This is a genomic window from Bacillus sp. MBGLi79, assembly GCF_002953915.1.
The window spans coordinates 753043-810713 of sequence record NZ_CP026521.1; the positions used below are offsets into that span (position 1 = coordinate 753043).

The following is a 57671-nucleotide window of genomic DNA, read 5'->3' on the forward strand; positions in this document are numbered from 1 at the left end:
ATTCACTTTTGCAAGTTTGTTTGATATTTCCAATTCTAAGGATCGCTAATGTGTAGATTTTCATTAGGTTTAAAGGGCTTTTTAGAGTCACAATAAATTGGATTAGAGAAAAAGTGTTCCATCATCACTATTTTTCTGTGGTAGGTGAATCATGTTTCTGTAGACCCACTGCGGTTCAGCTTTGTATGATAATCATAGGAAAACGTGAGCGGAGAGGAGGTTTTTGTATGGAGAGGTATGATGAATTGAAAAAAGGCGAATCCGGGGCGCTGGTCAGTATTGCTGCGTATCTTGTCCTTTCCGCGATTAAACTGATCATCGGTTATTTTTTTCACTCGGAAGCACTTATGGCAGACGGGTTAAATAACACAACTGACATTATTGCTTCTGTTGCTGTTCTGATCGGCCTGCGCATCTCTCAAAAACCTCCTGACGAAGATCATCCATACGGCCACTTTCGGGCGGAAACGATTGCATCGCTTATCGCATCCTTTATTATGATGGTTGTCGGTTTGCAAGTGCTGTTCAATGCCGGAGAATCTATTTTTTCTGCTAAGCAAGAGACGCCGGATATGATCGCGGCTTGGACGGCAGCAGGCGGGGCAGCACTGATGCTGGTCGTTTACCAGTACAATAAAAGGCTGGCCAAGAAGGTAAAGAGCCAGGCGCTCCTTGCTGCGGCTGCTGATAATAAATCAGATGCGTTCGTCAGTATCGGCACGTTTATCGGCATTGTGTCTGCTCAATTCCATCTGGCTTGGATTGATACGGTCACTGCGTTTGTGATAGGTCTTCTCATTTGCAAGACCGCATGGGATATTTTTAAAGAGTCATCTCACTCTTTGACTGATGGATTCGATACAAAGGACATTTCAGCTTATAAACAGACGATTGAAAAAATCTCGGGTGTGAGCCGTTTAAAAGACATTAAAGCAAGATACTTGGGCAGTACGGTTCATGTTGATGTGGTGGTTGAGGTATCGGCAGATTTAAATATTACGGAAAGCCACGATATAGCCAATGAAATTGAGCGGAGGATGAAGGAGGAGCATGCGATTGACTATTCACATGTTCATATGGAGCCTTTGGAACAAAAATAATGGAGCTTCCTGTCACAGGAAGCTTTTTTGCGTGATTTCTTCTGCTTGGGTTGGAAACAATTTGCTAGAATCGTTTTTTTATACAAATCTCTTTTTGTGGTAAAGTTAGGTTACGATATGATGAATTTTGTAGATAAATAGGAGGAAAAGAATGGCATATCAAGAAGACCTGCATCCTTTGCTGGGGAAAGCAGTTGAACATATTAATAGAGTAATGGTTGGAAAACGAGACATCGCCATACTCAGCTTAGCAGCCCTTCTTGCCAAAGGGCATGTGCTGCTTGAGGATGTACCCGGAGTCGGAAAAACGATGATGGTCCGCGCGCTGGCGAAGTCAATCAGCGCCGATTTCAAAAGAATCCAATTCACTCCGGATTTGCTGCCATCTGATGTAACAGGGGTATCTATCTATAATGCAAAAACGATGGAATTTGAATATCGTCCCGGTCCGATTATGGGAAATATCGTGCTGGCCGATGAAATCAACCGTACTTCTCCGAAGACACAGTCGGCTTTGCTTGAAGCGATGGAAGAGGGAAGCGTAACGGTAGATGGCCATACGATGCCGCTTGCCGCTCCGTTTTTTGTGATGGCAACGCAAAACCCGGTCGAATATGAAGGGACCTATCCTTTGCCGGAAGCCCAGCTTGACCGTTTTTTATTCAAACTTCGGATGGGTTATCCGTCCTTTAATGAAGAGCTTGATGTCTTATCTCTTCAGGAAAAAAGCCATCCGATTGAGACGCTTGAGCCGGTTATTACTAGAGAAGATTTCATCCGTTTGCAGCGGGAAGTGCAAAATGTCCGTGCCGATGACAGTATTAAAGAATATATCGTTGAAATCGTGCAGAAAACGAGACAGCATCCCTCTGTTCAATTAGGTGTCAGTCCGCGCGGCTCAATCGCTCTCATGAAAGCGGCACAGGCCTACGCGCTGCTGCATCATCGCGACTATGTCATCCCGGATGATATTCAATATTTAGCTCCTTTCACGCTGCCGCACCGGATGATGCTTCATCCTGAGGCAAAATTTGAAGGGATTCAGGCAGAAGCGATCGTAGGGGAGATCATGTCAGCTGTGAAGGTGCCGGTTCAAAGGTCGTCGGTCCGCTGATGAATAAGAAATGGCAATGGCTTGTATATGGTTGGAAGCTGATAATATTAACTTTATTGACGGCTGCTGTTTTTTCTTATGCGATGTTTCAGGGCGGCTTTGTCAGCTGGTTTTTGTTTTACGCGTTTCTCCCTTTTGTCTTGTATGCCGGGCTGCTGGCATTGTATCCGCTCCGCTCCTTCCAGGCTTCACGGCAGATGGATAAAACACAATTGCATGCGGGGGACAGGCTGGGCGTGACGATTACGCTGAGACGGAAGCTGCCGTTTCCCCTGATGTATATGGTGATTGAAGATTGCCTGCCAGAAGGAATTGAGTCCTTGAAGCGAGACGAAGCCGCGGCCAAACGGCTTGTTTTTCCTTGGTTTAAACGGAGTATGACGATGTCGTATGAATTAGCTCGGGTACCGCGCGGAGAGCATCACTTTCATGCTGTCAGGGTGCGAACCGGAGATGTTCTTGGCTTGATTGAAAAAACAGCATTTTTTGAGCTGGGAGATATCCTGTTTGTTTATCCAACCTTTCAGCGTTTTTCCTATCAGGTGAATGAGAGGCATCAGGAAGACGGTGTAAGCGGTTCTTCTCCTATTCATCAGCACCATTCCTCAGTCGCAGCAAGTGTGCGGAATTATCAGCCGGGAGACCGGTTTGCTGCATTAGATTGGAAGACTTCTGCACGGCGGAGCCAGCTGATGACGAAGGAATTTGAACCTTCCCGAAGCAAAAATCTGTTTCTTCTGATGGACCGTTTTCCCTCTGAAGCATTCGAAGAGGTCGTTTCAGCGACTGCTTCGATCCTTTATTCTGTTTTAAAAAACGGAGCGGGCGCAGGATTGGCTTCCGTCGGAAAGGAAAAAAACATTTTCCCCATTCAGGAAGGGGATCAGCATTTTAAGCACATGCTTCGGCATTTAGCAGTGGTTCATTGTAATGCGGCTGACCCGATAAGCCGATATGTACGGGAGGAGCTGGGAAAGCCATCTGTTCGCCAAGCCGATCAAGTGGTCGTCACGGGACAGGTAACGGAAGATCTGCTGCACCTCGCAGAAATCGGAGGCGGCCGGGTTACGGTGATACTGGCAAAAGAGAAAGATGCTGAGCTTTCTCAAGCTGAAAATATCGTGATTGAACGCATGATGAAACGCCAAATCAGAGTTCAGGTCATGAGGGGCGGACAAGTTTCGCGTGTTGTTTAGAAAGAGAGGTGACGGGTTCACATGCCGCACGATGATCAGAAGGGAAGCCGTTTGAGCTTGCTGTTATTTTATTTTCTGGCTTTTTTATTGTTGTGGGAGTGGCTCAGGCCGCTCAACAGTTTTACTGAAACGAAACATACGGGCTTTTTTATTGTCTTTATCGGCTTGACGTTTCTGCTGACTTTTTTCCGGATGAGGTGGTTTGTCACCGTTCCTTTTTGTATCTTATTTACATTGCTCTCGATACACATCCTGTTTTATCAAGGATCTCTATTCGACTTGAGCTGGGTCAGCTCTTTTTTGCAGGATGTCTATCTGAATATCACGCTGATTCAATCAGGGCAATGGAATGATATGATTCCTTCTTTTCGGACCCTGCTGTTTTTTGTGCTGCTGTGGCTGCTGGTCTATCTCCTGCATTATTGGGTGATTTACCAGAGAAGAATTTTGTTTTTCTTTATGATGACAGTAGCGTATATTACGATTCTTGATACCTTTACGCCATATGATGCCACTTTTGCCGTCATCCGTATCGTGCTGATCGGCTTCTTTATGCTGGGCCTTTTATACTTAGAACGCATTAAGCTAATGGAAAGAATCACACTGCCAAAAACATCTGTCCTGAAGTGGTTTCTTCCTTTATCTGTATTGGTTTTGGCTGCAGTGGGATTCGGACTCGCCGCTCCAAAATCAGATCCGGCCTGGCCTGATCCGGTGCCTTTTCTTAAAAAAATCACTCATCAAGACCGCGTGTCTGCAGGAGAAAGCAAAATCGGATACGGGAATCATGATGAATCACTCGGCGGCCCGTTCCAGCAGGATGCTACACCCGTTTTTACATGGCAGGGAAAAGAGCGGACGTATTTCCGTGTGGAAACGAAGGATACGTATACCGGGAAAGGCTGGGTTGAAACAGACACAGGCATGTCATATCAGCTTAGCGGAGGAAAAGTGGAAAATCTGTGGTTTGACCATAAAGTGGCAACAGAGCGCCGCACAGTCCGTGTAAAGGTTGATAAGCACTATGGGTACAACCATTTGATGTATCCGATTGGTGCGGTCACCATTCAGCCAAAGCAGGCTGTCTCACTTGAAATGAACGGCAACACGGAGCAAATTTCTCCGATCAGTGAACAAGCCGGTGAAATCAGAAATATGGGGAATTATAAAGTAGCGTACAATTCCCCGGTCTATAAGCTGGATGAACTGAGAAAGGTAAAAGTGAGAAAAAACAGTGAGGAGTACACATTCAGCGATCGCTACATGCAGCTTCCAGATTCACTGCCAGAGCGGGTGAGAACCCTTGCGATCAAACTGACTCAGGATCACGACAATATGTTTGATAAGGTGAAAGCGGTTGAGGACTATTTAGGGTCAAATGCGTTCACATATGAAACAGAAAAAGTGCCCATTCCTAAGAATGATGAGGATTATGTCGATCAATTTCTGTTTGAAACGAAAATGGGTTATTGTGATAACTTTTCTTCCGCCATGGTGGTGCTCTTGCGCTCGGCCGGCATTCCGGCCCGCTGGGTAAAGGGTTATACGTCCGGCGAATACAAAGAAGCAGGAAACAAAAATGGCAGCATCTACGAAGTGACAAATAACAATGCCCATTCCTGGGTAGAGGTGTACTTCCCGGAACAGGGCTGGGTTACATTTGAGCCGACTAAAGGGTTTACTAATCCGGCTCAATTTACTTCTTCTGAAACAAAGGACTCTGGCAGCGATAACAGCAGCTCGCCGAAGAAAACAAAAGAGAAACAGAAAGAAGAGAAAAAACAGCCGCAAAAAGAGGTAAAGCCAAAGGAAAAACGGGAGCCAGCTGTTTCTAAAAAGCCGTCCGCTTCGCATACAAATGCCGGTGCAGGCTGGTATGCTGCGCTTGTGGTTCTTGCAGTCCTCCTGGTGGCAGCGGTATTGCTGTATGCTTTCCGTTCGTTATGGATTCCTGTTTTCGCTGTGAGGAAATTGAAGCGGCGCAGCGATCAGCACGCGTTTTTTGAGGCATATGGCGCACTGCTGAAACAACTGAAGAGAAAAGGACTGCCGAAACGAGACAGTGAAACGCTGCGTGATTATGCGAAACGAATCGATGAAAAATACGACATAGAAGACATGTCAAAGCTGACATTAAGCTATGAAAGGGCGCTTTACAGAAATGAAGATTCTTCGGCGCTATGGAATGATTCGAGAGAGTTATGGGAAAATTTAATTAAAAGAAGATGGTCTTGACCACTTATCGACGTGTTGTTAGAATTAGTGAATATTATCGGAGTCTGGGAGCGAGTTGGCCTGACTCCGGCAAACGGCCTTGCCAAAGAGGGCGGAGCGAGCTTCATATCTGTCCTCGTTTTTTTCTGTGTCAAAAAACTTAGAGGAGATTAGGTGACAACCATGACAAAGTTAGTGAATGAAATGATTCTTGTCCTTGATTTCGGCAGTCAGTATAACCAGCTGATTACACGCCGTATCCGTGAATTCGGTGTATACAGCGAGCTGCATCCACATACATTGACGGCTGAAGAAATTAAAAAAATGAATCCAAAAGGAATTATTTTATCCGGCGGTCCAAACAGTGTGTATGATGAAGACTCTTTCCGCTGTGACGAGAAAATCTTCGAGCTTGATATTCCTGTATTGGGAATTTGCTACGGCATGCAGCTAATGACTCATTACCTTGGCGGTAAAGTTGAAGCGGCAAGCCAGCGTGAATACGGAAAAGCAAACATCCACATCGAAGGCACACCTGATTTGTTCAGAGATCTTCCGAATGAACAAGTGGTTTGGATGAGCCACGGCGATTTGGTTGTAGAAGTTCCTGAAGGCTTCACTGTTGACGCGACAAGCCATCACTGCCCAAACTCAGCAATGAGCAAAGCAGACAAAAAATGGTACGGCGTTCAGTTCCACCCGGAAGTGCGCCACTCTGAATACGGCAATGATCTTCTGAAAAACTTTGTATTCGGAGTTTGCGAATGCGAAGGCGAATGGTCAATGGAGAACTTTATCGAAATCGAAATGCAAAAAATCCGTGAAACGGTCGGAGACAAACAGGTTCTTTGCGCGCTAAGCGGCGGCGTTGATTCCTCTGTTGTTGCTGTTTTGATTCATAAAGCGATCGGCGACCAGCTGACTTGTATCTTTGTAGACCATGGTCTTCTCCGTAAAGGCGAAGCTGAGGGTGTTATGAAAACATTCAGCGAAGGCTTTAACATGAACGTGATTAAAGTAGACGCACAAGATCGATTCTTAAATAAACTAAAAGGCGTTTCTGATCCTGAGCAAAAACGCAAAATCATCGGTAATGAATTCATTTACGTATTCGATGATGAAGCGGACAAGCTCAAAGGCATCGACTACCTTGCACAAGGTACGCTTTACACAGATATCATCGAGAGCGGTACCGCAACGGCGCAAACGATCAAATCTCACCACAATGTCGGCGGGCTTCCTGAAGACATGCAGTTTGAGCTGATCGAGCCGTTAAACACGCTCTTTAAAGACGAAGTGCGCGCGCTTGGCACAGAGCTCGGCATTCCGGATGAAATCGTGTGGCGCCAGCCGTTCCCAGGACCGGGACTCGGAATCCGCGTTCTTGGCGAAGTAACAGAAGAAAAACTAGAAATCGTTCGTGAATCAGATGCAATCTTGCGTGAAGAAATTGCAAATCACGGCTTAGAGCGTGATATCTGGCAATACTTCACGGTTCTTCCTGACATCCGCAGCGTTGGTGTGATGGGTGACGCAAGAACATATGATTACACAATCGGAATCCGCGCCGTTACATCAATCGACGGCATGACATCTGACTGGGCGCGTATCCCGTGGGATGTGCTTGAAGTCATTTCGACACGTATCGTAAACGAAGTGAAGCACATTAACCGCGTGGTGTACGATATTACAAGCAAGCCGCCTGCGACGATTGAGTGGGAGTAAGTAAATAACAACGAGAAAAACGTCCCTTTTTCAAAAGGGGCGTTTTTTTGTTAACTTTTTGAAACCGTTTCGGCAGTTTTCGTATCTAACAACATAGGAGGTGGATAAGGTGAAGGAAGAAAGATTGATTACAAAGGCGAGAAAAGGAAATGCTCGGGCCTTTGAAAAGCTTGTGCTGGCACATCAGGAGACTTTATATAAAACCGCTTATCTTTATTTAAGAAATAAAGAAGATGCACTTGATGCTGTACAGGAAACAGCTTATAAAGCTTTTATCAGTATAGAAAAACTAAAAGAGCCAAAGTATTTTTTAACGTGGCTTACTCGAATATTGATTCATACCATTTTTGCCATGAATAAAAAGAAAGGAGATTTGGTTCCATTTGAGAAACATCATGATGCTGGAACCAATCAAGCAAATATTGAGGAATACATAGACTTGCGAAATGCGATTGATTTACTTGATGAACATGTTCAGCTCACGATACAGCTCTATTATTTTCAAGATTATTCGATTTCAATGATAGCTGAACAAACAGGAATGGCAGAAGGCACAATTAAAACCCATTTACATAGAGCGAGAAAAGCATTGAAACAGGAGCTGGAAAAGGAGGATCAAAACAAATGGACAAACACCAAATGAAGCAGATATTTGATGACATTGAAGTGCCTAAGACAGCGCTAAAAAAAGCAATACATCAAGCTGTTGTTCGTGCTGAAAATGAGAGCAACACAAGGCGCCGTTTTAAATGGGCACGAACTATTACAAATGGAATCGCTGTTGCTGCTGTGGTAGGTATACTGTATTTAACGTCCGGTCTTTTTCTGCCTTCTGTAAACAAAGCGATGGGGAGCATACCCATTGTCGGCCAAATTTATAAGGAGTTTCAAGATAAAGTTGGCCTATCATTGTTTAAAAGCAATCTGGTCACAGCTTTGAATGAAAAAGCTGAGTCAAGGGGAATCACTGTTTCGGTAAACAGCTCTTATTACGATGCCGGGCAGCTTGTGTATAACTTTACTGTTGATAACCTCCAGTCTAATGAAAAAGAGCTCAGTTATAATGTGAGTAAAGCGAGTTTTAACAATAATTTTTCAATCAACTACGATTCCTTAATGCTCAAAAAATTAAATAACAAACAATATGCTGGTCAATTAAGGCTTTATACAAAAGGGACAGAAATAAAAAATGGGGATACCGTGCCTTTTGTGATTACTCATATCAATGAAATACAGGGAAATTGGAGATTCAAACTGCCTATTACCAAAAAGAATGCTAGTTATTTAGAAAGCTCGAAAGTGGTATCAGTGCATCACAATCGTTATCAATTTTCCAATATTCAAGTGGAGAACGGAAAGCTCGGATCTGTCCTTCAATTTACAATCGATTATCAAGGCGTAGCAAAGCATGATACGGTTGAAATTAACGAAGTCAAAGATGATTTAGGAAACACATATGAGATGACAGCGTCAAACATCCAACTTGGAGACCGCAAAAAAGTAAACGAGAGATCGGTAAGAGCAAAAAGACAAACACAGTTAGAATCACCAATTAATCCAAAGGCAAAAAAGCTAACATTAATAGCAAATATTAAATCTGAGGCAGAGGGCAGTGAAATTGTCCCGCTAAATGCAGAGATGCCGTTTCATATTTCAGAAACAAACCATCAAAACATAGGGATTGAAATCAATAACATTAACCAAAAAGGGACGAAAGTATTGGTTCATTATCGCTTCACTGGAATTGATACCTCAAGCATGAATGAAAATGACTTAGTGAATATCGGTGAAACGATTGGCCTTGGTGATACGAAAAAAATGCAATCTTGGCTTGATCCAGTGGGTGATTATGAAGAAGGTTATTATTTGAAAGCAAATACAGCTAAAGTGAAAAATATGAACACCGCCGAAATGGTATCTACTTTTGAACTGGATGATGCCTACCTTGATAAGCTGTCTTTAAAGCATTTTGAGTTTAATGAGTACGGCCTGTATATTGATAAAGGCGTTTTAAATCACCTGATTCAACAAAAGCCAATCTCGTTTACTGTACCAGTGCATCAGGTGAGTCAACCTACCGAAAAAAAATAATCATAAGTCGAAAAGCCGTATGTTGCCATACATACGGTTTTTATCATTGTTGCTCATTTAGTCAATAGACGAATAAACCAATTTTTTTAATAAGTAATGTTCGTTGTTTATATTGTCAATTCAAATTGAACTTGGTACAATAGACACAGAAATCAAATAAGGTGAATTCGTATAATCGCGGGAATATGGCTCGCAAGTTTCTACCAAGCTACCGTAAATGGCTTGACTACGTAAACATTTCTTTCGTTTGATATAAATAAAACACGTTTATTTATTCGAACTGAAATCCGTCTGTAGTCAAGCGTCCCAAAATGATTGGGGCGTTTTTTATTTGGCGATTTCAGGGCAGGATAAATAGCAAAGAGTGAAGGGAGTCAAATAGCTTGAAAAAGTATTTTCAGTTTGATGAGCTGGGCACCAGCTATCGCAATGAAATCATTGGCGGATTAACGACTTTTTTGTCTATGGCATATATTTTGTTCGTCAATCCGATTACGCTTGCTTTGGACAGCGTGAAAGATTTTCCGGAGGCGCTGAGAATTGACCAAGGTGCGGTCTTTACGGCGACAGCGCTGGCGTCTGCAGCAGGATGTATCTTAATGGGATTAATAGCGAGATATCCGATCGCCATCGCGCCCGGTATGGGGCTGAATGCGTTTTTTGCGTTTTCTGTTGTCCTTGGTATGGGTATTTCATGGCAGGCAGCTTTGTCTGGTGTTTTTATTTCAGGTCTTATTTTCGTTGCTCTTTCTTTAACAGGTTTTCGTGAAAAAATTATCAATGCCATTCCGCCTGAGCTGAAATTGGCAGTCGGTGCGGGGATCGGCCTGTTTATTACATTCGTTGGCTTACAGGGATCAGGAATCATTACTGCAAACCCTTCTACGCTCGTCACGATCGGAAACATTCACAGCGGTCCTGTGCTGTTAACCATTTTCGGTGTGATTGTCACGGTTATTTTAATGGTGCTTCGCGTGAACGCAGGCGTGTTTATCGGGATGCTGTTAACAGCGGTTGCCGGCATGACTTTCGGTTTGATTCCGGTTCCGACTCAAATTATCGGCAGTGTGCCGAGCCTTGCGCCGACTTTTGGACAAGCGTGGATTCACCTTCCGGATGTTTTCTCCGTACAAATGCTGATCGTTATTTTAACATTCTTGTTTGTCGGATTTTTTGATACAGCTGGTACACTTGTTGCTGTGGCAACACAAGCTGGTTTAATGAAGGAAAACAAATTGCCGCGTGCGGGCCGTGCGCTTTTAGCTGATTCATCTTCTATTGTGATCGGTGCCGTGCTTGGTACGTCTACAACAACTTCTTACGTGGAATCAAGCTCAGGTGTCGCTGCGGGTGCCCGGTCAGGATTTGCCGCAATTGTAACAGGGATTCTCTTCTTACTGGCTACGTTTTTCTCGCCGCTCCTATCAGTCGTTACGTCAAATGTAACAGCGCCAGCGCTTATTATTGTTGGTGCATTGATGGTGGCGCCGCTTGGCAAAATCGCTTGGGATAAGTTCGAGGTGGCCGTTCCTGCTTTCCTTACCATGATCATGATGCCGTTAACGTACAGCATTGCAACTGGCATTGCCATCGGATTTATTTTCTATCCGATTACGATGGTGTGCAAAGGAAAAGCCAAAGAGGTTCATCCAATCATGTACGGGCTGTTTGTTGTATTTGTCCTGTACTTTCTCTTCTTAAAATAAGGAATGAAAAACCAGCTGCCGGTGCAGCTGGTTTTTTTGTTGCAAAAGATAAAACCATTTCATACGATATACCGTCATGTAGATGTGAAGCCATGCTTTACTTAAATGGAAATGACTTGACTGTTCAGGAAGGCTTCGGTACCTTATATAAGTGTTTTATTTTCTTGCTGAATGGTATTCCGCCGTATTTTTTTGATAGGAGTTGCTGACATGACGGAAGAAAGAAAAGAAACGTTTGAAGAAGAAATTAACCAGAGTGAAAGAATAGATGCAGATGAAGAACCGCTATCGAGAATGTCCAGAAAGGCAAGCCGCCAAAGCAAGCAGAAGCAAAAACAAAAGCAGAAACCGCGCCAGGAACGCGGTGAATCGGCTGTTAAAGACAAGCTTGCGTCTGTATGGGCAGCCATCAACAGATACTGCGGTTTTGCATTCTCGATTTTAAAATCACCGGCGAAAACCGTCATAGCGGATGGTTTTTCTCATTATAAGTACGGTCTGATTTCAATGCTTATATTCAGTGTGATCTTTTCAATTGGGAACTGGTTTCAGTTAAAGGCGAGCTGGAACCGGCCGCTCGGTTTCGGAGAACGCCATCATGCTTTCTATGACGGGTTTTTAGTTGTTCTAGTGTATTTGCTGATCTTTTTCGCGGTAATGGTCTTTGCTATATGGGCTGTCTCCCGTTACATGATGAAGCAGAAGGTGACGTTCAGAGAAGCGGCTGCCGTATTGGGTTCATTGCTTGTACCGGTGATAGCTGTTTCAATTATATGGCTGATCTTTGCGATTGTGAATATCCCAATGCTGACAGTTCTGTTTACGGTGCTGATCCTGTTTTCCATCTTTTTTATCATCGCGCTGTATGTACAGCGGGTGTACCAGGCGGCAGAAGATGCACCGATTGATTATATCTATTGTGTATTGGCTGTGGTGGGGATAGCGCTGCTGTTTACGGCAGTGACTTGGCCGTTTATTTCTGAATATTTCACGGCATCGCTGATTCCGCTTTAATGAAAAAACCGGCTCAAAGCAGCCGGTTTTTTCATGTCACACTTTTTACAAATATATCTAAAAAACATAGTTGATTTGTAGGATTAACCCGTGTATGATGGGGAAAATGCTGTAAACGTCCAGCGCAAAAACCTTTATATTGAAGGAGGATGATGGACATGGCTGAAGTACTTCGCCGCGCAATTAATCAAAAGAAGCAATTTTTAAAAACCAAATTACTGCTCTCGGAATTTTATCAGGGAAGAGGGGAACAGCTGGCTCACTACACGCTGAGTGAGCTTGAGAAAGAATACAAGTCCCTTCTGAAAATGAAAAAAGAGATCTGACAATAGATGAGAAGAGGTGAGTCTGCTGAAAAGCGGGCTTTTTTTGATTTTGAAAAGATGAGAAAGCGGGTAAACTACTACTGTTTAACCTCATAAAGCGTGTCGAAATATTTTCCTTAGGCTTTCGGCCTCGGCTCATTGTAAACGACTCATTTCTCTAGTAGAATATGAATGCTTTATGCAAGCTGAAGAGTAGGGGGATGAAATAAAATGATGCAAACCATCTTATCAAATGGGATAGCCATGGTTCTCATAATTCTCATTATTAACATTGTCTATGTGTCATTTTTTACGATAAGAATGATATTAACGCTGAAAGGACAGCGTTATTTAGCGGCCGGCATCAGCACGATTGAAATACTGGTTTATGTGACAGGGCTGAGTCTTGTGCTTGACAACCTAGACCAGATTCAAAACGTGATCGCGTACGCGCTCGGTTACGGTCTTGGCGTGATTGTCGGCATGAAAATAGAAGAAAAATTGGCACTTGGCTATATTATGGTCAACGTCATTACGAAGGAGCTCGATCTTGATCTTCCGAAGCAGCTACGTGAAAAAGGCTACGGCGTGACAAACTGGGTGGCCGGCGGACTCGAAGGTGACCGTACAGCCCTTCAGATTCTGACGCCGAGAAGATATGAACTCCAGCTATATGATACGATTAAAACACTTGATTCAAAGGCCTTTATTATTGCGTACGAACCAAAAACAATCCACGGGGGCTTCTGGGTCAAAGCGGTGAAGAAGAGGAGAATTAAAGAATAATGGCAAAGCCGAAGAAGAAAAAGTTTGAAGTGACAGAGCAGCAAACGATTGATGCGGTGCTTCAGCAAATGAAAGAAGAAGGTTATCTGCCTGTAAGGCGAATGGAAGAGCCTATTTTTATGGAAAAAAAGGAAAATGGGTCAATTCAGATCGTTACGTGCGGGAAAAAAATCGTATTTGAAGGGAAATTGATCTAAAACACGAACATTAGTAGAATGAATTTTTGTATCGTTCGATAATATCGTTGACATTATCCATGTCCGTTGTTAAGATAAACATGAAATCAAAACACGACCTCATATAATCTTGGGAATATGGCCCATAAGTTTCTACCCGGCAACCGTAAATTGCCGGACTATGCAGGAAAGTGATCGATAAAACTGACATGGATATATCGCAGAAGCGAACGACTGACGATACATGTACCATGCCCGGTTTGTATTGCTTCCTCATAAGTGCAATGCAAATTCGGGTATTTTTTATTTTCTGAAAACTAAAGCATTAGAAGGTGGGAACAGAATGCAGCCGCTAGTAGGAATCATCATGGGAAGCACTTCCGATTGGGAGACAATGAAACACGCATGCGACATACTTGACGAACTTAATGTTCCATACGAAAAAAAGGTCGTTTCCGCTCACCGGACGCCTGATTTTATGTTTGAATACGCTGAAACTGCCAGAGAAAGAGGCATCAAGGTGATCATCGCCGGCGCCGGTGGAGCGGCGCATCTGCCTGGGATGACGGCGGCGAAAACAACGCTTCCGGTCATTGGAGTGCCGGTCCAGTCCAAGGCGCTGAACGGCATGGATTCACTGCTATCCATCGTCCAAATGCCTGGAGGCGTACCTGTTGCGACGACAGCCATAGGCAAAGCGGGCGCAGTGAACGCAGGCCTGTTAGCGGCGCAAATTTTGTCAGCTTTTGACGAAGATCTTGCCCGTAAGCTGGATGAGAGAAGAGAAAATACAAAACAGACGGTGTTAGAAAGCAGTGATCAGCTTGTCTAAACAAATCATCTATCCGGGAGCTGTAATCGGCATAATCGGCGGCGGCCAGCTTGGGAAAATGATGGCTGTATCCGCCAAACAAATGGGGTATAAAGTCGCGGTCGTTGATCCTGTGAAAGATTCGCCGTGCGGACAGGTTGCGGATGTCGAAATTACCGCTCATTATAATGACCGTGAAGCGATTCGACAATTGGCTGAAATCAGCGATATCATCACATATGAGTTTGAAAACATTGACTATGATGCGCTGCATTGGCTGAAAGACCATGCGTATCTCCCGCAAGGAAGTGAGCTGCTGCTCATTACCCAAAACCGAGAAACAGAGAAAAAAGCAATTCAAGCCGCGGGCTGTGAAGTCGCCCCGTACAGCATCGTCAAAACACAGAATGAATTGAAACAGGCGGTACAGGAGCTGGGGCTTCCGGCAGTGCTGAAAACATGCCGCGGCGGGTACGACGGCAAAGGCCAATTTGTGATAAAAGAAGAGGCGCAAATAGAGCAGGCAGCCGCTCTTTTAGAACACGGAACCTGCATTCTTGAAAGCTGGGTTTCTTTTAAAATGGAACTGTCGGTGATCGTCGTCAGATCGGTAAACGGAGAAGTTTCAACATTTCCGGCAGCTGAAAACATTCACCACAACAATATTCTTTTCCAAAGCATTGTGCCTGCACGGGTCGGGGAAGAGATTCAGCAGAAGGCTGCTGAGCTGGCCGTTAAGCTTGCTGATGAGCTCAATCTTGTTGGGCCGCTTGCTGTTGAGATGTTCCTGACAGAGGACGGAGAGCTTTTGGTTAATGAACTGGCGCCAAGACCGCACAATTCTGGGCATTATACGCTGGACCTTTGCGAGACGAGCCAGTTTGAACAGCATATCAGAGCGGTATGCGGGCTCCCGCTTGGCAAGACAGATTTGCTGAAGCCGGGCATGATGGTGAATCTTCTCGGCAATGAAGTAAAGCTTGTTGAGGAAGACCCGGATCTTTTAAAAGAGGCAAAGCTATATATATACGGAAAACATGAAATCAAAAAAGGCCGCAAAATGGGGCATATTACATTTATGAAGCAGCCTGAAGACGAATGGATTCAGGAGATCACAAATAAATGGATGAATAGAGACGGAGGACAAGCAGAATGATCGAACGTTATTCAAGACCTGAAATGTCTGCGATTTGGACGGACGAAAACAGATTTCAAGCATGGCTGGAGGTAGAGATTCTTGCCTGTGAAGCGTGGGCAGAGCTTGGCGTCATTCCGAAAGAAGATGTAAAGGTTATGCGTGAGAACGCGTCATTTGACATCAACCGCATTTTAGAAATCGAAAAGGACACGCGCCATGACGTTGTCGCTTTTACACGCGCCGTTTCCGAATCACTGGGCGAAGAAAGAAAATGGGTGCACTACGGCTTAACGTCAACTGATGTTGTTGATACGGCTCTTTCCTACTTATTAAAACAGGCAAACGATATTCTGCTCAAGGATCTTGAGAGATTTGTTGACATTATTAAAGAAAAAGCAAAAGAACATAAATACACAGTCATGATGGGGCGCACACACGGCGTACACGCTGAGCCTACAACATTCGGCTTAAAACTTGCGCTTTGGCATGAAGAAATGAAACGTAATCTTGAGCGTTTTAAACAAGCCAAAGCAGGCATCGAGGTTGGAAAGATTTCCGGCGCTGTCGGCACATATGCGAACATTGATCCATTTGTTGAGCAATATGTCTGTGAGAAGCTCGGATTGAAAGCAGCACCGATTTCAACTCAAACCCTTCAGCGTGACCGTCATGCTGACTACATGGCAACACTTGCTTTGATCGCGACAAGCATCGAGAAATTCGCTGTGGAAATCCGCGGATTGCAAAAGAGTGAGACACGTGAAGTTGAGGAATTTTTCGCGAAAGGGCAAAAGGGATCATCTGCAATGCCGCATAAACGAAATCCGATCGGTTCTGAAAACATGACAGGCATTGCGCGCGTGATCCGCGGCTACATGATGACAGCTTACGAAAATGTTCCATTATGGCATGAGCGCGATATTTCTCATTCTTCAGCAGAACGGATTATTCTTCCGGATGCGACAATTGCGCTGAACTATATGCTGAACCGCTTCTCCAACATCGTGAAAAACTTAACGGTCTTCCCGGAAAACATGAAGCGCAACATGGACCGCACTCTAGGCCTTATCTATTCCCAGCGTGTGCTGCTTGCTTTGATCGACACAGGCCTGACACGTGAAGAAGCCTATGATACTGTTCAGCCGAAAGCAATGGAAGCGTGGGAAAAACAAGTGCCGTTCCGTGAGCTTGTGGAAGCGGAAGAGAAAATTACGTCACGTCTTTCTCCGGAAAAAATTGCTGACTGTTTTGATTACAACTACCATCTGAAAAATGTTGATCTGATCTTTGAACGTTTAGGTTTAGCATAGAAGAAGCTTTTAGCGGCTTCTTCTAAGCCGCCGCAGTTTGAAAATTCCCAACATTCGGGTTAGGAGGCCTTCCGTGAATATTGTGAAGAATGAACTTTTATATGAAGGAAAAGCAAAAAAGATCTACAAAACCGATGACGAAAACACGCTGTATGTTGTGTATAAAGACTCCGCCACTGCCTTTAACGGCGAGAAAAAAGCAGAAATCAGCGGAAAAGGACGCTTAAATAACGAGATTTCAAGCTTGATTTTCAAACATCTTCATACAAAGGGCATTAACAATCACTTTATCGAGCGCATTTCGGAAACGGAGCAGCTCATTCAAAAGGTAACGATCGTGCCGCTTGAAGTCGTCGTCAGAAATGTTGTGGCAGGAAGCATGTCCAAACGTCTCGGTATTCCAGAAGGCACGGAACTTGAACAGCCGATTATCGAGTTTTACTACAAAGATGACGCCCTGGGTGATCCGCTCATCACCGAAGATCATATTTGGCTTTTGAAGGCGGCGACTCCTGAGCAGGTAGAGACCATTAAGTCCATTACAAAAACAGTAAATGAAGAGCTTCAAAGCATTTTCGACGATTGTCATGTCAGATTAATAGATTTCAAGCTTGAATTCGGATTAGATGCAGAAGGGCAAGTGCTTTTGGCGGATGAAATTTCTCCTGACACATGCCGCTTGTGGGATAAAGAAACGAACGAAAAGTTGGACAAAGATTTATTCAGACGCAATCTGGGAAGCTTAACCGACGCATACGAAGAGATTTTCAAAAGACTGGGAGGCATTCATCATGTATAAAGTAAAAGTTTATGTCAGCTTAAAAGAAAGTGTACTAGATCCACAAGGGAGCGCTGTCCAGCATGCCTTGCACAGTATGACTTACAACGAAGTTCAAGATGTGCGCATCGGGAAATACATGGAGCTTACCATTGAAAAATCTGACCGTGATCTTGACGTGCTAGTGAAAGAAATGTGCGAAAAACTTCTTGCAAATACAGTGATTGAAGATTACAGATATGAAGTTGAGGAGGTAGTCGCACAGTGAAATTTGCGGTGATTGTGTTACCCGGCTCCAACTGTGATATCGATATGTATCATGCTGTAAAGGATGAGCTCGGCCATGAAGTGGAATACGTCTGGCATGAGGAAACAAGTCTTGACGGCTTCGACGGCGTGTTAATTCCGGGAGGATTTTCTTATGGCGATTACTTAAGATGCGGCGCCATCGCCCGATTTGCGAATATTATGCCAGCTGTCAAACAGGCGGCGGCTGAAGGAAAACCTGTTCTTGGCGTCTGCAACGGATTCCAGATTTTACAGGAGCTTGGGCTTCTGCCAGGCGCAATGAGACGCAACAAAGATTTGAAGTTCATTTGCCGTCCGGTTGAATTGATTGTGCAGAACGACGAAACATTATTCACAGCTTCCTACGAAAAGGGACAATCGATTACAATCCCGGTTGCCCATGGTGAAGGGAATTTCTACTGTGATGACGAGACGCTTGCTTCATTAAAGGAAAACAATCAAATTGCTTTCACATACGGCTCTAATATTAATGGAAGTGTCAGCGACATTGCCGGTGTCGTGAATGAGAAAGGCAATGTATTAGGCATGATGCCTCACCCTGAACGCGCGGTCGATGAACTGCTTGGAAGCGCCGACGGTCTTAAATTGTTCCAGTCTATCGTGAAAAATTGGAGGGAAACTCATGTCACTACTGCTTGAACCAAGTAAAGAACAAATAAAAGAAGAGAAACTATATCAGCAAATGGGTGTCAGTGATGATGAGTTTGCATTGATAGAATCCATTCTTGGAAGATTGCCGAACTACACTGAAATCGGAATTTTTTCTGTCATGTGGTCTGAGCATTGCAGCTACAAAAACTCAAAGCCGATTTTGCGTAAATTCCCGACAAGCGGCGAGCGTGTGCTGCAGGGGCCGGGGGAAGGCGCCGGAATCGTTGATATCGGTGATAACCAAGCGGTTGTCTTTAAAATTGAATCACATAACCACCCATCAGCTCTAGAGCCTTACCAAGGCGCTGCCACTGGCGTAGGCGGAATTATCCGTGACGTATTCTCGATGGGTGCCCGTCCAATCGCTGTATTGAACTCTCTTCGATTTGGTGAACTGACTTCACCGCGAGTGAAGTACTTGTTTGAAGAAGTAGTAGCGGGTATCGCCGGATACGGCAACTGTATCGGCATCCCGACAGTCGGCGGAGAGGTGCAATTTGACAGCAGCTATGAAGGAAATCCGCTTGTCAATGCAATGTGCGTCGGTTTAATCAATCATGAAGACATCAAAAAAGGCCAGGCGAAGGGTGTCGGCAATACCGTAATGTACGTAGGAGCGAAAACAGGGCGTGACGGAATCCACGGCGCTACGTTTGCTTCTGAAGAGATGTCAGACTCATCTGAAGAAAAGCGTTCTGCTGTCCAAGTCGGCGATCCGTTTATGGAGAAGCTTTTGCTTGAAGCGTGTCTGGAAGTCATCCAATGCGACGCCTTAGTCGGCATTCAGGATATGGGAGCTGCCGGTTTAACAAGCTCAAGTGCAGAAATGGCAAGTAAAGCCGGCTCTGGTATTGAAATGAACCTTGACCTGATTCCTCAGCGCGAAACAGGCATGAGCGCGTATGAAATGATGCTATCTGAATCACAGGAACGGATGCTTTTGGTCATCGAGCGCGGACGTGAGCAGGAAATCATCGATATTTTTGACAAGTACGATCTTGAAGCGGTTTCTGTCGGACGTGTGACAGATGATAAAATGCTTCGCCTGACACACAAAGGAGAGGTTGTGTGCGAGCTGCCTGTTGATGCCTTGGCAGAAGAAGCACCGGTTTACCATAAGCCTTCTCAAGAGCCTGCTTACTATCGCGAGTTTTTGGAAACGGACGTTCCTGCCCCGCAAATTGAAGATGCGAATGAAACGCTGAAGGCGCTTCTTCAGCAGCCGACGATTGCGAGCAAAGAGTGGGTTTACGACCAGTATGACTACATGGTGCGCACGAATACAGTTGTCGCTCCCGGGTCTGATGCTGGTGTTCTCAGAATCCGCGGAACGAAAAAGGCGCTGGCGATGACGACAGACTGTAACGCGCGTTATCTCTATCTTGATCCTGAAGTCGGCGGGAAAATTGCTGTTGCTGAAGCGGCGCGCAATATCATTTGCTCAGGCGCAGAACCGCTTGCAGTCACGGATAACCTTAACTTCGGAAACCCTGAGAAGCCGGAAATCTTTTGGCAGATCGAAAAAGCGGCAGACGGCATCAGTGAAGCGTGCAATGTTCTCAGCACACCGGTTATCGGCGGAAACGTATCACTTTATAACGAATCAAACGGCACGGCGATCTACCCGACACCTGTTATTGGCATGGTCGGCTTAATTGAAGATACAGCACACATTACAACACAGCATTTCAAACAAGCGGGCGATCTTGTGTATGTGATCGGCGAAACAAAACCAGAGTTTGCCGGAAGCGAGCTGCAAAAAATGACAGAAGGCCGCATTTACGGCAAAGCGCCGCAAATCGATCTTGATGTCGAACTGTCACGCCAAAGAGCACTGCTTGAAGCGATTAAAAAAGGCCTCGTTCAATCTGCGCATGATGTGTCTGAAGGCGGCCTAGGCGTAGCGATTGCGGAAAGTGTCATGACGACGGAAAACCTTGGCGCTAACGTAACTGTAGAAGGGGAAGCAGCGTTATTATTCTCTGAATCTCAATCCCGCTTTGTTGTTTCAGTGAAAAAAGAACACCAAGCAGCGTTTGAAGCAGCTGTAAAAGATGCGGTTCATATTGGTGAGGTAACGGCTGACGGAATTCTGGCGATTCAAAACCAAGACGGACAACAAATGATTCATGCGCAAACGAAAGAGCTTGAACGCGCATGGAAAGGAGCTATCCCATGCTTGCTGAAATCAAAGGCTTAAATGAAGAATGCGGCGTATTTGGGATTTGGGGGCATGAAGAAGCCCCGCAGATCACATATTACGGTCTCCATAGCCTCCAGCACAGAGGGCAGGAGGGTGCGGGCATCGTAGCGACTGATGGTGAAAAACTGACGGCGCACAAAGGCCAAGGGCTGATCACTGAAGTATTTCAAAATGGCGAACTCAGCAAAGTAAAGGGAAAAGGCGCTATCGGGCACGTTCGGTACGCAACGGCTGGAGGCGGCGGATACGAAAATGTACAGCCGCTCCTCTTCCGTTCCCAAAACAACGGCAGCCTGGCGCTTGCTCATAACGGAAACCTTGTCAACGCCACTCAGCTGAAGCAGCAGCTCGAAAATCAAGGGAGCATTTTTCAAACCTCTTCGGATACAGAGGTTTTGGCCCATCTGATCAAAAGAAGCGGCCACTTCACACTGAAGGATCAAATTAAAAACTCGCTTTCCATGCTGAAAGGTGCCTACGCGTTTCTGATCATGACAGAGACCGAAATGATTGTCGCGCTTGACCCGAACGGGCTTAGACCGCTGTCGATCGGCATGATGGGCGACGCTTATGTGGTCGCATCGGAAACATGCGCATTTGATGTTGTCGGCGCAACGTACCTTCGTGAGGTAGAACCGGGTGAGATGCTGATCATCAATGACGAAGGCATGAAATCAGAGCGTTTTTCCATGAATATCAACCGTTCCATTTGCAGCATGGAGTACATTTATTTCTCCAGACCAGACAGCAATATTGACGGTATTAACGTGCACAGTGCCCGTAAAAACCTTGGGAAAATGCTGGCTCAGGAATCCGCAGTTGAAGCTGACGTCGTAACCGGGGTTCCAGATTCCAGTATTTCAGCGGCAATCGGCTATGCAGAGGCAACAGGCATTCCGTATGAGCTCGGCTTAATCAAAAACCGGTATGTTGGCAGAACGTTTATTCAGCCGTCCCAGGCTCTGCGTGAGCAAGGCGTCAGAATGAAGCTGTCTGCGGTGCGCGGGGTTGTAGAAGGCAAACGCGTCGTGATGGTAGATGACTCTATCGTGCGCGGAACAACAAGCCGCCGGATTGTCACGATGCTGAGAGAAGCGGGTGCGACAGAGGTGCATGTGAAAATCAGTTCACCGCCGATCGCCCATCCGTGCTTTTATGGCATTGACACTTCCACACATGAAGAACTGATCGCGTCTTCGCATTCTGTTGAAGAAATCCGTCAGGAAATCGGAGCCGATACCCTCTCATTTTTGAGTGTGGAAGGGCTGCTGAAAGGCATCGGCAGAAAATACGATGACTCGAATTGCGGACAGTGTCTCGCTTGCTTTACAGGAAAATATCCGACTGAAATTTACCAGGATACAGTGCTTCCTCATGTGAAAGAAGCAGTATTAACCAAATAAAACTTGAAAATGACATAAAGGCAGCGCAGTTCGGCTGCCTTTCTCTTTCTGCCCTCTTTAGGGGAGATATTTTGAAAAGCGCCTTAAAGGAGTGAATAGGATGTCTGAAGCATATAAAAACGCAGGAGTTGACATCGAAGCCGGATATGAAGCTGTAAAACGAATGAAAAAACACGTGGAGCGCACGAAACGGCTTGGCGTTATGGGCAGCCTTGGCGGTTTTGGCGGCATGTTTGACCTGTCTGAGCTTTCTTATCAAAAGCCAGTTCTCATTTCGGGAACGGACGGTGTCGGCACAAAATTAAAGCTCGCTTTTTCCATGGATAAGCATGACACGATTGGCGTGGACGCTGTTGCGATGTGTGTCAATGACGTGCTGGCACAAGGTGCAGAGCCGTTGTTTTTCCTCGATTATTTAGCGGTTGGCAAAGCGGACCCTGTGAAAATTGAACAGATCGTACAAGGTGTGGCGGACGGCTGTGAGCAGTCAGGTTCAGCCTTAGTCGGCGGCGAGACGGCTGAAATGCCGGGGCTCTATACAGCTGATGAATACGATATTGCCGGTTTCTCAGTCGGAGTGGCAGAAAAGGACGAAATCGTGACTGGAGAAAACATCCAAGAGGGCCATCTCTTGATCGGCCTCAGCTCCAGCGGCCTTCACAGCAACGGATTTTCCCTTGTCAGAAAAGTGCTTCTGGATGATGCGGAGCTGGACCTTGATACAACATATGAACCGTTTGACCGCTCCCTTGGCGAGGAGTTGCTTGAACCGACAAGAATTTACGTGAAGCCTGTGCTTGCCGCAGTCAAAAGCGGAAAAATCGACGGCATGGCGCACGTTACAGGCGGAGGATTTATCGAAAATATCCCGCGCATGCTTCCAGAAGGCTTAAGTGCGGAAATCGATCACGGCTCATGGCCGATCCCGCCGATTTTCTCTTTCCTGCAAGAGTACGGCAAGCTGAAGGAAGAAGACATGTTCAACGTCTTTAATATGGGGATCGGCTTTGTTTTGGCAGTCAAAGAAGAGCATCTGACAGATGTGATCGGCACACTTGAAAGCAATGGCGAAAAAGCCTATTTGATCGGGCGTGTGAAAAAAGGCCAAGGCGTCACATTTGGCGGTGCGGCACTTTCATGAAAAAGATTGCGGTATTTGCATCAGGAAACGGTTCAAACTTCGAAGCCATCGTCACGCGTTTGAAGGAGGAGAACTGGGATGCGTCAGTAGCGCTCCTCGTTTGCGACAAACCGCAGGCGAAAGTCATCGAACGGGCGGAAGCATTCCACATTCCATCCTTTGCATTTGAGCCGAAGTCTTATGAAAACAAGGCTGCATTTGAAAAAGCCATTATTGAACAGCTTCGTCTTCACGAGGTTGAATTGATTGTTCTTGCCGGCTATATGAGGCTGATCGGTGATACGCTCCTTCAAGCATATGGAGGGAAAATCATTAACATTCACCCGTCGCTTCTTCCGGCGTTTCCTGGGATCGACGCAGTCGGGCAGGCGTTCCGAGCGGGTGTGAAGGTGGCCGGAATCACCGTGCATTATGTCGATGAAGGAATGGATACAGGTCCGATCATCGCTCAAAAGGCAATCGAAATTGATGAACATGATACATTGGAAACAATCGAACAGCGAATTCACAAGCTTGAGCATAAATGGTATCCGAGTGTGATTAAACAGCTATTAGGATTAAATAACAGAGGTGAAAAGGCATGACCATTAAACGTGCATTAATCAGTGTTTCAGATAAAACAAATCTCGTTCCTTTCGTAAAAGAACTGACAGAGCTTGGCGTTGAAGTCATCTCCACAGGCGGAACGAAAAAGCTTCTTCAAGAAAACGGCGTGGATGTGATCGGAATTTCTGAAGTGACAGGATTTCCTGAAATTATGGACGGCCGGTTAAAAACCCTTCACCCGAATATTCACGGCGGTCTTCTGGCGGTTCGCGGCAATGAAGAGCATATGGCGCAGATCAATGAACACGGGATACAGCCGATTGACCTCGTTGTCGTCAACCTCTATCCATTTAAAGAAACGATTTCTAAAGAAGACGTCACGTATGAAGAAGCGATCGAAAATATCGACATCGGCGGACCTGGCATGCTGCGTGCGGCATCAAAAAACCATCAGGATGTGACGGTTATCGTCGATCCGGCCGATTACAGCCCAGTGCTGAAGCAAATCAAAGAAGAAGGCAGCGTATCTCTTCAGAAAAAACGCGAGCTCGCGGCAAAAGTATTCCGTCATACTGCGGCATATGATGCACTGATCGCTGACTATCTGACAGACGTTGTCGGTGAAAAAGAACCAGAGCAATTCACTGTAACATTTGAGAAAAAACAATCGCTTCGCTACGGAGAAAACCCGCATCAGGAAGCAACATTCTATCAAACAGCACTTCCTGTTAAAGGCTCCATTGCGCAAGCAGAACAGCTCCACGGCAAAGAGCTTTCTTACAACAATATTAAAGACGCGGACGCGGCAGTTCAAATCGTTCGTGAATTCACTGAGCCGGCTGCGGTTGCCGTGAAGCATATGAATCCGTGCGGTGTTGGGACCGGGGAAACAATCTCAGAAGCGTTTGACAGAGCGTTTGAAGCGGATAAAACATCTATCTTCGGCGGCATTATCGCGCTGAACCGTGAAGTGGACAAGGCAACTGCCGAAGTGCTTCACAACATTTTCTTAGAAATCATCATTGCGCCTTCATTCAGCCAAGAAGCGCTTGACGTCCTGACTGCGAAGAAAAATCTTCGTCTGCTGACGCTTGACGTATCTGCTGCTGTTCAAAAGGAAAAACAGCTGACATCCGTTCAAGGCGGGCTGCTGATTCAAGATTTAGATATGCACGGCTTCGATGATGCGGAGATCAGCATTCCGACAAAAAGAGAGCCGAATGAGCAAGAGTGGGAAGACTTGAAGCTCGCTTGGAAAGTCGTGAAGCATGTGAAATCAAATGCGATCGTTCTCGCGAAGGACAACATGACAGTCGGCGTGGGAGCAGGCCAAATGAACCGCGTTGGATCAGCGAAAATCGCCATCGAGCAAGCAGGAGAAAAAGCGAAGGGCAGCGCGCTCGGTTCGGATGCATATTTCCCAATGCCAGATACTGTCGAAGAAGCGGCAAAAGCGGGCGTTACAGCCATCATTCAGCCAGGCGGATCAATCCGTGATGAGGATTCCATCAAAAAAGCGGATGAATACGGCATTGCCATGGTCTTCACCGGCATCAGACACTTCAAACATTAAGGGGATGAAAACGACGTGAATGTATTAATTATCGGTAAAGGCGGAAGAGAGCATACGCTGGCATGGAAGGCAGCGCAAAGCAGCCTCGTCGAGAATGTATTTGCCGCTCCCGGAAATGACGGCATGGCAGCTTCCGCACAGCTTGTAAACATTGAGGAAAGCGACCACGCAGGGCTTGTCTCATTTGCAAAAGAAAATCAGATCGCCCTGACCATTGTCGGCCCTGAGGTTCCTTTAATTGATGGTCTGGTGGATGAATTCGAAAAAGCGGGCTTGCGTGTGTTCGGCCCGTCAAAAGCCGCGGCGATCATCGAAGGAAGCAAACAGTTCGCTAAGGATTTAATGAAGAAATACGACATTCCGACCGCAGAATACGACACGTTTACTTCCTTTGAAGAGGCGAAGGCATATGTGAAGGAAAAAGGCGCTCCAATTGTCATAAAAGCAGATGGGCTTGCAGCTGGAAAAGGCGTTACTGTTGCTATGACAGAGGAAGAAGCAATCGCATGCCTGCATGATTTTCTTGAGGATGAAAAGTTCGGTGATGCGAGCGCGTCTGTTGTCATTGAAGAATATCTTTCTGGTGAAGAATTTTCTCTGATGGCCTTTGTCAAAGGAGAAAAGGTGTATCCGATGGTGATTGCCCAGGATCACAAGCGTGCGTTTGACGGAGACAAAGGCCCGAACACGGGCGGAATGGGGGCTTACTCTCCAGTTCCGCAAATTTCGGAAGAAACGGTCCGCCATGCGGTAGAAACCATCGTGAAGCCGGCCGCCAAAGCAATGGTACAAGAAGGCCGTTCCTTCACTGGCGTTTTGTACGCTGGATTGATGCTCACTGAAAACGGCTCGAAGGTTATCGAATTTAATGCCCGCTTCGGCGATCCGGAAACACAGGTCGTGCTTCCGCGCATGGAATCTGATCTGGTACAGGTGCTTCTTGATCTTTTAGATGATAAGGAAGTTGACTTAAGATGGAAGGATACCGCGGCTGTTAGTGTGGTGCTTGCTTCAGAAGGGTATCCGGAAAGCTATGCAAAAGGCACGCCGATCGGCAGCCTTGCAGCGGAAACCGAGCAGGTCGTGGTCTTCCATGCCGGAACGAAAGCAGAGGGCGGAGAGTTCGTTACAAACGGTGGGCGCGTCGCCAATGTGACGGCTTTTGATGAAACGTTTGAAGCGGCTAGAGACCGAGTGTACAAAGCGGTTGATGAAATATTCAAACCGGGACTCTTTTTCAGAAAAGATATTGGGGCACGCGCTTTAAAGGCTGCCCAAAAATAAGTGAGGAAAACCCGCAGATTAATCTGCGGGTTTTTTGTTACATAAAAGCGGGATGGTGAGCGGAAGAAGAAAGCACAACGAGTGTGGTCGGTTTTCCATGGGCCATCGAGGCGTCAATAAAATCCTCAAGCGTATGTACCGATTCAGTCACGACCTTTGTCACATAGCTGTACATACCCGTGATACGGTGGTTTTCTGCTACATCAGGATGCGATGTTGCAAAGGCAGCGTAGTGCTTGCAGCTTTTCGGCTCCATGAGAATAAAAGCGGTGACATGCTTGTTTAGTTTTTCGTAACAGATATTCGCGCTGTAGCCGGTAATCACTCCTTTGTCTTCAAGCTTCCTGACACGCTCCGCCGCGCTTGGCGAGCTGAGTCCGACAAGCTTTCCCAGCTCAACCATCGTTAATCTGCCATTTCGCTGCAAATGCGAGAGAATCTGAAGGTCTGTATCGTCCATTTGTCTGGCTCCTTTACATATTTAGGCGAATGAATGAAAATTCCTTTGATCATAAGGTAATGCTGTTGATTTAGCTTCATTGTAGCATATGGATGCCGACTTATTTTTTCTATAATAAAGCCATCAATCAGAGAGGAGGCATCATGTTGCCAAAATTACAGCGTTCTATTACTTGGATACAAGGGACGGCGTTAACGATTGGGGCCGTTTTAGGCTGCGGGATATTAATTCTGCCGTCTGTAACAGCTGACGCAGCCGGTCCCGCTTCTTTATTTGTTTGGGTGTTCATATCCTTCTTATCTTTTCTTCTTGTCGGCACGCTGGCCCGGCTTGTGAAAATAGCGCCCAGCGCGGGAGGAATCACGGCTTATGTACAGCTGGCCTTTCCAAAAAAAGCCGGGGCTATTTTGGGCTGGATCATGTTAGGGTCCGTTCCGATCGGCGTTCCCATCATCGCTTTGACTGGCGCGCATTACGTCAGTTACGTCACAGAGGCGGCGGATTGGCAGATTACATCGATTGCTGGTTGCATGCTGGCTATCTCTATTTTGCTTCATATGAGAGGGATTCAACTATCCGCAAACATCAGTACACTCGTTATATGTGTCATCGTATTTCTGCTTGTCACTTCTATTGCTGTGTCATTGCCACACGTCACGATAGCACAATTCAAGCCGTTTCTTCCACATGGCTGGTCTGCCGCGGGATCTGTTTCAGTTATGATTTTTTTCTCCTTTGTAGGCTGGGAAATGATTACCCCGTTGGCAGAGGAATTTCATCGCCCTGAAAAAGATGTCCCGCTTAGCTTGTTTTTGGCAGCGTCTTGTGTGGCAGGGCTGTATATCATGCTGTCATTTGTGACGGTGGGGACTCATTCATATGGACAGAATGGAGAAATTGCATCGCTTGCCATGCTCATCTCAAAAGGAGCAGGAGAAAGCGGTGTATATGTCACGGTATGTTTAGCGCTCTTTATTACATTCGCCACCATACACGCAAATATTGCTGGTTTTTCAAGAATGGTGTACGCATTGGCGAGAGAGGGGCACATACCCGTATTTTTTGGAAAACTAAGTGCGACAAAACGTACGCCTATCCGTGTTTTGACCGCGATGGCCGCGGTGTTTGGCTTAGTGCTTGCAGCGCATGGCCTGTTTCAAATCGATTTGACGACTCTGTTGAAAGGGCCGAGCGCGGCTTTCATCGCATCTTACCTATGTACATTGGCGGCAGCACTGAAACTCCTGAGCTGGAGAGATTCGGGCTGGTGGATGGCGCTCGGGGCGTTTGTGGCGTGCGCGGTGATCTACTCATTCAGCGGCTGGGCGCTTCTTTATCCGGCAGTGCTGGCAGCTGCAGGATATTTCTATATGAAAACAAAGGGTGGGCATAAAAAAAAGCTCGATCACGTTTCGTGATCAAGCTTTTTCTTTATCCGTTTTGCTGGCCGTTATTTCCAGAATCGCTGTTTTGAAACATGTAGGTCACAGGACAGAATCGCAGGATTCCCGAACCCGCTTTCATGGCCCCCATAAAGATGTAAAAGAGATGCATTCTGCACCAAGGTTTTTTCGTAAATTTTGCGCTCGCGGCTGACATAATCGTCAATCCGCAGGCGATTCTGAAGACGGCATTGATGAGACTGATGTTTGGCTTCATGGAAATCCGCTCCTTTTACTTGAAAAAGTTTTTTAATTGAACCTTCAAAAATTTGTAACGTTTTTATCGTGCGTGATGAGGAAGGATGTGATACCATGAGTCTAATACATATAAAGGAGAGTATGTGAATGTCCGAACGCACCTTTAACTGGAAAAACAAAGACATCAGGGCACAGGTTGATGTTGTAGACTCAAAGCTGCTTCCAACGCTCCTTTTACGGAATGCTCTCGTCTTAAATCCATATGTAAAACAATGGCTGAAAAAAAACATTTGGATTTATCAGGACCGCATTGTTTATGTGGGTCATGAACTTCCGAATAGAGCCGAAAAAATTCATACGATTGATTGTGAAGGAAAATACATTGTGCCGGGTTATATTGAACCGCACGCACATCCTTTTCAAATATATAATCCCCAAACACTGGCGGAATATGTGTCTCAATACGGAACCACGACATTTGTGAATGATAATTTATTTTTGCTTTTGCAAAGCGGAAAAAAGAAAGCGCTTACGATTTTGAATGAACTCAAAAAGCAGCCTGTCCAGTATTTCTGGTGGTCACGCTATGACCTCCAGACAGAGGTTTTGAACGAGGACCACGTTCTTCCGTTTGATGTCAGAAAACAGTGGATTGAACATCCGGATGTGATTCAAGGCGGAGAAATGACCGGATGGCCTCGCCTTGTAGATGGTGATGATTTAATGCTACACTGCATGCAAGCTACAAAGAAACAAAGAAAACGCATTGAAGGGCATTTTCCCGGCGCTTCTGATAAAACGCTTACAAAAATGAAGCTGTTCGGAGCGGATTGCGATCATGAAGCGATGACAGGTGATGAAGTGATGAGAAGGCTGGAACTGGGCTATTATGTTTCACTTCGGAACTCTTCCATTCGCCCTGATGTAAGAAAAATCTTGCAGGAGCTGCATGAGAAGGGCTTCCGCTATTATGACCACTTCTTTTACACGACAGACGGCGCGACGCCGAATTTCTATAAAGGCGGCATGACAAACGAGCTGATCCGCATTGCGTTAGAAGAAGGCGTACCTGCAATTGACGCCTACAATATGGCATCATTTAATATTGCGAAGTATTACCAAATGGATGATTATTTAGGAGTTGTCGGACCTGGCAGACTGGCTTCGCTGAACATACTGGAAGACCCGCTAAATCCAAATCCCGTGACTGTTCTGTCAAAAGGGACCGTCCTGCGAGAAGACGGCTGTGATTTGAAGGCGTTTACAAATATGGACTGGAACAAAGGCGGTCTTGTCCCGCTTGAGCTTTCATATGATATGACGATGGATGACTTGCAGTTTTCTATGCCGATGGGCGTGAAAATGCGGAATGCGGTCATTATGGAGCCGTATATGATTGAGATCGACAATTCGATGGAACAGCTCTCGTTTGACCATGATGAAAGTTATTTGACGATGCTCGACAGACACGGGAAATGGCGCGTCAATACGATGATAAAAGGCTTTGCCTCAAACGTGCAGGGCTTTGTTAGCTCCTTTACGACGACTGGCGATATTGTCGCGATTGGTAAAAATAAAGCGGATATGCTGCTCGCTTTCGCCCGCATGAAAGAGATCGGGGGAGGAATCGTTCTGGCGGAAAACGGGAACATTCTGTATGAAATTCCGCTTGCGCTGTGCGGCTGCGCCTCTTCAGAAGCATATGAAGTCGTGCTTGAGAAGGAACAGAAGCTGAGAGATCTTTTGACAGAAAGAGGCTACAAATTTAGTGATCCCGTCTATACGCTGCTCTTTTTGCAAAGTACGCACCTTCCGTATATACGCATTACGCCGAGAGGAATCTTCGACGTCATGAAAAAAACTGTACTCTTTCCATCGATAATGCGTTAAAATATAAAAGAGCGGGGAGCCGACATATGAAAAAATGGATGACAGTTTGCGTGCTGTGTTTCGTGTTTTTTCTGCTTGTATCCTGCCAGCAGAAGGACGCTGTCCCGGATTCCGCAAAGAAGCTGAAAGCTCCTTTGACTGGACTGGAGATTGAACAGAAGGTGACTGAACGCCGGCCTGTTGCTGTTGTGGTGAACAATCATCCGAAGGCGAGGCCGCAGTCTGGACTGTCTAAAGCCGACATTGTCATAGAAGCGCTTGCAGAAGGGCAGATCACACGATTTCTGGCTATTTTCCAAAGCCAGATGCCTGAAACTGTCGGACCTGTGCGGAGCGCGCGGGAATATTTCGTCACTCTCAGCAATGGCTTTGACAGCATATTTGTCCATCACGGCTGGAGTCCCGGCGCCAAAGAGCAGCTAGAATCCGGAGCTGCCGATTATATAAACGGATTGGATTTTGACGGAAGCTTATTTTGGAGAGCTGATTTCAGCAAACCGCCCCATAATTCCTACACGTCTTATGATTACATAAAAAAGGCGGCGGAACAAAAGGGATATGAGCTGAAGCGGGAAACAAATCCGCTGCTGTTTCAAACATCAGAAGCAAAACCTGCAAATGAATCTTACAATGTTCGGGTAGATTATGGAACAAAAAACGTTACAAATCTTGTCGAATACAACTATGATAAAAAAGCTGAATCTTATACAAGAAGCTCTGATGGTGTCATAACGACAGACCGGGAAACCGGAAAGCCGGTTGCAATGCAAAATATTTTCATTGTTGAAGCCAGCCATCATATTATTGATCAAGATGGAAGGCGGGACATCGACTTGGAATCAGGGGGGAAAGGTCTGTTGTTTCAGCACGGAAACGTCATTGAAACAGACTGGAAACAAGTGAATGGCAGAATTGTGCCGATAAAAGACGGCAAGTGGCTTCCGTTTGTGCCAGGAAAGACTTGGATCAATATCGTACCTGATCTTGATGCGGCTTCCATTAGTAAAGGAGAAGGTGTGTAACGATGCAAATCGATAAATTACGCGGCAAAGAGCTGGACCAGTTATTTAACTCGATCTTATCGCTGAAAGACCTGGAGGAATGTTACCGGTTCTTCGATGATCTATGCACAATTAACGAAATTCAATCGCTGGCTCAACGCCTTGAAGTGGCGCGCATGCTTCGCGAAGGAAACACGTATCATAAGATTGAAACAGAAACAGGCGCTTCCACAGCTACGATTTCCCGTGTGAAACGCTGCTTAAATTACGGAAATGACGCTTATGAAATGGCGCTCGACCGTGTGAAGGAGACGGAAACTGAGTCTTCTTCTAAATAACAAAAAACCGCCCTGCCGTTTGGCAAGGGCGGTTTCTTTATGAAACAAATTGATGGATCAGGTTGTCGATATCGACAATGCTGCCATCCTCTTTTCGATAGACAACATGCTCCTTGGAAAAGTGAACCGGCGAATTGATTCCTGCTGCGGCTGCAAGGTTAAACAGCCCCTCGCGCAGTGAAATAACATAGTTGCAGACACGGTGCTGTTTTTCCTCAATGCTCAATGCTTTTTGCAATTTTGGATCTGTCGTCGCCACGCCTGCTGGACAGGTGTTGTTGTGGCAGACGAGAGCACGGATGCAGCCAACCGAAAACATCATGCCGCGTGCGATGTTGACAAAGTCAGCGCCGAGAGCTAAGGCGACCGCGATTTTATCAGGAGTCAGGAGCTTTCCGGAAGCAAAGATTTTCAGCTGTCTGCGCAACCCGTACTGTCTAAGAAGCGTGTCAACAATAGGCAGTGCTGTCATAATCGGAAGGCCGACTGTATCCGCGAGCTCGTAAAAGGAAGCTCCGGTACCGCCTTCACTTCCGTCGATCGTGATAAAATCCGGATGCTTTCCGCTTTTCTGCATATAGGAGAAAAGCTCATGCAATTCTTCAGGATGCCCTGCGACCAGTTTGATGCCGACTGGCTTTTGCCCGACATCCCTAAGTTTTTCAATAAAGTCGAGCATTTCAGGAGGGTTTGAGAATTCATAAAAGCGGTTCGGGCTGTCAATCGACTTTCCTGGTTCGACATTCCGAATGTCTGCCACTTCCTCTGATACTTTGGCGCCGTCCACGTGGCCGCCCCGGGTTTTTGCTCCTTGTGCCAGCTTTAGCTCAAACGCTTTAATCTGGTCAATTCTGCTTTTTCTTTTAAATTCCTCCCACGAAAATTCCCCATTTCTTTTGCGCACGCCGAATAGGCCCGGTCCGATTTGGCAAATGATATCGGCGCCGCCCTTTAAGTGATACTCAGACAATCCTCCCTCACCTGTATTCATCCAGGTGCCGCCTGCCTGATGGAGCCCTTTTGAGAGCGCCGTAATTGCTCGTTCTCCGAGGGAGCCGTAGCTCATTGCAGACTGGCCGACTAATCCCTTCACGTGAAATGGCTTCTCGCATGTATGCTCGCCAATCACCTGCACATCATCAGGATGAAGAAAATACGGATCTGCCTTGATGCGTTCGGCGTGTTCCTTGCGTTTGAAGAGATTGTTTGCATCCATTTTATAGATTTGGGTTTCAATTTTTGGCGTTTGATTTACGTGCATTTCTTCCCTTTGTTTTGGAAACATAGCGTTACGGATATAATAGCCGGGTTTATCAAAATCTCTTACAGATCCAAAGCCCATCATTCTGCTTTTGTATTTGCCAGAGATAACCGTTTGCTCATATTCCTTTCGTGAAAAAGGCTGCTCTTCATTGTCATTGCTATATAAATACTGTCTGAGCTCCGGCCCGATTTTTTCAAGGATATACCGAAACCTTCCGATGACGGGGTAGTTGCGAAGAATTGAGTGCTCCTGCTGTTTTTCATCTTTTATGTAGATCCAGGCAAATAAGACGATCGGGATAGCGATGATCCCAATGATAAATGCGATGAGTGCAATAATAATGGTTTCCATCTCTCAGCCTCCCTTTTTTATGTAACCATTTCCACAGTTGAACACTTTCCAAACAATAGCAGAGGGAATCTGGTGAAAAATGTGCGCTTTTGCAGAAACAAGACTCACCGCGCAGGTACGTCCGCCTGCTCTCTTTTTTTATGAAAAAAGAATCAAAACACCTTTTTCAGTGAATAACGAGATTAACGGCTTTTTCCGTTTTTCCGCGCTATGTGAATTTGTTATAATGTTTAAATGGTAACAAACGAATGGAGGAACGTATGACGTGTACGATGTAACAGAGTGGAAGCATGTCTTTAAACTCGATCCAAATAAAGATTTGCCTGACGAACAGCTGGAGATCCTTTGCGAATCAGGAACGGATGCGGTCATTATCGGAGGAAGCGATGGTGTGACAGAGGATAATGTCCTGCGGATGATGTCTAAGGTCAGACGGTTTTTGGTGCCGTGTGTTCTTGAGGTGTCAGCGATTGAAGCGATCGTTCCCGGCTTTGACTTATATTTTATTCCGAGTGTATTAAACAGCAAAAACACGGATTGGATTGTCGGAATGCACCAGAAAGCCATGAAGGAATATGGAGAACTGATGTCTATGGAAGAAATCGTGGCGGAAGGCTACTGCATCGCAAATCCAGATTGCAAAGCGGCGGCACTGACTGAAGCGGATGCCGAAATGAGTACTGACGATATTGTCGCTTATGCGCGTGTGTCAGAGCTGCTGCAGCTGCCGATTTTTTATTTAGAATACAGCGGCATGCTTGGAGACATAGAAGCTGTCAAGAAAACGAAGGCTGTATTGGAAACGTCCACCTTGTTTTATGGCGGCGGCATCAAGGATGCGGAAACGGCCAAACAGTATGCAGAGCATGCGGACGTGATCGTTGTAGGCAATGCGGTGTATGAAGATTTCGACAAGGCTTTGAAAACAGTAGCGGCTGTGAGAGGCGAGTAGTAAATTGTACGGATTTGGTTTATGATAGAACATATGTTTTGTATAGGCGGGTGAACAAATTTTGAATTATATTAGCAATCAATTACTAAGCGGTTTAAATCCCGTTCAGCAGGAAGCAGTCAAAACAACGGACGGGCCTCTTTTGCTGATGGCGGGAGCGGGAAGCGGAAAGACGCGTGTCCTGACACACAGAATTGCTTATTTAATGGCAGAAAAGCATGTGGCGCCGTGGAACATTCTGGCGATCACATTTACCAATAAAGCGGCACGCGAAATGAAAGAACGTGTGGAAAGCATCCTCGGACCCGGCGCGGACGATATCTGGATTTCCACATTCCACAGCATGTGCGTGCGGATCTTGCGCAGAGATATCGATCGGATTGGGATTAATCGAAATTTCTCCATCCTTGATACGGCGGACCAGCTTTCAGTAATCAAGGGGATTTTGAAGGAGCGCAATCTTGATCCGAAGAAGTTTGACCCGAGAAGCATCCTTGGCACGATCAGCAGTGCGAAAAACGAATTAACCGAACCGGAGGAATTCTCTAAGGTTGCCGGCGGCTACTACGATCAGGTGGTCAGCGACGTATATGCTGATTATCAGAAGAAGCTTTTGAAAAACCAGTCGCTCGATTTCGACGATTTAATTATGACGACGATTAAACTGTTTGACAGAGTACCTGAAGTGCTTGAATTTTATCAGCGCAAATTCCAGTACATCCACGTTGATGAGTATCAGGATACGAACAGGGCACAATACATGCTCGTTAAGCAGCTTGCCGAGCGTTTCCAGAACCTTTGCGTTGTCGGGGACTCTGATCAGTCGATCTACAGATGGCGCGGCGCGGATATCACCAACATTCTTTCATTTGAAAAAGATTATCCGAATGCAAGCGTGATTTTGCTAGAACAAAACTATCGTTCAACGAAACGGATTTTGCGCGCGGCTAACGAGGTCATCAAAAATAACTCTAACCGCAAACCGAAAAATTTGTGGACGGAAAACGATGAAGGCATCAAGATTTCTTATTATCGCGGTGATAATGAGTTCGGTGAAGGACAGTTTGTGGCCGGCAAAATTCATCAGCTTCACAGTTCAGGCAAGCGGAAGCTGTCGGATATCGCCATTTTATACCGGACAAACGCGCAGTCCCGTGTGATTGAGGAAACGCTTCTCAAAGCGGGTTTGAACTATAACATTGTCGGCGGGACAAAGTTCTATGACAGAAAAGAAATTAAAGACATTCTTGCGTACCTGCGCCTCGTATCCAATCCGGATGACGATATCAGTTTCACGCGCATTGTCAATGTGCCGAAGCGCGGAGTTGGCGCGACATCACTTGAGAAAATCGCTTCGTATGCGGCCATAAACGGTTTGTCATTTTTCCAAGCGATTCAGCAGGTTGATTTTATCGGCGTCAGTGCCAAAGCAGCCAACGCGCTTGACAGCTTCAGACAGATGATTGAGAACCTGACCAATATGCAGGATTACTTATCCATTACGGAGCTGACAGAAGAAATTCTTGATAAGACCGAATACAGAGAAATGCTGAAAGCTGAGAAATCGATCGAAGCCCAAAGCCGTTTAGAAAACATCGACGAGTTCCTGTCTGTTACGAAAAACTTTGAACAGAAAAGTGAGGACAAGACACTCGTTGCGTTCCTGACAGACTTGGCGCTGATTGCAGATATCGATCAGCTCGACCAGAAGGAGGAAGAGTCAGGCGGCAAGGATGCAATCACCTTGATGACACTGCACGCCGCAAAAGGGCTTGAATTCCCGGTTGTTTTCTTGATGGGGCTTGAAGAAGGCGTCTTCCCGCACAGCCGTTCATTAATGGAGGAAGCGGAAATGGAAGAAGAACGCCGCCTTGCTTACGTTGGGATTACAAGGGCGGAGCAGGAGCTCTATCTGACCAACGCCAAAATGCGCACCTTGTTTGGCCGAACGAATATGAACCCGGAATCTCGCTTTATTGCTGAAATACCGGATGATTTATTGGAAAACCTAAATGAGAAAAAAGAAACGAGAGCGCCTTCTGCGAGAAAAATGCAGCCGAGACGCGGCCCTGTTTCACGTCCGGTATCCTACGCCAGCAAAACAGGCGGCGACACCTTGAACTGGGCAGTCGGAGATAAGGCGGGCCATAAAAAATGGGGAACAGGAACTGTCGTCAGTGTGAAAGGCGAAGGAGAAGGGACGGAGCTCGATATTGCCTTCCCGAGTCCTGTCGGCGTGAAACGCCTGTTAGCAGCATTTGCTCCTATTGAAAAGCAGTAATTGAAGAGGAAAGGAAGAAGCAGATGGACAAAGAAACAGCCAAGCAGCGGGCAGACGAACTGCGCCGCACCATCAACAAGTATAGCTATGAATATTACACCCTAGATGAACCGAGCGTCCCTGATGCCGAATACGACAGATTGATGCAGGAGCTGATTGCGATCGAGGAGGAGCATCCAGACCTCAGAACGCCTGACTCTCCTACGCAGCGCGTCGGCGGAGCCGTGCTTGAAGCGTTTCAAAAGGTCACCCACGGCACACCGATGCTCAGTCTGGGCAACGCCTTTAATGCTGATGATCTCCGTGATTTCGACCGCCGTGTGCGCCAAGCCGTCGGTGACGATGTGGCGTATAATGTGGAGCTGAAAATAGACGGTCTTGCTGTTTCTCTCCGTTATGAAGACGGCTATTTTGTCAGAGGAGCCACACGAGGTGACGGAACGACGGGAGAGGATATTACTGAGAATCTGAAGACGATTCGCAATATCCCGCTCAAAATGAACCGTGAGCTGTCGATCGAAGTGCGCGGCGAGGCGTATATGCCGAAGCGTTCGTTTGAAGCACTCAATGAAGAACGAATTAAAAATGAAGAAGAACCGTTCGCTAATCCGCGAAATGCCGCGGCAGGATCACTTAGACAGCTCGATCCGAAAATTGCAGCGAAACGAAACCTTGATATCTTCGTCTACAGTATAGCGGAGCTTGACGAGATGGGTGTGGAGACGCAAAGCCAAGGGCTTGATTTTCTCGACGAACTCGGATTTAAAACGAATCAGGAACGAAAAAAATGCGGCGACATAGAAGAAGTCATTACGCTGATCGATGAGCTTCAGGCGAAGCGCGCTGACCTGCCGTACGAAATAGACGGCATTGTCATTAAAGTCGATTCTCTCGATCAGCAGGAGGAGCTCGGTTTTACGGCGAAAAGCCCGCGCTGGGCCATCGCGTATAAGTTTCCTGCTGAAGAGGTCGTGACGAAGCTTCTCGATATCGAATTAAATGTCGGCAGAACGGGTGTGATCACGCCGACCGCGATTCTTGAGCCGGTAAAAGTTGCCGGCACAACGGTCTCAAGAGCATCCCTTCATAACGAAGATTTAATTAAAGAGAAGGACATTCGGATTTTGGATAAGGTTGTTGTCAAAAAAGCGGGCGATATCATCCCGGAAGTCGTGAATGTCCTCGTTGAACAGCGCACAGGAGAAGAAAAGGAATTCAGCATGCCGACGGAATGTCCTGAATGCGGCAGTGAGCTCGTCCGGATCGAAGGAGAAGTGGCGCTTCGCTGCATTAACCCTGAATGTCCGGCGCAAATCCGGGAAGGGCTGATCCATTTCGTTTCCCGCAATGCCATGAACATTGACGGGCTCGGCGAACGAGTGATCACACAGCTGTTTGAGGAAAACCTTGTCCGCAATGTGGCAGATTTATATAAGCTGACGAAGGAACAAGTCATCCAGCTCGAACGCATGGGTGAAAAGTCCACTGAAAACCTGATCAGCTCCATCCAAAAATCAAAAGAAAATTCGTTAGAGCGCCTGCTGTTTGGGCTTGGCATCCGCTTTATCGGATCAAAGGCTGCAAAGACGCTCGCCATGCAGTTTGAAAGCTTGGAGAACCTGAAAAAAGCCTCTAAAGACGAACTTCTCGCGGTTGATGAAATCGGTGAAAAAATGGCTGACGCGGTCATCACCTATTTTCATAAAGAAGAAATGCTTGAACTCTTGAATGAACTTCAGGAGCTGGGCGTAAACACGCTTTACAAAGGCCCGAAAAAAGTAAAGGCAGAGGACAGTGATTCTTACTTTGCCGGTAAAACAATTGTTCTGACAGGAAAGCTGGAAGAACTGTCAAGAAACGAAGCCAAAGCGCAAATCGAAGCGCTGGGCGGAAAACTGACGGGAAGCGTCAGCAAAAACACAGACTTGGTCATCGCCGGAGAAGCGGCGGGAAGCAAGCTGACAAAAGCACAAGAGCTGAACATTGAAGTGTGGAATGAAGAACAGTTAATGGAAGAGCTAAAGAAATAAGAGGAGTGTTTTCTATTGAAAAAGACGTTGGCATTGGCGGCAACGGCGGCAGTATTAATGCTGTCTGCCTGCTCGTCAGGTTTTGGGGGGGAGAAGGAGGAAGAGATTACGCAAAAGACGGCGAAATCGTCAGAAAAAGCGATTGTCCCGAAATATAATATCTCTGACTCCTATTACAAAATGGTGCTGCCGTTTAAGGCAGGCAAAGCGCGCGGCTTAACAACGGAACAGCTGAACACGAGACTGGACATTGACGAGTTTGAAACAGGGCTGATGCGTCTTGCCCAAGATTCTTTCTCGACTGACGATTATCTGTTCCAGGAAGGACAATATTTAGATGAGGATACAGTATTAAGCTGGCTGGCCCGGAAAAAAACGGGCTCTGATTTGAAAAAAGCCGAAAAAGAAGATAAGAACTTCAAAAATGAAGGCTTGAACCCGGCGCTCCCGAGTTCTGGTTCAACAGAAGAAAAGAACGAAAGCAGCCCGATTTATTTAGCATCCATGCTTGAGCACGATTATTTAGTCAGAAAAGACAAGAATTCTATCCAGCTTGGCGGCGTCATGATCGGACTGGCGTTAAACTCAGTGTATTACTATCGTGAAAAAACGGGCGACCCGCAAAAAGAAGTGGAGATTAAGGACAGCACGCTCCGCCAGCAGGGAGAAAAAATCGCACAGGAGGTTATTAACCGCCTCCGTAAAAAAGATAACTTGAAGAATGTGCCAATTACAGTCGCACTCTACAAGCAGGCGTCGAAAACATCGATTGTGCCGGGGAACTTCATCGCCAAAACAGAGGTCAAAGCAGGCTCTACTGATATCTCAAATTGGGATGACATCAATGAAAAATACGTATTCTATCCAGCGGATACAACCACAGCAGAAAAGTACCCGGATGACACCGAGGTCTTTAAGCGGTTCAAAAATTCAATTGAAGAATATTTCCCGAACTATACAGGCGTTGTCGGTACAGCGCTGTATGATAATGATGAAATGAAGAAAATAAAGATTGACATACCAATGCAATTCTACGGAAAAAGTGAAGTTGTCGCGTTTACCCAGTTCCTAACGGGTGAAGTGATGGACTACTACTCTAAAGGCTCAATTGATGTCGAAGTCAATATCACGTCCTCAGACGGACAAGAAGCGGTCATTATCCGCAATGCCGGAGATAAAGAGCCGACTGTTCACATTTATGACTAATATTGGATGACCCCTTGTGCCGCTGCGGCGCAGGGGTTTTTTGCGTTTTTTTGAAGGATAAGTAGCATTGGAGAGGGTGTTTATTTATGTTATGATGTTCTAAAAATAGAAAAGGGTTGAAATTATGAAAAATAAATCCTTTTATTTTATATGGGCGGGCCAGTCAATTGCCAATTTAGGAGATTCTTTATACGTGCTGGTACTGACTCTATTTACGTATCAAGTCACAGACTCGGCCTTCTTGGCATCGCTGGTAGCCATGATGCAGTTCGTGGGTCAGTCATTAAGCGCAGTATTTATACCGGTTTTCATTCATAAATACAGACTAAAGCACATTTTGATTTTTTTACAGTTAACGCAAACCATTCTGTTATCTTTGTTGCTTCTCATATTTATGATAGATTTTAAATCTATTTTTATTTTTTTCTTTATCGTATTTTTAATGTCGCTGTTAGACGGAGGAACGATTCCAGTCAGAAATTCAATGATTCCCCGCTTTGTTCCAAAATCCATGTTGTTGAAAGCAAACAGCTTGGTGCTGACCTCTGACCAAATCGTGCTCCTGCTTGGATGGATGCTCGGCGGTATTTTGATCAAATGGCTCGGGCCGCAATTGCTGCTATTGTTGACTTTTGCCCTTTATGGCACCTCTACAGTCTCTTTATTTTTTGTCAAGGATGCGGGAAAAGGAGATGCGGAAAAGGAAGAAACCGAGTCCTTTATGGATAAAATTTCTTCCGGGTGGAAAGCAATTTATCGCATGCCTGTTATCAGAATGCTGACTGTTCTTGAGCTATTATCCATGTTCGGCAGAAGTATTTGGACAGGAGCCATTATCCTTGTTTATGTCGATGAAGTGCTGCATAAAAGTGAAACATGGTGGGGGTTTATTAACGCAAGCTATTTCGCCGGCACCATTACAGGCGGTTTAATCGTTTGGAAACTTTCAAAAATAATGAATGGAAAACTGTTCTCGATGATTTTATGGACATCACTCGCCATCGGCGCTTGCACACTATGCCTTGCGCTTAATAAGTATGCGTTGGCATCGCTGCTTTTTGTCTTTATTTTAGGACCTTCATTTCAGCTCCGGGGAATTGCGATCAGAACCTATGTGCAGGAGAGCATAAATGAAACTTTGCTTCCGAAAATACTGTCGGCTCAGCATACAATAAGTACATTTGTATACGGTGCATCGATCTTAATTATGAGCAGTCTTACTGATTGGCTGGGTGTCCAATATGTATTTTTCTTAAATTTTATTATTTTTACTGTTTCAGCGCTTTTATCTTTAAAACTAAAAAATGAACAAATATAGACAATCTTTTATAAATATTTACAAATTATTTGTTATGTGATTAAATTGGTGATGTAAAATACTATTTGTAAAGAGGTGGAAATGTTGAGTGGTAACTTGAATTTATTTCCTCTTTCTCATCATCAAAAAAGAGTTTTAAATATCGAAAATTTATACCCCGAAACAGCTATTAATCATATTGGCGGCCTTATCCAAATCAATGGAAAACTTCATCTTGAGACATTAAAAAAAGCCATTCAGCATTGCATCAGACAGACAGAATCCCTCAGAATACGGCTCGTAAAGCAGGAAGGATCAGTTCTTCAATACATAGACGAAAAAGTGCAGGCCCATGTGCCATCAGTCGATTTCACTTCAACCGACCATCCATATGAAAGAATGCTAGATTGGGCCGAACGGGAATTTAAAATCCCTTTCTCTTTGTTTGATGGCGCGCTTGTTCAATTTTATGTTTTCCAAACAGATGAAGCAACATGCGGGTATTTAATAAAATGCCATCATATTGTTGCTGACGGCTGGTCTATGAAAATCATCATTGATAAGATTAAGGATCTGTACATGCTTCTGGCAAAAGGTGAACTGCCTGAAGAAGCCGCTGATGACTATTCAATTCTCATAGAAAAAGAGAAAAAATACCTTTCTTCGCCACGATATCAAAAAGATGCCGCATTTTGGAAAGAAGAATTTTCTCATTTGCCGGACAGCTTCTTGTCAAAAAGTTCAGCGAACATTGCTGGTAAACGCAAACGATTTAAACTAGACCAAGAACATTCTGCTGCTGTTTATGAATTTATTCAAAAGCAAGGCTCTTCGTTAAACGCATTGTTTACCGCATCGCTGTTTTGGTATGTAAGCAAAGCAACGGGAGAGACTGATTTGATAATCGGCACGCCGGTGCTAAACAGGTCTGGAAAGAAGGAAAAAAGCACGGCGGGGATGACTGTCAGTACGATGCCGTTCAGAAAGAAAACAGACCTTGACCAGCGTTTCTCAGATTTTTTACAAGAAGTCAATTCAGACTATATGAAATACTTTCTCCACCAACGGTACCCCTATGACGAACTGATAAAGGAATTACAGCTGGCAAAACAGGGATATGACCAGCTCTTCCAAATGTATATCAATTCATACAACACCGACCTTGCTTCTGATATAGATGGATGCCATGTCGAATATGATGAATTATATAACGGATCACAGCCTTATTCCCTTCAAATTGCAGTTAAAGAATGGGACGAAGGCGGGGCAATCGAATTGCAGTTCGACTACAAGGTAGCGGATTACAGCGAAACGGAAATTCAGCAATTGAAAGACCGTTTACTCCGCCTGATTTTATTGCTTATCGAGGACCCAGCCGTTCAATTCAGACATTTGTCTATATTAACTAAACAAGAAAAAAGGGACGAGATATTTAAGTGGAATCAGACGCAGGCCGACTATTCGAAAGAACAGACAATTAATCAATTAATTCAAGCAACAGTCTCACAGCATCCGTTTCGGACAGCGATAGAGGATGGGGGCAGACATGTTACTTATCAGGAACTGGATGAACGCTCCAACCAAATTGCCCGCTGCCTAATACATAAAGGAATAAGCCGCGGTGATTTTGTTGCCGTGAGCATGAAACACTCACCGGAGTTGATTGCTGTTTTACTGGGCATTTTAAAAGCAGGCGGCGCTTATGTGCCGATCGACCCCGAATATCCCGCGGAACGAATCAAGTATATTTTAGAAAATAGTGAAGCGGCGTTTTTGATTACAGACCCTCTTTTTAAAATAGACTGCCGTTTGCCAAGGCACGTGAAAAAAATCAGTATTGACTGCACCATGTTCAACGATTTAGATACGGGACAGTTAGACATCAGGAACGATCCTTCCGACATCGCATACATGATTTACACTTCTGGATCAACAGGGCAGCCGAAAGGCGTGATGATCGAACATCAAAGCCTTGTGAACTACATAACATCAGCCTCTCAGAATTATACTTCTTCCCAAGAGGACAGCTTTGCGCTGTACTCATCCATAGCTTTCGATTTAACCGTTACATCCATTTACACCCCATTAGTGACAGGAAATAAGATTGTCATTTACAGACAAGAAGATATCCCGGAATTTATACTTCATCAAATCGTAAAAGAAAAGAAAACAGCTGTCATCAAGCTGACACCAGCGCATTTAGCGTTGCTAAAAGATGCAAACTTAAAAGATTCCTCTATTAAAAGAATGATTGTTGGCGGTGAGCAGCTGTCTGTTTCTTTAGCACGCCAAATAACAGAAGCATCGGATCACCGCATCGAGATCTTTAATGAATACGGGCCGACAGAAGCGACCGTTGGGTGTATGATCCACAAGTATGACCGAGAACAGGATCAGCAAGCCTCGGTTCCAATTGGGGTTCCGCTGCAGAATACTGAAATTTATTTATTAGATGAACAGCTACAGCCGGTATTGCCGGGAACTCAAGGCGAAATGTATATATCAGGCGATAATGTCGCCAGAGGATATTGGAAGCGTCCGGATTTGCAAACCGAGCGTTTTCTGGATAACCCTTTCATAAAGGGCAGAAAAATGTATAAGACAGGAGATCTGGCGAAAAGAACGAATAGTGGATTGCTTGAATATGCAGGGCGTAAAGACCATCAAATCAAATTAAGAGGCTACCGTATAGAACTGGGAGAAATTGAATTAGCCCTGCTTTCTCTCGCGGAAATAGAAGAAGCGGTTGTCATTGATTTTGATGATTCACAGGGCGGAAAGCAATTGGCGGCATATGTAGTGAGCTCTGCACCTGTGCCAGTGCTGGAGCTTAGGAAAAAGCTTTCTGGCAAACTGCCCGTTTTTATGGTCCCGGCCTACTTTATCAAGATGGATCATATTCCGCTTACGCAAAATGGAAAAACAGACAAAGAAGCGCTCCCTGATCCTTTACTTTATCAAGAGCAGACAGATTACGGATTGTTAAATGAAGAGCAGAAAGAAGCTGAGGCGGTTCTTTTAGAAACCGCGAAGGAGATTCTCGGCCAGACAGACATTTGCCCAGAGGACCATTTTTATCAGCTTGGCGGAGATTCTATCAAAGCCATTCAATTCGTTTCGAAAATGAAAGAAAAAGGTCTTTTTATCAAGACTCAGGATATTATGACATATCCCGTATTTAGAGAACTTGTCAGTGCTGTGACCAGCAAACAATCGCCTGCAATTTCTCAACAACAGGCTGAAGGCAGAGTGATGGGCACACCGATTACCCAATGGTTCTGGTCCTTGGATTTAAAGTGCGCTCATTTCTGGCATCAATCGGTAATGCTAACTGCTGAAAAAGAGATTCACCTTGAAGACGTTAAGACGGTTCTGTCTCTTTTAATCAATCATCATGACAGCTTGCGAATGAATGTAGAAAAAGAGACGAATACCTTGGTCTATCATAATACAGATATCGAACCTTATATTGAATACTGGGATCTGTCTACTTTTTCCGAGGAAGAGCAAACCAAACAAATAGCGGTAATCGGGCAGGAAATGAGAAAAAGCACGGACTTATACAATGGAGTGCTTTTTAAAACCGGCATGATCAAAGCAAACGAAAAAACGCATTTATTATTCACAGCCCACCACTTAATCGCGGACGGTGTATCATGGCAAATCCTGATTGATGATTTTCTTGCTCTTTTAGATTCATTAGATAAGAAGGAAGAGAAGAGACTCCCTTTAAAGACACATTCTTATCAGGAATATTCACATTCGATCCATGAATACGCTTATTCACGTGAAGCGGAGGAAGAATGCAGTTATTGGAATGAAAAAGTGAAAAAAATTGAGCCGCTCTATGGGATTTGTTCGGAAAATTCCAAAGTTGAAAATAGCATAAAACTGAAACGGGTTTTGACAAGCCAGATGACCCAAAAACTGCTCAGTGAAGCAAATGAGGCATATCAAACCCAAACAAATGATTTGATTATCACTGCGTTAATCCGGGCTTGCCATCATTGCACAGGCAAAGAGGTTATTTCTTTGGAGTTAGAAGGTCATGGAAGAGAGCCATTAAAGGAAGACTTAGATTTTTCAAGGACGTTCGGGTGGTTTACAGCAATGTATCCCGCAGTATTTCAGGCAGAGGCTGATCTGCCAGCGCAAATCCGTTCAGTGAAAGAAAACCTGCGCAATATCCCCAATAAGGGGATTGGCTACGGCGCTCTCACCTATTTGAATAAACGAATGCCGGATCACAAGAAGCCTGAGCTGCGCTTTAATTATCTAGGAGAAGTTGACCGTTTTTTAGCAGATAAATCAGAATACCGCATGACTTATTTAAATTCAGGCGCTGAGTCATCGCCTGAAAATGATCTGACGGTCAGTCTTGATTTGACAGCGGGAATCTATGGCGGACAGCTAACGTTGGATTTAATCTGCAGCAATCTTTATCAGACAGAGGATATGGAACAGCTTTTAGATGAATTTTCTGTACAGCTGGAAGAGCTGACTGAACATTGCTGTAAACAAGAGTCTGTCGAATATACGCCATCAGATTTCGAAACCGCCTCATTATCTATTGAAGAATTGGATTCCTTGTTCAAATGATGAGAAACGTATGGCTGGTTTTCTGTCTTTGTATCTTGTCGGTTCAAATCTGGAGCGGCGGACACGCAAGCGCTCAGACGCCAGTTGATAAGCGCATTGACGCTCTGATCGAAAAGCAAATGAAGGAAAGCGGAATACCGGGGATCTCAGTGACAGTGGTAAAAGGAAATGCTGCGGTTTACGAAAAGGGGTTTGGTTATGCCGGCGACAGGCATAGCCGCCCTGTAACCGCCTCGACATTGTTTGAGTTGGGCTCAACCTCTAAAGCATTTACTGCACTGGGGGTACTTAAGCTTGTCCATTCGGGGGCAATCAGTCTAAATGACCCTGTCAGCCGGTATATCAGCGGATTTTATGCAGTTTACAACGGAAAGAAAACAGATATCACAGTTCATCAGCTGCTGCATCATACAAGCGGAATTCCATTTTTATCAATAGCGGATATCAAGATTGATTCTAAGGAAGATGCTTTGGAAAAAACGGCGAAGGGGCTAAAGGGAGTTGAACTTAGTCATAAGCCGGGAAGCACATTTGAATATGCCACAATCAATTATGATGTACTGGGATATATCATTGAACAGGCATCAGGCCAGCCGTACGAGCAATATATGGCTGAGCACGTTTTTAAGCAGTTAGATATGTCAAACACGTATGCTGGGCGGCACGCTGGTGATGACGGCGATGTATCATCAGGTTTTAAAATTGGATTTTTAAAGGCGAGAGCCTATGACGCGCCTGAGTATCGGGGAAACACGCCTGCCGGATATATTATCACGAACGCAGAGGATGTATCCAAATGGCTTCGATCTCAGCTGAATCACAGTGACGGTGATATAAGCCGTTTGATTGAGCAAAGCCACCTGCCTGATAAAAGCGTAAAAACGGACGAGCCTGGCGTGTATTACGGTGCGGGATGGTCAATTTTTGAAAAAAAGGGCAGGGTCAAAGAATTGTTCCATGCCGGCTCCAACCCGAACTTTTCTTCGTTTATTATCATCAGCCCTGACGATAATGCGGCTGTAGGGGTTTTGGCCAATATGAACAGCGCGTACCCTGAGAAAATTGCTCGTTCTGTTTTACAAGTGATTGCCGATCAAAACCAAAAGCAGGACGGTTCTGTCACTGATCCGTTTCAGGTCATTGATAAAGCTGCGGCTGCCTTGCTGGTTTTATTCAGTTTATTGCTTATTGTTCTGGTGTGGAGGGTTTATATTTTTCTAAAAAACGTTAAATCGAAAAATGTTCCCGTTCAGCAGCGAACAAGAATAAAGGCGCTGCTTTGGGGAGGGTTGCTGGCAGCCGGAATAGTGGTGCCGAAGCTTATTTCAGTCTTTGCCTTTAATGGCTTGCCTTGGAGCATGATATTTATTTGGGGGCCCGGATCTCTTCGTTATTTGGCGGCGGTTTATGGTTTGCTGCTCCTTGCCTCCTGTCTATTCGGTTTAACCGCTTGTTTTTTCAATCACCGTGCCGCAAGAAGGAGTGAGACGCATGAAATGTGAAACATCCATCCTTGGTATTCAGCCGTTTAACGACCTATTTTATCGCAGCTGTTTTTTTAACTGTTATTTTTCCGTGGTTCGCTCGTTTCAGCAAGAAATCTATCCTTATCTTTTAAATGACATGTATTCGTATCAATTGGATGAGGATGGTTATCCAATGGTTGATCGGACAGAAGTTTATGATCCTGAGTATGTCATGAATCAGCAGGGAATCATCGCGGATAAGCAATCGGTCAGCAGCAGTCTCATAGCTGATGTGAAACGCGATGTTCTTAAACATAAACCCGTCATCATTTGGTTGGATACATATGCGCAGCCTTATAGACAGGAATATATGTCTAAGCATAACCGGAACAGCATACTGATTTATGGCTTTCATGACGTAGATCAGTCTGTTCTTGCCATTGAAAACCGTTATCCCGATAACTTGTCATATGAAGCCAGAAATATTTCATATCAGCATTTGGCCAAAGCCTATCAAGGATTTCACAGTTATTTTCAGCCTCCTGCCGCTTTTCATTCATATGCCTCCTTTTCTTATGATCCGGGCAGGGACCGCTCAGGGCAAAGCATTTTCAAGGATGCGGCTGCCTTCTTTGCTCATAACATCACCGGGCATGTAGATCGGATGTTATCCGGTTTGGCGTCCTTCAGCCGGTTTACTGAGCAATTTCACAGCATAAGAGACAGCGAAAAGCTCCTTCATTCATTTAATGGAATTTTAAATGTGAAAAAAACAGAGCAATACCGCCTCGCATTTCTTCCGGATTTTCAACAGCTTGCCGCTGTGACATCTGACATTATTGATGAGTGGGAAGCAGCGCGGCATCTTGCGGCTAAGCTTTATTTTTCGGGGGGATCTTCTTCTGGTTATGAAGAGCGGATCAAAGATTCACTGAAAAAAGTGCTGGAGCTTGAAGCAGCCCATATTGAGTGCCTGAAGGATATAGGAAAAGAGGAGAGGGTCAAATGATCAAATTATTCTGTCTGCCGTATGCCGGGGGTTCGAGCACCATCTTCAGCGGATGGAAAAGGTTTCTTGATGCGTCAGTTGAACTGGTGGCCCTAGAGCTTCCGGGACATGGAACGAGAATGTCTGAGCCATTGCTCAATCGTGCAGAATCCGTGACGGAAGATCTGTTTATGCAAGCAAAATCTCATTTGGGTGATTCGGATTATGCCATTTTTGGGCACAGCATGGGATCGCTGCTTGCATACGAATTGCAAAGGAAATTAACCATGGAAAATAAACAGCCGATCCATATGTTTTTTTCCGGGCGTTTCCCGCCTCATATCCCGGAAAAGAAAGTGCTTCATCAGCTTTCAAATTCCGCTTTAAAACAAGCGATTATTGAGATGGGGGGTGTACCGGAAGAATTCAGCAAAAATGAGCAGGTGCTTGACTTTTTCCTTCCTATTTTAAGAGCTGACTTTGAGTTGCTGGAAACATACAGGAATACAGCAGTTGCTCCATTATCCTGCGATATTTCGGTTTTTTACGGCAAACGTGATCTGCCGTCAGTGCTGTTTGATTTATCTGATTGGAGTCAGTACACCGATCAGACATGCAGATTTTACGAATTTGAAGGAGATCATTTTTTCATTAATCAGAAGACAGAAGAAGTGACAGCTAAAATCAATCATATTTTGAATCAGACAGGAGTGGTATGAAATGGATTTCAGAACTACCGGTGTTATCGGAGGAGGCGTCATGGGGGCCGATATGGCTCTTGATTTATCTGCGAATGGGTATCAAGTGATTTTGCTGGATATCAGTGATGAAAAACTGAAAGCCGCAGAGGAAAACATTAAAAAGACATTCAGGCTTGTTCAACTGATGCGGAAAGAAAAATTCAGCATGTCACTGGAAGATGTGCTTGCTAACATTCAATTCACAACTGAGCCGCACAATGTAGAGCCGGCTGATATCATCATTGAAAACGTAACAGAAGATTGGGAGATCAAAAAACAAGTGTATTTACAATTAAAGGATATCTGCCGAGAGGATGCCGTCTACCTTGTCAATACAAGCTGCATCTCAATTACGAAGGTCGGTTCACTGATGCATCGTCCGGAAAAGGTAATCGGAGCACATTTTATGAATCCTGTTCCTCTGAAAGAACTTGTAGAGGTGATACGGGGCGATGCCACCTCTGACGAGACTGTCAATGCAACCATCGAGTTTTTGAAATCTTTCGACAAAAACCCCGTCGTTGTTCATGATTTGCCTGGCTTTGTGTCAAATCGTGTGTTAATGCTGACCATTAATGAAAGCATTTGGACGGTACAAGATCAAGTGGCGACACCAGCCAATGTGGATAAAATTTTCCGCGGCGGGTTCGGGCATAAAATGGGTCCGCTCGCGACTGCGGATTTAATAGGTCTCGATACAATCCTTAACTCCTTGCTGGTTCTATATGAAAGCTACAAAGATTCAAAGTTCAGGCCGTGTCCGCTGCTCGTGAAAATGGTAGACGCAGGAAAGTTAGGGAGAAAGTCAGGACAAGGATTCTTTCAATACAGTTAAAGGAGGGGCAGGCCATTGAAAAAGGGAGTTAAGTGTGTTGTCTGGGATTTAGATCATACGCTATGGGATGGTATTCTGCTTGAATCAGATGATGTAAAGCTGAAGGAACATATCAAAGAGATTCTGACTGAGCTTGATGAACGCGGCATATTGCTGTCTGTCGCCAGCAGAAATGACGAAGCTGCTGCTATGGAAAAATTAAAGGAATTTGGAATAGACCATTTCTTTTTATATCCGGAAATCAGCTGGAATGCCAAATCGGTCTCTTTGGAAAAAATCAGCAAAAACCTCAATATTCATAAGGATACGCTTCTCTTTATTGACGACCAAGCGTTTGAAAGGGAAGAAGTGAAAAATGCCCATCCGGAGATTTCGTGCTGGGATGCCGTTCGGTATAAGGATCTAATCGTCGACCCGTTGCTGAAGCCTGCATTCGTAACAGAGGATGCCAAAAGACGCCGGCAGATGTATCTGGAGGATGATCGCAGAAAAGAGGATGAAGAGCAGTTTGAAGGACCGTCCGAACAATTTCTTGCCACTCTGAATATGAAGTTTACGATCAGCCATGCGCAAGAAAGCGACTTGCAGCGGGCAGAAGAGCTTACGGTGCGTACAAACCAGCTGAATGCAAGCGGAAAAACATACGATTATCAGGAATTAAATTATTTCCGAGAATCAGACTCTCATATGCTGCTAGTCTGCGAACTTGAGGACAAGTACGGCTCTTATGGAAAGATCGGACTCTCTTTAATAGAAGAAAAGGGAGATGAATGGCATATTAATCTTCTTTTAATGTCATGCCGGGTTATGTCCCGCGGTGTCGGTACCATATTACTGACAGCTATTTTAAATGAAGCGAAACAAAAAGGGAAAAAACTGTTTGCCGATTTTAAACAAACAGATCGCAACAGAGTCATGTATATCACCTATAAATTTGCCAATTTCAAAGAACATACGAAGGGCCCGGACGGCTACATTCTATTTGAAAATGACCTGAGCCAGATTCAGCCGTATCCTGCGTATGTCGAGGTCAAAACGGAATTCAGCCAATCACCTGTTGCGGGAAGCAGCAATTAATCTAAATAGCGGGGAGAGCAAATAGATGAATCTTCATGAACAAATTAGAGAATATATTGAACAAAATTTGGTGGTCTTTGACGATGAAATCGAATTAACCAATGATGATCACATTTTTGAAATGGGATTTGTAAATTCTTTATTTGCGATGAAGCTTGTAACATTTCTTGAGCAAAACTTTGGGTTTCAGCTTGATAACGAAGATTTAGATATTGCCAACTTCAGCACAGTAAACCGAATCGTCAGCCTAATTGAAAAGAAACAGAACGGAGCGCTTGCTAATGAAAACAGCTGAGATGAAAGCCGACATCATTCAAGATTTCCGGGGTTACTGCGATGAAAAAATCAGACCTTTTGCAGGCGAATTTGATGAGAAGGAATGCATCCCGGCAGAATTAATAAAAGAGTTAGGGAGCAAATCTTATTTTGCTGCGGGGATTCCGGAAGTTTATCACGGATTGGGATTGAACCCTGTCGAGTACGGTTTGTTTACTGAACAAGCAGGAAAAGCGTGCTGTAATATTCGAACCCTTTTGACTGTAAATTCGTTAGTTGGTGAATCTCTGCTGCGGTACGGTACAGAGCGCCAAAAAGAAGAATGGCTTGTCCCTATCGGAAAAGGAGAGAAAATCGGAGCGTTTGCATTGTCTGAACCAAACATTGGTTCAGACGCAAACCACATTGAAACATCGTATGTAAAAAACGGAAGCAGCTATGTCATCAACGGCAGAAAAAAATGGATTTCCTTTGGCGCCATTGCTGACTTTTTTCTGGTTATAGCCCGGGATGGAGAAGTGGTTACAGCCTTTATTGTAGACAGCCGCCAGAGCGGAGTAACGGTAAAAAAAATGGAAGGCATGATGGCCAATAGAGCTTCTTATCTTGCGGAAATAGAGTTTGACGGCGTCGAGGTTTCTGATGACCAAATATTAGGGCCAATCGGGGGCGGTTTTAATTACATCGTTAACTTGGCTTTGGATCATGGCAGATACAGTGTAGCATGGGCCGGATTGGCGATTGCACAGGAAGCCGTCGATTCTTTAGTCACATACTCACGGAAGAGAAGCCAATTCGGAGAGAAGCTCTACAAACATCAAATGATTAAAGGAATGATCGGTGATGCCGTAACACAGCTGCATGCGGCCCGCGCCTTATGCATGAAAGCCGGCGAAATGCGGATGAAACAAGATCCAGAGGCCGTGACGGAAACGTCTGTCGCGAAATATTTCACTTCAAAGGTTGCTGTTGAGATTACCAATTCAAATGTGCAAATCCATGGAGGAAGCGGCTTCAGCAGAGATCATTCAGCAGCCCGCCTGTACAGAGAAGCCAAAGTATTGGAGATCATTGAAGGAACATCTCAAATTCAGCAGCAAGTTATAGCGAATTATGGATTGAGACGATATTTTGTCAAACATATATAGGCAGAGGATGGAGAGGATTCTGTGAGTGAGCAAATGAAGAAAATAGATAAAAATAACATAGCCAACATTCTCGGACTGACAACCATTCAGGAAGGTCTGCTTTTTCATCATTTAATGGAGCCGGAAGGCAATGCCTATTTTGAACAAATGCTGATAAAACTAGAGAGTGAACCAGCCCGTGATCTTTTTGAAAAAGCATGGCAGCAAACGGTTCAGCAAAATGAAATGCTGCGGACGGTGTTTAGGTGGAAGGAAACAGCTAAGCCAATTCAAGTGATATTAAAGCATCATAATATAGATATCCGTTATCAGAGCATCCCGTTCGAGAAAGGGATTTCTCAGGATAAGCTGAAGGAGGAGCTTGCGGCCCGTGATCGGAGAGAGCCGTTTCAGCTTCAGGAAGTCCCTTTTCGTGTCACACTTTATCAAACAGAAGAAAACGGGATCTGGATGATGATCAGCTTTCATCATATCTTGATGGACGGCTGGAGCATGGGGATTGTCCTCAAAGAGTGGATGGAGTCATATCAAGCGTTATCCATGGGCCAAACACCTGTTGTTTCTCAAAAACCGTCATATCAAGCATTTGTGAAATGGCAGCAGGAACAGCAGCGTAAAACAAAAGACAGCCAGGCGTTATTTTGGAAAGGGTTATTGAAAGACTGGGAGCCTGTGCAATTGCTGCCGAATACAGAAAGGCCAGGGAAGCGAAATGCTATTTTTTCTAAACATGAGATACAGCTTCCGGTTTCAGCAGGAAAAGCTCTGCGCTCACTCGCTGCTGAACGGCAAGTTACGCTTGCTTCCATTTTATATAGTGTGTGGGGGCTGCTGCTAAAGAAGTATTCTGATCAAGAAGAAGTGGTGTTCGGGACAACTGTTTCAGGAAGAAGCGCGGATGTACCGGGAATAGAACAAATGACGGGGCTGTTTATTAACACCATTCCGCTTCGTCTTCGCTTTGCGCCTCAATCCACGCCTTTAGATGTGATTCAGCTTGCGCATGAGCAGATTGCCAAAAGAAGTGAATATGAACATACACCGCTGTCTGATTTAAAAACATATGCGGGTCTGACGGCTGAGCAGTCATTATTTGACACGATTGTCGTGATTGAAAATTATCCGCTTGATCAAATGCTTAAGTCAAACAGTCTTCCTCTTTCAATCGAACAATATGACATGTTTGAGCAAACTGAGTTTGATTTGACATTGAGTGTACAAGCTTTTGATGAACATATTCATTTTTCTTTTATCTACAATCCTGGTGCTATGTCTGCTCTTCAAGTGAAGCAGCTTGGGGATCATTTTCTCAACCTGTTATCGGAAGTGATTGACAATCCGGCAGACAGATCTGTGCACCGCTTGAATATGCTTTCCGAAGATGAAGTGCATTATCAGCTTGAAGAGTTTTGCAACTATAAAGGTATGTCCGGCAACGAACATCAGACTGTTATTGATTTGTTTGAGCGGCAGACAGCAAAGACGCCGGACGCTCTTGCTGTGGAGTTTCGCTCGGAATCCCTGACCTATGATCAATTAAATAAAAAAGTGAATCAGCTCGCCCGTTTTTTAGAAGGTCAGGGAGTCAGACCTGCACAAAGAGTCGGTATTTTAACAGAACATTCAATTGAAATGGTGATCGCTTGTCTCGCTGTATTAAAAGCGGGCGGCGCTTATGTTCCAGTTGATCCCGATTATCCGGCGGAAAGAATTGAATATCTTCTTCAGGACAGCGGGATAAACCTGCTGCTGACAGAGGATATCGATGGGCTGGTTTACTCGTACGACGGTGTGAAAATAGATATTACCGATCAGAACCTTTACCAAGGAAACGACAGCAATCTGGTGAAACAATACGGTTCGCAAGACATTGCGTATTGCATATATACCTCTGGAACAACAGGCAGGCCAAAAGGGGTGCTTGTTAAGCATCTGGGTCTTGAAAATTATGTTTCCTGGGCCGCCGAGCAATATGTAAGAGGCCATAAAAGAGATTTTGCCCTTTATACGTCTTTATCTTTTGATTTAACAGTAACTTCTATCTTTACCCCGCTTATAACCGGAAACGCAATTATTGTATACCAGGATAAAAACAAGCAGCTTCTTGTGGAACAAATACTGAAAGATAATCGGGCCCATGTTATGAAGTTAACGCCGTCCCATCTTCATTTCATTTCCGAGATGCCGTTTCAGGACAGTGTCATGGAGTGCCTGATACTGGGGGGAGAGCAATTAGAAACCTCCCTTGCGGCGAAAATTGAACAAAACTTCGATGGGAAAATTGAAATTTTTAACGAATACGGACCGACGGAAACGGTAGTCGGCTGCATGATTCACCGCTACTCATCTGAAATGGATAAGGATCTGTATGTGCCGATCGGCCGGCCTGCAGCACATACTGATATATACATTCTTGATTCACATATGAATCTGCTGCCCCGAGGAGCAGCGGGAGAACTCTATATTGCCGGAAAAGGAGTAGCAGAAGGCTACTTAGGGCGGAAGGAACTGACGGCAGAGCGATTTGTGGCGCATCCTTTTAAGCCCGGAGAAAAAATGTATAAAACAGGAGACGCAGCCCGCTTTTTACCAGATGGAACCATTCAATTTTTAGGCAGAAATGATGACCAAATCAAACTTCGGGGTTATCGGATTGAGAGCGGGGAGATTGAACATTGGCTCTGCCGGTACGGACGGATCAAAGGGGCGGCGGCTGTCGTGAAGAAGGACGCGTCCCAGACACCGTGCCTGGCTGCTTATCTTTTCACTGATGAGACGATTGATGAAAAGCAGCTGCGTGAATACCTGCGCCGTCATTTGCCGGAATATATGATTCCATCCCGATTTATTGTGATGGATGAGATGCCGCTGACGGCTAATGGAAAACTGGATAAAAAAGCACTGCCCGAGCTTGCCGCAGAGACAAAACGGAAGGTGCTTACGGAGGCCCCAGCTTCTGAAACAGAAAAGATGGTGCTGGAGGTTTGGAAACGTGTACTTGGTCAAGACAGCATCAATGTTCACGATAAATTTTTTGAAATCGGCGGCACTTCCCTGCATTTGATCCAAGTCAATCAGCAGCTTTCTAAGGAAACGGGAAAAAGTATTCCGATGGTTGAGATGTTCCGCCGTCCAACAGTTCAGTTGCTTGCTGAATTCTTATCAGGCCAGGATGAAGGGCAATCAAAAAAGAAAGCACCATTCATATCAAAAAGGAAGGCTCCTTCAAATGACAGCATCGCCATCATCGGGATGGCCGGGCGTTTCCCCGGTGCTAAAAACATAGATGAATTTTGGCATAATCTGAAAAACGGCAAGGAATCCATCTCTTTTTTCACTGATGAAGAGCTGTTTGCGGCGGGCATTGATGAACAAACATTTACAAGAGGTGATTATGTAAGGGCGAAAGGAATCATCGATGGCCCTGATTTATTTGATGCCTCTTTCTTTGGCTATTCACCGGGGCAGGCAGAGGTCATGGACCCGCAAATCCGCCTTCTTCATGAGTATGTATGGAAAACGGTGGAGGACGCAGGATGTGTTTCAGCTGAATATGAAGGGAAAATCGGTTTGTTTACAGGAACAACCTCAAATTTTCAATGGCTCCAGCATTTCGCTGACTCATTAGACGGCAGGATGTCAGAGCTGTTTGAAATCGGCTCTTTAAATGATACTTATACAATCAGCACGCGGGTTGCTCATAAACTTAATCTGAAAGGTCCAGCCATTACCTTGCAGACCGCTTGTTCAACCTCCTTGGTCGCGCTGCATTTGGCTTGCAAATCAGTGCTGAATGGAGAATCCGATATCGCTCTCGCAGGAGGTGTGTCCATTCTCCACCCGGTTAAGTCAGGCTACATCTATCAAGAGAATATGGTGAAATCGCCAGACGGCCATTGCCGAGCCTTTGATAAAGACGCGAAAGGCACTGTTGGAGGCGACGGAGTCGGATTTGTCGCAGTGAAATCGTTGAGCCGCGCGTTGGCTGACGGTGATAGGATATACGCGGTTGTAAAAGGATCTGCGGTCAACAATGACGGTGACCAAAAGGTAGGCTTTAATGCGCCGAGTGTGGAAGGCCAGACAGAGGTTATAAGAGAGGCGATTGCTGATGCGGGGATTGAGCCGGAAACCATCAGCTATGTGGAAACCCACGGGACAGGTACAGCTCTCGGAGATCCAATTGAAATTGAGGCCTTAACCAAAGCGTTTCAAACGAATAAAACCGCGTTTTGCCGGATCGGTTCCGTAAAAACGAATATCGGACACCTTGATGCTGCTGCAGGCGCGGCGGGTCTCATTAAAACAGTTCTTTCTCTGAAGCATCAACAACTTGTGCCTAGTCTTCATTTTAAAGAAGCAAATCCCAATATTGATTTTGAAAACAGTCCTTTCCTTGTCAATGACACGCTCCGGACGTGGAAGAAAACAAATGCTCCGAGACGTGCAGGCGTGAGCTCATTCGGTATGGGCGGCACAAATGCCCATGTGATTCTGGAGGAAGCGCCTGTCAGTGAACGTGAAAAACATACGCGTTCGTATCAGCTGTTTCCTCTTTCAGCAAAAACGATGAATGCTTTAGAGAAAACGAAAGACCTTTTGCTCGAACACATGGAAACGAACTCTGAACTTAATGCAGCAGACGCCGCCTATACACTTCAGGCCGGAAGACAGCACTTTGATTATAGGCAAATGTTTGTGGCAAAGGACAGGCAGGATGTCATCCGACTGCTTTCCGAGAAAAAGGACAGGGGACTCAGTCGAATGTCGCGGATTCAGGAAAAAAAGGAGAAAAAATTGATCTTCATGTTCACAGGCCAAGGCAGTCAATACGTGAACATGGGCAGGGATTTATACACGGAGGAGCCGTTTTTCAAAGAGACGATGGATCACTGTTTTCAAGAATTCTATGAAGCGACTGGTGAGAGGCTTGAGAATATTCTATACCCTGATCAGCAGGATGAAGACGCTGCCGCGATAAAGCTTCAAGAGACGAAATATGCCCAGCCGGCTATTTTTATGCTGGAATATGCGCTGTCACTTTTATTGATGAAGTGGGGGCTGCGGCCATGGGCTATGATCGGCTACAGCTTTGGTGAACTAACGGCTGCCGCGGTATCTGGAGTGTTTACGCTCAGTGATGCCATCAAGCTGATCAGCTTGCGTGGACAAGCGATGCACGAAGCGCCGTCAGGCATCATGTTAAGCGTGCCAATGCCAGAGGAAGAACTGAAAGCGATTCTTCCCGATTGCATTTC

The 57671-nt window shown here is 45.2% G+C and carries 45 protein-coding genes and 2 riboswitches (1 of these 47 running past the window's edge); of the genes, 42 read left to right on the top strand and 3 right to left on the bottom strand.

Annotated elements, in window-relative coordinates:
- The first annotated feature begins 227 nt into the window (after nucleotides 1-227).
- The 24 genes from mneS (at nucleotide 228) to purD (ending at nucleotide 26574) form a co-directional block, all read left to right on the top strand.
- Nucleotides 228-1100: a manganese transporter MneS gene (mneS, locus tag C1T29_RS03970; protein ID WP_103750072.1), complete on the top strand. Its 873-nt coding sequence runs from the start codon at nucleotides 228-230 to the stop codon at nucleotides 1098-1100.
- 151 nt (nucleotides 1101-1251) lie between these two features.
- Complete coding sequence (locus C1T29_RS03975) at nucleotides 1252-2214, top strand: AAA family ATPase (RefSeq protein WP_040083971.1); 963 nt, start codon at nucleotides 1252-1254, stop codon at nucleotides 2212-2214.
- Nucleotides 2214-3410 (top strand): DUF58 domain-containing protein, encoded by a 1197-nt coding sequence (locus tag C1T29_RS03980; protein WP_103750071.1) that lies wholly within the window; start codon nucleotides 2214-2216, stop codon nucleotides 3408-3410. Before C1T29_RS03975 ends, C1T29_RS03980 begins: the two co-directional genes overlap by 1 nt.
- Nucleotides 3411-3431: 21 nt before the next feature.
- Complete coding sequence (locus C1T29_RS03985; protein ID WP_103750070.1) at nucleotides 3432-5645, top strand: transglutaminase TgpA family protein; 2214 nt, start codon at nucleotides 3432-3434, stop codon at nucleotides 5643-5645.
- Between the two features lie 162 nt (nucleotides 5646-5807).
- Nucleotides 5808-7349 carry a glutamine-hydrolyzing GMP synthase gene (guaA, locus tag C1T29_RS03990; RefSeq protein ID WP_103750093.1) on the top strand — a complete coding sequence of 514 codons (1542 nt, stop codon included), beginning with the start codon at nucleotides 5808-5810 and terminating at the stop codon, nucleotides 7347-7349.
- A gap of 109 nt (nucleotides 7350-7458) precedes the next feature.
- Nucleotides 7459-7992: a sigma-70 family RNA polymerase sigma factor gene (locus tag C1T29_RS03995; protein WP_103750069.1), complete on the top strand. Its 534-nt coding sequence runs from the start codon at nucleotides 7459-7461 to the stop codon at nucleotides 7990-7992.
- Nucleotides 7974-9440 (top strand): DUF4179 domain-containing protein, encoded by a 1467-nt coding sequence (locus C1T29_RS04000; RefSeq protein ID WP_103750068.1) that lies wholly within the window; start codon nucleotides 7974-7976, stop codon nucleotides 9438-9440. The genes C1T29_RS03995 and C1T29_RS04000 overlap by 19 nt, the downstream gene beginning before the upstream one ends.
- A gap of 147 nt (nucleotides 9441-9587) precedes the next feature.
- Nucleotides 9588-9689, top strand: a riboswitch (purine riboswitch).
- A 134-nt stretch (nucleotides 9690-9823) separates the two neighbouring features.
- On the top strand, nucleotides 9824-11146 hold the full coding sequence (pbuG, locus tag C1T29_RS04005) for a hypoxanthine/guanine permease PbuG (protein WP_103750067.1): 1323 nt from the start codon (nucleotides 9824-9826) through the stop codon (nucleotides 11144-11146).
- A 210-nt stretch (nucleotides 11147-11356) separates the two neighbouring features.
- The gene (locus C1T29_RS04010; RefSeq protein WP_040083965.1) at nucleotides 11357-12160 is read left to right on the top strand and encodes a DUF6574 domain-containing protein; all 804 of its coding nucleotides are present in this window, start codon (nucleotides 11357-11359) and stop codon (nucleotides 12158-12160) included.
- 158 nt (nucleotides 12161-12318) lie between these two features.
- A complete protein-coding gene (locus C1T29_RS04015) occupies nucleotides 12319-12486 on the top strand; it encodes a Fur-regulated basic protein FbpA (protein WP_014663056.1) in 168 nt (55 codons plus the stop codon).
- A gap of 210 nt (nucleotides 12487-12696) precedes the next feature.
- Entirely contained in the window at nucleotides 12697-13251 is a 555-nt protein-coding gene (locus C1T29_RS04020) for a DUF2179 domain-containing protein (RefSeq protein ID WP_009966729.1), read from the top strand.
- On the top strand, nucleotides 13251-13448 hold the full coding sequence (locus C1T29_RS04025) for an NETI motif-containing protein (RefSeq protein ID WP_103750066.1): 198 nt from the start codon (nucleotides 13251-13253) through the stop codon (nucleotides 13446-13448). The genes C1T29_RS04020 and C1T29_RS04025 overlap by 1 nt, the downstream gene beginning before the upstream one ends.
- 79 nt (nucleotides 13449-13527) lie before the next feature.
- Nucleotides 13528-13629: riboswitch (purine riboswitch) on the top strand.
- 141 nt (nucleotides 13630-13770) lie between these two features.
- A complete protein-coding gene (gene purE, locus C1T29_RS04030; protein WP_014663058.1) occupies nucleotides 13771-14259 on the top strand; it encodes a 5-(carboxyamino)imidazole ribonucleotide mutase in 489 nt (162 codons plus the stop codon).
- A complete protein-coding gene (gene purK / locus C1T29_RS04035) occupies nucleotides 14252-15394 on the top strand; it encodes a 5-(carboxyamino)imidazole ribonucleotide synthase (RefSeq protein WP_103750065.1) in 1143 nt (380 codons plus the stop codon). Before purE ends, purK begins: the two co-directional genes overlap by 8 nt.
- On the top strand, nucleotides 15391-16686 hold the full coding sequence (gene purB / locus C1T29_RS04040; protein ID WP_103750064.1) for an adenylosuccinate lyase: 1296 nt from the start codon (nucleotides 15391-15393) through the stop codon (nucleotides 16684-16686). The genes purK and purB overlap by 4 nt, the downstream gene beginning before the upstream one ends.
- A 73-nt stretch (nucleotides 16687-16759) precedes the next feature.
- On the top strand, nucleotides 16760-17485 hold the full coding sequence (gene purC, locus C1T29_RS04045) for a phosphoribosylaminoimidazolesuccinocarboxamide synthase (protein ID WP_014663061.1): 726 nt from the start codon (nucleotides 16760-16762) through the stop codon (nucleotides 17483-17485).
- Nucleotides 17478-17732, top strand: coding sequence for a phosphoribosylformylglycinamidine synthase subunit PurS (gene purS / locus C1T29_RS04050; protein ID WP_003219409.1), 255 nt, complete (start codon nucleotides 17478-17480; stop codon nucleotides 17730-17732). The genes purC and purS overlap by 8 nt, the downstream gene beginning before the upstream one ends.
- Nucleotides 17729-18412: a phosphoribosylformylglycinamidine synthase subunit PurQ gene (gene purQ / locus C1T29_RS04055; protein WP_014663062.1), complete on the top strand. Its 684-nt coding sequence runs from the start codon at nucleotides 17729-17731 to the stop codon at nucleotides 18410-18412. Before purS ends, purQ begins: the two co-directional genes overlap by 4 nt.
- Nucleotides 18396-20624 carry a phosphoribosylformylglycinamidine synthase subunit PurL gene (gene purL, locus C1T29_RS04060; protein WP_103750063.1) on the top strand — a complete coding sequence of 743 codons (2229 nt, stop codon included), beginning with the start codon at nucleotides 18396-18398 and terminating at the stop codon, nucleotides 20622-20624. The genes purQ and purL overlap by 17 nt, the downstream gene beginning before the upstream one ends.
- Nucleotides 20600-22030 carry an amidophosphoribosyltransferase gene (gene purF, locus C1T29_RS04065; protein WP_003233947.1) on the top strand — a complete coding sequence of 477 codons (1431 nt, stop codon included), beginning with the start codon at nucleotides 20600-20602 and terminating at the stop codon, nucleotides 22028-22030. Before purL ends, purF begins: the two co-directional genes overlap by 25 nt.
- 100 nt (nucleotides 22031-22130) lie before the next feature.
- Complete coding sequence (purM, locus tag C1T29_RS04070) at nucleotides 22131-23171, top strand: phosphoribosylformylglycinamidine cyclo-ligase (RefSeq protein WP_103750062.1); 1041 nt, start codon at nucleotides 22131-22133, stop codon at nucleotides 23169-23171.
- Nucleotides 23168-23755, top strand: a complete 588-nt coding sequence (gene purN / locus C1T29_RS04075) for a phosphoribosylglycinamide formyltransferase (protein ID WP_103750061.1) — start codon at nucleotides 23168-23170, stop codon at nucleotides 23753-23755. Before purM ends, purN begins: the two co-directional genes overlap by 4 nt.
- On the top strand, nucleotides 23752-25290 hold the full coding sequence (purH, locus tag C1T29_RS04080; protein ID WP_103750060.1) for a bifunctional phosphoribosylaminoimidazolecarboxamide formyltransferase/IMP cyclohydrolase: 1539 nt from the start codon (nucleotides 23752-23754) through the stop codon (nucleotides 25288-25290). Before purN ends, purH begins: the two co-directional genes overlap by 4 nt.
- Nucleotides 25291-25305: 15 nt before the next feature.
- Nucleotides 25306-26574: a phosphoribosylamine--glycine ligase gene (gene purD, locus C1T29_RS04085; protein WP_103750059.1), complete on the top strand. Its 1269-nt coding sequence runs from the start codon at nucleotides 25306-25308 to the stop codon at nucleotides 26572-26574.
- Between the two features lie 37 nt (nucleotides 26575-26611).
- On the opposite strand, the gene C1T29_RS04090 is transcribed toward purD, so the two are convergent.
- The gene (locus tag C1T29_RS04090; protein ID WP_014663068.1) at nucleotides 26612-27034 is read right to left on the bottom strand and encodes an Lrp/AsnC family transcriptional regulator; all 423 of its coding nucleotides are present in this window, start codon (nucleotides 27032-27034) and stop codon (nucleotides 26612-26614) included.
- Between the two features lie 143 nt (nucleotides 27035-27177).
- On the opposite strand from C1T29_RS04090, the gene C1T29_RS04095 reads away from it, so the two are divergent.
- Entirely contained in the window at nucleotides 27178-28452 is a 1275-nt protein-coding gene (locus C1T29_RS04095) for an APC family permease (protein WP_103750058.1), read from the top strand.
- A gap of 13 nt (nucleotides 28453-28465) precedes the next feature.
- On the opposite strand, the gene C1T29_RS04100 is transcribed toward C1T29_RS04095, so the two are convergent.
- A complete protein-coding gene (locus tag C1T29_RS04100) occupies nucleotides 28466-28693 on the bottom strand; it encodes a YgaP family membrane protein (RefSeq protein WP_040083954.1) in 228 nt (75 codons plus the stop codon).
- A gap of 128 nt (nucleotides 28694-28821) precedes the next feature.
- On the opposite strand from C1T29_RS04100, the gene C1T29_RS04105 reads away from it, so the two are divergent.
- The 3 genes from C1T29_RS04105 to C1T29_RS04115 are packed head-to-tail and all read left to right on the top strand — an operon-like array spanning nucleotide 28822 to nucleotide 31903.
- Nucleotides 28822-30564: an adenine deaminase gene (locus C1T29_RS04105; protein ID WP_071581612.1), complete on the top strand. Its 1743-nt coding sequence runs from the start codon at nucleotides 28822-28824 to the stop codon at nucleotides 30562-30564.
- 26 nt (nucleotides 30565-30590) lie between these two features.
- Nucleotides 30591-31586: a DUF3048 domain-containing protein gene (locus tag C1T29_RS04110; protein ID WP_103750057.1), complete on the top strand. Its 996-nt coding sequence runs from the start codon at nucleotides 30591-30593 to the stop codon at nucleotides 31584-31586.
- A 2-nt stretch (nucleotides 31587-31588) separates the two neighbouring features.
- Nucleotides 31589-31903, top strand: coding sequence for a YerC/YecD family TrpR-related protein (locus tag C1T29_RS04115; protein ID WP_003219429.1), 315 nt, complete (start codon nucleotides 31589-31591; stop codon nucleotides 31901-31903).
- A gap of 37 nt (nucleotides 31904-31940) precedes the next feature.
- Here the strand turns inward: C1T29_RS04115 and C1T29_RS04120 are convergent, their stop codons facing one another.
- Nucleotides 31941-33518, bottom strand: coding sequence for an FMN-binding glutamate synthase family protein (locus tag C1T29_RS04120; RefSeq protein WP_103750056.1), 1578 nt, complete (start codon nucleotides 33516-33518; stop codon nucleotides 31941-31943).
- A gap of 265 nt (nucleotides 33519-33783) precedes the next feature.
- Here C1T29_RS04120 and C1T29_RS04125 point away from each other — a divergent pair, with 265 nt between their 5' ends.
- From C1T29_RS04125 to C1T29_RS04190, 14 genes are all read left to right on the top strand, one after another.
- A complete protein-coding gene (locus tag C1T29_RS04125; RefSeq protein ID WP_071581610.1) occupies nucleotides 33784-34470 on the top strand; it encodes a heptaprenylglyceryl phosphate synthase in 687 nt (228 codons plus the stop codon).
- Nucleotides 34471-34531: 61 nt separating this feature from the next.
- Nucleotides 34532-36751: a DNA helicase PcrA gene (gene pcrA / locus C1T29_RS04130; RefSeq protein ID WP_040083947.1), complete on the top strand. Its 2220-nt coding sequence runs from the start codon at nucleotides 34532-34534 to the stop codon at nucleotides 36749-36751.
- 23 nt (nucleotides 36752-36774) lie between these two features.
- Nucleotides 36775-38781, top strand: coding sequence for an NAD-dependent DNA ligase LigA (ligA, locus tag C1T29_RS04135; protein WP_071581608.1), 2007 nt, complete (start codon nucleotides 36775-36777; stop codon nucleotides 38779-38781).
- A gap of 15 nt (nucleotides 38782-38796) precedes the next feature.
- Complete coding sequence (locus C1T29_RS04140) at nucleotides 38797-39987, top strand: CamS family sex pheromone protein (RefSeq protein WP_014663077.1); 1191 nt, start codon at nucleotides 38797-38799, stop codon at nucleotides 39985-39987.
- A gap of 124 nt (nucleotides 39988-40111) precedes the next feature.
- Nucleotides 40112-41305: an MFS transporter gene (locus C1T29_RS04145; protein ID WP_014663078.1), complete on the top strand. Its 1194-nt coding sequence runs from the start codon at nucleotides 40112-40114 to the stop codon at nucleotides 41303-41305.
- Between the two features lie 81 nt (nucleotides 41306-41386).
- A complete protein-coding gene (locus tag C1T29_RS04150) occupies nucleotides 41387-45883 on the top strand; it encodes a non-ribosomal peptide synthetase (RefSeq protein WP_071581607.1) in 4497 nt (1498 codons plus the stop codon).
- Nucleotides 45880-47385: a serine hydrolase domain-containing protein gene (locus C1T29_RS04155; protein ID WP_071581606.1), complete on the top strand. Its 1506-nt coding sequence runs from the start codon at nucleotides 45880-45882 to the stop codon at nucleotides 47383-47385. Before C1T29_RS04150 ends, C1T29_RS04155 begins: the two co-directional genes overlap by 4 nt.
- Nucleotides 47375-48358, top strand: a complete 984-nt coding sequence (locus C1T29_RS04160) for a cysteine peptidase family C39 domain-containing protein (RefSeq protein WP_071581605.1) — start codon at nucleotides 47375-47377, stop codon at nucleotides 48356-48358. The genes C1T29_RS04155 and C1T29_RS04160 overlap by 11 nt, the downstream gene beginning before the upstream one ends.
- Nucleotides 48355-49056, top strand: a complete 702-nt coding sequence (locus C1T29_RS04165; protein ID WP_014663082.1) for a thioesterase II family protein — start codon at nucleotides 48355-48357, stop codon at nucleotides 49054-49056. Before C1T29_RS04160 ends, C1T29_RS04165 begins: the two co-directional genes overlap by 4 nt.
- Before the next feature lies 1 nt (nucleotide 49057).
- Nucleotides 49058-49912, top strand: coding sequence for a 3-hydroxyacyl-CoA dehydrogenase family protein (locus C1T29_RS04170; protein WP_071581604.1), 855 nt, complete (start codon nucleotides 49058-49060; stop codon nucleotides 49910-49912).
- A gap of 15 nt (nucleotides 49913-49927) precedes the next feature.
- Nucleotides 49928-50989 (top strand): HAD-IIIC family phosphatase, encoded by a 1062-nt coding sequence (locus tag C1T29_RS04175; protein WP_014663084.1) that lies wholly within the window; start codon nucleotides 49928-49930, stop codon nucleotides 50987-50989.
- A gap of 25 nt (nucleotides 50990-51014) precedes the next feature.
- Nucleotides 51015-51284 (top strand): acyl carrier protein, encoded by a 270-nt coding sequence (locus C1T29_RS04180; RefSeq protein WP_003240117.1) that lies wholly within the window; start codon nucleotides 51015-51017, stop codon nucleotides 51282-51284.
- Complete coding sequence (locus tag C1T29_RS04185; protein ID WP_071581603.1) at nucleotides 51271-52413, top strand: acyl-CoA dehydrogenase family protein; 1143 nt, start codon at nucleotides 51271-51273, stop codon at nucleotides 52411-52413. The genes C1T29_RS04180 and C1T29_RS04185 overlap by 14 nt, the downstream gene beginning before the upstream one ends.
- A gap of 21 nt (nucleotides 52414-52434) precedes the next feature.
- Nucleotides 52435-57671: the 5' portion of a hybrid non-ribosomal peptide synthetase/type I polyketide synthase gene (locus C1T29_RS04190; protein WP_103750055.1), read on the top strand. Its footprint extends 3862 nt past the window's final position; only the first 5237 of its 9099 coding nucleotides appear in the window; its start codon is at nucleotides 52435-52437; its stop codon lies off the right edge, out of view.

What these genes read in the sequence shown, in the direction of transcription:
- mneS (WP_103750072.1), top strand. Translation starts at nt 228, where the DNA reads ATGGAGAGGTATGATGAATTGAAAAAAGGCGAATCCGGGGCGCTGGTC.
- C1T29_RS03975 (WP_040083971.1), top strand. Translation starts at nt 1,252, where the DNA reads ATGGCATATCAAGAAGACCTGCATCCTTTGCTGGGGAAAGCAGTTGAA.
- C1T29_RS03980 (WP_103750071.1), top strand. Translation starts at nt 2,214, where the DNA reads ATGAATAAGAAATGGCAATGGCTTGTATATGGTTGGAAGCTGATAATA.
- C1T29_RS03985 (WP_103750070.1), top strand. Translation starts at nt 3,432, where the DNA reads ATGCCGCACGATGATCAGAAGGGAAGCCGTTTGAGCTTGCTGTTATTT.
- guaA (WP_103750093.1), top strand. Translation starts at nt 5,808, where the DNA reads ATGACAAAGTTAGTGAATGAAATGATTCTTGTCCTTGATTTCGGCAGT.
- C1T29_RS04000 (WP_103750068.1), top strand. Translation starts at nt 7,974, where the DNA reads ATGGACAAACACCAAATGAAGCAGATATTTGATGACATTGAAGTGCCT.
- C1T29_RS04010 (WP_040083965.1), top strand. Translation starts at nt 11,357, where the DNA reads ATGACGGAAGAAAGAAAAGAAACGTTTGAAGAAGAAATTAACCAGAGT.
- C1T29_RS04015 (WP_014663056.1), top strand. Translation starts at nt 12,319, where the DNA reads ATGGCTGAAGTACTTCGCCGCGCAATTAATCAAAAGAAGCAATTTTTA.
- C1T29_RS04020 (WP_009966729.1), top strand. Translation starts at nt 12,697, where the DNA reads ATGATGCAAACCATCTTATCAAATGGGATAGCCATGGTTCTCATAATT.
- C1T29_RS04025 (WP_103750066.1), top strand. Translation starts at nt 13,251, where the DNA reads ATGGCAAAGCCGAAGAAGAAAAAGTTTGAAGTGACAGAGCAGCAAACG.
- purE (WP_014663058.1), top strand. Translation starts at nt 13,771, where the DNA reads ATGCAGCCGCTAGTAGGAATCATCATGGGAAGCACTTCCGATTGGGAG.
- purB (WP_103750064.1), top strand. Translation starts at nt 15,391, where the DNA reads ATGATCGAACGTTATTCAAGACCTGAAATGTCTGCGATTTGGACGGAC.
- purS (WP_003219409.1), top strand. Translation starts at nt 17,478, where the DNA reads ATGTATAAAGTAAAAGTTTATGTCAGCTTAAAAGAAAGTGTACTAGAT.
- purL (WP_103750063.1), top strand. Translation starts at nt 18,396, where the DNA reads ATGTCACTACTGCTTGAACCAAGTAAAGAACAAATAAAAGAAGAGAAA.
- purF (WP_003233947.1), top strand. Translation starts at nt 20,600, where the DNA reads ATGCTTGCTGAAATCAAAGGCTTAAATGAAGAATGCGGCGTATTTGGG.
- purM (WP_103750062.1), top strand. Translation starts at nt 22,131, where the DNA reads ATGTCTGAAGCATATAAAAACGCAGGAGTTGACATCGAAGCCGGATAT.
- purN (WP_103750061.1), top strand. Translation starts at nt 23,168, where the DNA reads ATGAAAAAGATTGCGGTATTTGCATCAGGAAACGGTTCAAACTTCGAA.
- purH (WP_103750060.1), top strand. Translation starts at nt 23,752, where the DNA reads ATGACCATTAAACGTGCATTAATCAGTGTTTCAGATAAAACAAATCTC.
- C1T29_RS04090 (WP_014663068.1), bottom strand. Translation starts at nt 27,034, where the DNA reads ATGGACGATACAGACCTTCAGATTCTCTCGCATTTGCAGCGAAATGGC.
- C1T29_RS04095 (WP_103750058.1), top strand. Translation starts at nt 27,178, where the DNA reads ATGTTGCCAAAATTACAGCGTTCTATTACTTGGATACAAGGGACGGCG.
- C1T29_RS04100 (WP_040083954.1), bottom strand. Translation starts at nt 28,693, where the DNA reads ATGAAGCCAAACATCAGTCTCATCAATGCCGTCTTCAGAATCGCCTGC.
- C1T29_RS04105 (WP_071581612.1), top strand. Translation starts at nt 28,822, where the DNA reads ATGTCCGAACGCACCTTTAACTGGAAAAACAAAGACATCAGGGCACAG.
- C1T29_RS04110 (WP_103750057.1), top strand. Translation starts at nt 30,591, where the DNA reads ATGAAAAAATGGATGACAGTTTGCGTGCTGTGTTTCGTGTTTTTTCTG.
- C1T29_RS04115 (WP_003219429.1), top strand. Translation starts at nt 31,589, where the DNA reads ATGCAAATCGATAAATTACGCGGCAAAGAGCTGGACCAGTTATTTAAC.
- C1T29_RS04120 (WP_103750056.1), bottom strand. Translation starts at nt 33,518, where the DNA reads ATGGAAACCATTATTATTGCACTCATCGCATTTATCATTGGGATCATC.
- ligA (WP_071581608.1), top strand. Translation starts at nt 36,775, where the DNA reads ATGGACAAAGAAACAGCCAAGCAGCGGGCAGACGAACTGCGCCGCACC.
- C1T29_RS04145 (WP_014663078.1), top strand. Translation starts at nt 40,112, where the DNA reads ATGAAAAATAAATCCTTTTATTTTATATGGGCGGGCCAGTCAATTGCC.
- C1T29_RS04150 (WP_071581607.1), top strand. Translation starts at nt 41,387, where the DNA reads ATGTTGAGTGGTAACTTGAATTTATTTCCTCTTTCTCATCATCAAAAA.
- C1T29_RS04155 (WP_071581606.1), top strand. Translation starts at nt 45,880, where the DNA reads ATGATGAGAAACGTATGGCTGGTTTTCTGTCTTTGTATCTTGTCGGTT.
- C1T29_RS04160 (WP_071581605.1), top strand. Translation starts at nt 47,375, where the DNA reads ATGAAATGTGAAACATCCATCCTTGGTATTCAGCCGTTTAACGACCTA.
- C1T29_RS04165 (WP_014663082.1), top strand. Translation starts at nt 48,355, where the DNA reads ATGATCAAATTATTCTGTCTGCCGTATGCCGGGGGTTCGAGCACCATC.
- C1T29_RS04170 (WP_071581604.1), top strand. Translation starts at nt 49,058, where the DNA reads ATGGATTTCAGAACTACCGGTGTTATCGGAGGAGGCGTCATGGGGGCC.
- C1T29_RS04180 (WP_003240117.1), top strand. Translation starts at nt 51,015, where the DNA reads ATGAATCTTCATGAACAAATTAGAGAATATATTGAACAAAATTTGGTG.
- C1T29_RS04185 (WP_071581603.1), top strand. Translation starts at nt 51,271, where the DNA reads ATGAAAACAGCTGAGATGAAAGCCGACATCATTCAAGATTTCCGGGGT.